A 54,470-nucleotide genomic window follows, 5' to 3' on the forward strand; every position below is an offset into this window, starting at 1 on the left:
CATGGAAATGATCAACAATATCGCCAAGCAGCACGGCGGCTCCTCGGTCTTTGCGGGCGTGGGCGAGCGCACTCGCGAAGGCAATGATTTGTACAACGAGCTGAAGGAAGCCGGGGTGCTGGAGCGCGCCACGCTTGTCTACGGCCAGATGAACGAGCCCCCGGGAGCCCGCGCGCGCGTGGCCCTCACCGCCCTGGCCTGCGCCGAGTACTTCCGCGACGAGGAACATCAGGACGTGCTGCTGTTCATCGACAATATCTTCCGCTTCACCCAGGCCGGTTCGGAAGTGTCGGCCCTGCTCGGCCGCATGCCTTCGGCCGTGGGCTATCAGCCCACCCTGGGCACGGATCTTGGCGCATTGCAGGAGCGCATCACCTCCACCAATGCGGGCTCGATCACCTCGGTGCAGGCGGTGTATGTGCCTGCCGACGACCTGACCGACCCGGCCCCGGCCACGACCTTCTCGCATCTGGACGGCACCCTGGTGCTTTCCCGCCAGATCGCGGAGTTGGGCATCTACCCGGCTGTGGACCCCCTGGACTCCACGTCGCGCATCCTTGACCCCAACGTGGTGGGCGAAGAGCATTACAGCGTGGCGCGGCGGGTGCAGATGGTATTGCAGAAGTACAAAGAATTGCAGGACATCATTGCCATCCTGGGCATGGACGAGCTTTCGGACGAAGACAAGCTCACTGTGGCCCGCGCCCGGCGCATCCAGCGCTTCCTCTCCCAGCCGTTCCATGTGGCCGAAACCTTTACGGGCACGCCCGGCCAGTATGTGAAGCTGGAAGATACCATCAAGGGCTTCAAGGGCATTCTGGATGGCGAATATGATCAACTGGCCGAGAGTGACTTTTACATGCTCGGCAGCATTGAGCAGGCCGTGGCCAAGTACGAGCAGCGCAAGCTGCAGGAAGCAAACTGACATTCAATCTTTTTTGCCGTCGGCGGCTTCACGCGGCCCGGCCCGGTCATGAGAGGGCCAACTCGCCGGGCCGCGCCGCTGGCCCTGCCGACCACAAAAAAATGTTCACTGTGTGAGCCGTACCGGAATCGTAGCTCTCGGGACATCAGGAGCGTAAGGAGTTGATATGGGCACGCTGCAACTGGAAGTGGTGACGCCGGACAAAACCGTGGTCAGCGCCGAGGTGGAAATGGTTGTCTGCCCCGGCGTGGAAGGCGAATTCGGCGTGCTGCCGCAGCACGTCTCCATGCTCTCGGCCCTGAAAACCGGCGATCTGCGTTACCGGGCCAACGGCAAGGATGAAAACGTCTTCATTTCCGGCGGCTTTGCCGATGTGAACAACGATGTGCTGACTGTGCTTGCCGAATCCGCGGAACTGGCCAGGGACATTGATGCCGCACGGGCCCAGGCCGCCAAGGAGCGGGCCGAGAAACGGCTTGCCGCGCATGACGACAGTATTGATCAGGCCCGGGCCGAGGCCGCGCTGCAGAGAGCGATTGTGCGTCTGCAGATTGCCCAGTTAGGCTGACCGCGCCGGAGAACAAACCCACGGAGAGCCGGAAGCCCCGCTTCCGGCTCTTTTTTCGCGCTTTCCTGCCCTGCGTGACGCCGGCATCCCGCACGGCATGGCGCGCTGTGAAACGCACCAGGCGCCCCATGTCGTCGCAAAGCAATCCGGCACTGTGGCTTTATGCCGTCCCGGCGGGAGCCGGCGCCAATGCGCGCAGCAAACACAGACAGTGCCGGGTGTGCAAACCTTTCGGCGATGGCACGTCCGTGTGTTGCCTCTTTTTCCGCATTACCTTTGATCGCCTCACGCGGAGCTTGCTCACACTGCCTTTATCCGTGCAGCTCCCGAACCCGGTTCCGGCGAAAGACGGCATACCCATGGAAAGACAGCCTCTCAGGCCGCTCTCAGCCTACATTTTTCAGAATGCGGCGCGCCAGCTCGGCCAGCAGTTCATCCGTACTGTACGCCCCAACGGGCCGGCTTTCCGTCATCATGAACCCGGCCGGATTGGCCGCGCCTGCCGCGCCCGGCTCCAGCAGCATCCCGCCTTTGCCCAGGCGGATCCAGTCCGGGTTGATTCCTTTCTTGTCAAGCAGGATCAGCAGCCAGTCGGACGGAATCAGTTTGCGGCGTCTGGCATCGGCCACTTCCGGCGGGGTGCCGTACGGCAGGGGAATCTCGGTCATTTCGCTCTCCGGCGTTGCTGGTGGGCAATCGCGCAACAAGCAATTGCCGGGAGCTAGCAACCGCCCCAGGACGGCAGGTTTATTCCCTCTTGCGAGGTGTTGTATTCACCGCACTCCCGACAGCATACGCAGAGAGGCGGTCGCGCTTGCCAGAGCAAGTACGACCCCGCGCGTGTCGGCGGCGGTTCCGCCCAGGGAAAGGTGTTGCTAGCACCTGAGGGCACTATGCCTGAAGAGAGAGTGAGGATCAAGAACAGACGGCGCATGGTGCGGGGCTGAGGCAGCGCATGCTGCCGCCCCGGCCGGGCAGGGCTCCTGCCGTGGACGTTGGCGCTGTTTTCGCCTACCATGTCTTTTTTTCACACTATGCAGCCTTTTCAGGACAAGCCATGCCCACACAGGATCATATCCGCAACTTCTGCATCATTGCCCATATTGATCACGGCAAGTCAACCCTGGCCGACCGCATTCTGGAACTGACCCGGGTGGTCAGCGCGCGCGAGGCCCGCCAGCAGTATCTGGACAAAATGGATCTGGAGCGGGAACGCGGCATCACCATCAAGGCGCAGACCGTGCGCATTCCGTACACCGCGGCTGACGGCAGAACCTATCAGCTCAACCTGATCGACACGCCCGGCCATGTGGACTTCAACTATGAAGTCTCACGCTCCCTGGCGGCCTGTGAAGGCGCGCTGCTGGTGGTTGACGCGACCCAGGGCGTGGAGGCGCAGACCCTGGCCAACGTCTATCTGGCCCTGGATCACGATCACGAAATCGTGCCGGTGCTGAACAAGATCGATCTGCCCAGCGCGGACGTGGAACGGGTCAAGGCGGAGATTGAGGAAAGCATCGGCCTGGACTGTTCCGAGGCCCTGGCCGTGTCGGCCAAGACCGGCATGGGCGTGGACGCGGTGCTGGAAGCCATTGTGCAGCGGCTGCCCGCGCCCGGGGGCGACCCGGCCGCGCCGCTCAAGGCCCTGATTTTCGACTCCTGGTATGACAGCTATCAGGGCGTGGTCGTGCTTTTCCGGGTCATGGACGGTACGGTGCGCCTCAATGCGCGTATCCGGCTGATGAGCACCGGCAAGGAGTATGAAGTGCTGCGCCTGGGCGTGTTTTCGCCCGAGGCCACGGATGTGCGTCAACTCGCCGCCGGTGAAGTGGGCTTCTTGTGCGGCTCCATCAAGGAACTGGGCGACGCGCGCGTGGGCGACACCATCACCCTGGCCGACAAGCCGGCCACGGAAGCGGTTCCCGGTTTCAAGGAAGTGAAGCCCATGGTTTTCTGCGGGCTGTATCCAACCGAGTCTGACGAGTACGAAAATCTCAAGACCGCGCTGGAAAAACTCCAACTCAATGACGCGGCCTTCAGCTTTGAGCCGGAAACTTCCCAGGCGCTTGGCTTTGGTTTTCGTTGCGGTTTTTTGGGCCTGCTGCACATGGAAATCATCCAGGAGCGCCTGGAACGCGAGTTCGAGGTCGGCCTGATCGCCACAGCGCCCTCGGTGGTCTACAAGGTGGATACCGCGGAAGGCAAAAGCCTTGAAATCGACAATCCCAGTCATCTGCCGGACCCGACCAGGATCAGCGCCCTGTACGAGCCTTACGTCAGCATGGATATCCATGTGCCCAACGAGTATGTCGGCAATGTCATGAAGCTCTGCGAGGAAAAACGCGGCACGCAGAAAAATCTGCACTATCTGGCCGCCAACCGGGTAGTGGTGACCTATGAAATGCCCTTTGCCGAGATCGTCTACGACTTTTTCGACCGCCTCAAATCCGCCACGCGCGGCTATGCCTCCATGGACTACCAGCCCATTGATTACCGCGCCTCTGATCTTGTGCGCCTGGACATCATGCTCAACGGGGAGCCCGTGGACGCCCTGGCCGTCATCGTGCACCGCGACAAGGCCTATGCCTGCGGCCGCTCCCTGGCCCTCAAACTCAAGCGCACCATTCCCCGCCAACTCTTTCAGGTGGCCATCCAGGCGGCCATCGGCCAGAAAATCATTGCCCGTGAGACAGTTTCCGCCTTTCGCAAGGATGTGACTGCCAAGTGCTATGGGGGCGACATTACCCGCAAGCGCAAGCTGCTGGAAAAACAGAAGGAAGGCAAAAAACGCATGAAGCGCATGGGCAATGTGGAACTGCCGCAGGAAGCCTTTCTGGCCGCGCTCAAGGCCGGGGACGAATAAAGACTTTCAACTTTGAAATGCTCCAGAGACAGGCCCTAGAGCATTTTCTCTTTGAAAATGCTCTAACGGCGCAGCCCCGCGGGCAGGGCAAAGTAGACGCGCGCGGCCACGTCAAACAGGCAGCCCGGCAGAAAGCTGGCCCACCAGAACAGGCGGTACTTGCGCGAGAAATTCCGCCACGGGCCGATGGCTGCGCGGGCTTCCGCATTGCGCCCTTCGCGCCAGAGGGCCACTGCCTTTTGAAAGGCGGCCCGCCGGCTGAGCAGGGCCACAAGATCCGCATGTTCCTGCGCATAGCCGGGGTACAGACGGCAATGCTTGTCCAGAATACGCAGGGTTTCATCCGCGAACCGGCCGAATTTGCGAAATGTGGTATTGGCTCCATGCACGCGCCAGAGCGTGAGCGGCTGATCCACAAAGTCCAGTTCCCAATCATGGGCAATGCGGTAAAAAACGTCGGCCTCTTCGCAGACAGTGAGGCTTTCGTCAAACCAGCCGCCGTTGCGCCCCTCTCCGGGCGGGCAGCCGTCAGCGGCCAGGCCGGCCAGGGCCTCGCGCCGGATCACGGCTGAAGACATGGAGATCCACTGCCGCTCCATAAGCTGGCCGAACACTCTGCCCCGGGCCGGGGCGGCTTCCGCGAAAAGGCGCTTGAGCACGCGCCTGCCGTCGAATATTTCCGTGTCCGTGCAGACCAGGCCCACACGGGGATTGGCCTCAAACAAGGCCGTCTGCTTTTCCAGCTTTTGCGGACGCCAGAGATCGTCGCAATCCAGAAAGGCCAGATAGCGGCCCCGCGCCTGAGCCAGGGCCAGATTGCGCGCCGCGCCCAGCGGCACGGTGACCGCGCCCCGGAAATAGCGAAGCCGCGCGCCGTAGCTTTGGGCAATGGCCGCGCTCTGGTCCGTGGAACCGTTGTCCCAGAAAATGACTTCAAAATCCTCAAGGGTCTGCGCCATGAGGCTGTCCAGAGCCGCGCGCAGATCCCTGGCGCTGTTCAGGCAATTCATAATCACGGATACGGCGGGATGCGTCATGGCCTGGCCCCTTTGTCTTGCGGCGGCGCTCCAGATCCGGCACTGGCCGACGGCCCGCAATCGCCGCCCGGGCGCGCCTCCTTTTTGCCCGCATCCCGGACCTGACGGAAGACCCAGTACTTGCAGAGCAGATAGACAATCACCGGCACCAGAACCACGGCCACGGGCATGGCCAGCTCATAGGAAAGCCCCAGGCCGGTGAGCAGCCAGATAATCGCGGAATTGAGCCCCAGACCCAGGGCCTGGGTGGCCGCGAAACGCGGCAACATGCTTTTGTGCCCGTTTTTGGCCTGGAAGGTCCAGGCGCTCTGCCCCCAATAGGAGACGAAAAAACTGATCACATAGGCCAGGGCATTGCCCGCCAGCACCGGCAGCCCCCAGACGTTCACAAACAACAGGCCCAGCAGGGCATAGCTGAGGGTCGCCGCTCCGCCCACCAGGCCGAAACGTATCCAGCGGCGGGCCAGCAGATTTTGCACAAAAGCCAGCAGATCGCCCCAGCCCGCACCTCGGAGGCCGTTGCCGCTCATAATGTCTTTTCCACAATATAGCGCGGCCTGCGGCGCACTTCGGTGAAGATCCTGGCAATATACTCGCCCATCAGAGCCAGACAGAACAACTGCACCGCGCCCAGCAGCAGAACCACGATGATCAGCGAGGTCCAGCCTGGAATGGTTTCGCCCTGAAGATGCTCGTACAGAGAAACCAGACTGTAGATCAGGGCCGTGATCATGCAGGCCAGGCTCATGAAGCCCGCCAGACGCAGGGGCGCGGCGCTGCAGGATGTGATGCCCCGCCAGGCGAAGGAAAGCATTTTCAGCAGCGGGTACTTGCTTTCGCCTGCCTGACGCGAAAGGCGCGAATAATAGACTTTTTCGGTTTTGAAGCCCAGGGTGGGAAACAGGCCGCGCAAAAAAAGCGTCTGCTCCTCAAAACCCTGCAAGGCCTCCAGCACGGGCCGTGACGCCAGGCGATAGTCCGCGTGGTCCGGAATAAGCCGCACGTTCAGCCAGCCCATGAGGCGGTAAAAAAAATGCGCCGTGCCGCGTTTAAAGGCCGTATCCGCGCTGCGATCCTTGCGCACGCCGTAGACAATGTCCGCGCCTTCCGCGTAGCGCGCCAGCATTTCGGGGATGACGTTGATGTCGTCCTGCAAATCGGCATCCAGACTGATGATGCAGTCCGCGCCCCACTGGCGGGCCGTGTCCATGCCCGCCCAGACAGCGTTCTGATGCCCGGCGTTGGCCGCAAAGCTGATGCCCCGGCAGTACGGATCGCAGGCATGGCGGGCCGCAAGCAACTGCCAGGTGGCATCGCGGCTGCCGTCGTCCACATACAGGGCGTAACTTTCGGGCCGGATCAGGCCTTCAGCCTTGCAGCGCGACAACAGCCCGGCCAGCGCATCCAGGGTGCGGGGCAGAGTTTCCTCTTCATTGTAGCAGGGGACGACCAGAACCAGCAGAGGGGCGGGGCGGGAAGGCATTTCAGGCTCCTTCATGACAAAGCGGCAGGCGGGGCGCACAGAGCGGGCCAGGTTGGAAATGCGCATGTTCTGCCCGCGAACGTGGCGCGCGTCGCAACTCGGTTGCCCCGGTGCCGCCGCGGCCACAGAGACGCCCTTGCGGGCCGGCGCGGCTGAAAACATCCAGCCCGGCAGACGCGGCGCGATCCGCAGGGGCGGCAGTCCGGCCGCGCCTCTGGAACAGCGTAGCTTTCAAAAAAACGTGGTCAGCGTGCATTCCCGGCATCTGCGGTCTGCAAGGCCCGGCCGAGCACGGCGCAGATGTTTTCCACGTCCTGCGAACTCAGGCCGGGATGCAACGGCAAGGTCACCAGCTCCGCGTACAACTGTTCGGCCACGGGCAAACGCAGTGCTCCGGCCCCGAAAAAGCTCAACAAATGATTGGGCTTGTAATGCACGCCCGTGGGGATGCCCTCTCTGGCCAGCGCCGCCTTGACCGCATCCTTGCGGCCGCCCAGGATGCGCACCGGCAGGATGTGGGGCACGATAAAATCCTCGGGGTCGGTCCGCAACAGGGCCAGACCGGCCCCCCTGGCCGCAAGCTCGCCCAGGCGCTCGCCGTACAGGGCTGCGAGCCTGCGCCGGGCCGGAATGAACTCGCTTTCCAGACGGGAAAGCTGCACCCTGCCGATGGCGGCCATGATATTGCTCAGATGGTAGCGCCAGCCCTGGCGTTTCACATCCGGGTCCCAGGAGCGGCTTCCGGCAAAACGTTGCCGCGCGTCATCCGCCACGGAAAGCAGGCGCGCGTCCGAGGCCAGGCGCGCGGCCTCGGCGTCAAAGGCCACCAGGCAGCCGCCTTCGCCCGAGGTGATGTTTTTAATCCCGTCAAAACTGAAGCAGACCATGTCCCCAAAGCTGCCGATCTTGCGGCCGTGATGCCTGCCGCCAAACGCATGCGCGGCGTCTTCCACCACGCGCAGGCCCTTGCGGCGGGCAAAGTCGTGGACCTCGTCCAGATGCCAGGGATTGCCGGCGTAATCCACGGGCATCACGGCAATGGTGCGGGAGGTCAGGCGTTTTTCAGCGTCTTTGAGGTCCAGAGTGCCGGTTTCAGGCAGCACGTCGCAGGCCACAGGCACGCAGCCCGCCGCCGTAACGGCCTGAAAGGAGGCCACAAAGGTCAGGGAGGGCACAAGCACCTCGGCAGCGCCGCCCGTGGCCCGACTTTGGGCCGCCACGGCATCCACGGCAAGATGCAGGGCAGCGGTGCCCGTATTGACGCTGATAATCTGCGCAGGCTCCACGCCGAGATAGGCGGCCAGATCCTCTTCAAACAGGCGCGTTTCATTGCCCATGCCCAGATATCCGTCTTCCAGGATGACCCGGCTGACGGCTGCGGCCTCGGCTTCTCCAAGTATGGAACGCGAAAGACGTAAGGCCATGATCCCTCCTGCCTGAGCGCGCCCGCCCTGCCCGGCGGCGCAACGGCGCGGCTCCCGCCTGCCGCGAAACGGGCCGCGGCAGCGGCGTCCTGCAAGCGTCGCGCATGGCAGAAACGGCCTTTGCGGCAGCTTCACTGTGAAGCCGCTCTGCTGCCCGAAGGCGGCAGCCATCGCAAAGGCATGCGCGCAAGTTATTCACGCTGTCGTCTGCAAAACCTTGAGGTTGTCAAATCTCAAAGTTTCGTTCTGCCGAAAAACGCGGCTGGCGCTGCTGCCGGGGCGGCACGCCGCGCCGTATGCGGCCTGAGAGCATTTTCAATGGCAGAATGCTCTACAATGTATCAAGATTCATGTCGCCCAATAAGTTGTTCAGGTCAAGCAGAATGAGCAGTCTGTCGTGCAGCTTGCCAACGCCCTTGATATACTCGGAGCCGATGCCGGCCACCACCGGCGGCGCGTCTTCCACGGTGTTTGCCGGAATGCGCAGCACTTCGGAGACCGCATCCACCAGAAAGCCCACGATCTTCTGCCCGAATTCCATGACCACAATGCGCGTATTGGCGTCGTGCGTCACTGCGGCCATGCTGAAGCGAGTCCGCATGTTGATCACCGGAATGACCTTGCCGCGCAGGTTGATCACGCCTTCAATGAAAGCCGGGGCGCGCGGGACCATAGTGATCTGCATCAGGCGGATGATTTCCTGCACGGCCAGGATATCCACGCCGAACTCCTCTTCGCCGATGCGGAAGGTGACCAGTTGGAGCAGATCATCGTCATGCTCATCCTGAACGTGTTTCTGATCCATAGCCTGACTCATGCTACAACCTCCGTGAGATGCGGCTCATAGTGGGGCATGCCTCCTTTACGAACAGCCTGCCTGACCCGCCTGAACAGTTATGAACCCACCTTTCTGCCCGGCCTGGAGCTGGCCGGGCGCAAGCGCCCTTTTCGCTTTGTTCCCGCTGCCGAAGCGGCACTCCGGGCCATGCGCGCGCCGATGGGCAAGAAAAACATCTCTTCTGGCGGTCTTATCGGCCGTTGGAGCCAGGACTTCAGAGCTCAGGGCCAGGCCGGGGCAGGCCGGGGCGCGGGGGCCCCTCAGCCCCAGCTTTCCACCAGCGCACGCTCTTCGGGCCGAAGATAGCCCAGCCATACGCGCCGCAGGGCCTCAAAATGATTGATGCGCAGCTCCCGGCCCCAGGCGCTGGTCAGATCCCACGGCTTGGGACCGTGGAAATGCACAATATGCGCTGTGTCCAGGGCATCGGCCTGATAGGGGGGGCGGTTCCAGCGATCCTCCAGCCGGGTGATGCGCTTGCCGAAAAAATAATTGAGCAGGGATTGATCGAGATTGCCGATGCAGTGCACATTTTGCACGGAAAAGGCCAGAAAGTGCTCTATCAGATCGTGCCTGCGCAAACGTTCCAGATTAAAGAGCACAACCCCGCTGGAAAATGTCCAGATCGGAAAAGGCAGGGGCACGGTATATGTTTTGCCCCGAAAATCATAGGCCAGCCGCTCGCGCTCATGGTAAAAGGGGGCCGTGTACTCGCGCGCCATGCCCATGTATGGCGGGGTCAAATCAGCAAGCGCATCCAGAGCGCGGTAAAAGAGCACGTCCGCATCGCAGTACAGCGCTGTGGCATCCCCGGCCAGCTCAGGCACCAGAGCCAGCTCCAGTTTGAGGAAGCAGCCGATATTGGCCTGAGCTTGCGGCGGCAAGACCGCAGGGCTCAGACGCGGGCAATAACGCGCCAGGGGGATGTTTTCCCCGGCCAGCGCGGCGAGCACCTCCGGGCTGTTCCCGGCATAGACGCAGAGGCAGGGCGTCGCGGCTCCCTGCACGGCCCGCAACGAGCGCACGGCCACCTTGAGGAGCATCAGGTAGCGCGGGTTGTCGTCTATGCAGAAAACGACCTTCACGCAACTTCTCCGGTCAGTTTTTGCCGCAGCCGCGCTCCCCTCCGGGGCAGGCGGCCAAAAGACGCGGCAGGAACAGTTGCACCGTATTGGAAGTTTTGACAAGAGCGCGGATTGTCATGCGTTTGCCCCCGATTCCGCCCGCTGCCGCGCAGAAAAAACCAGCGCCGCGGCCTTCTTGAACCGTCCGGTAGAGGGGCACAGGCTAACGAAAAATGCACATTCCAACAAGCCCCGGAAGTGGCGGATGCCCGGGACACATTCCGGGCCTGCCCGCAACGGCGCGCAGAACGTGTGCGGCATGGAGCGGCCCTGAACTGCCTACAGCCCCAGAAGCGCGAGCACGGCAGGCATGTCCAGGCTCTTTTCCACGGCGTCGGCCAGGCGATCCAGCTCCGGCTCCAGGCTGTAGGCGCTTGCGGCGGATTTCGGCGTCAGCCCGAAGTCGCGGCGCAGATTGTTCAAAAAAGCATGGCGAAAATCGTCAGCGTCAAAGACGCCGTGCAGATATGTGCCCCAGATGCAGGCCCGTGACCGGCCCTGTTGCGGGTCCGCCAGCAGGCCCCAGCCCAGAGGCCGCTTCTGTGCATCCTGCATGACCGGCACAAGGGCCCCGCGCGGGACGGCGGCGCGCCCATTGCCGGAAGGCATGCTCCGGGCGTCCGCGGCAACGTCGGGCGCGGGTTGGCTTTGGCCGTGGTGAATTTCATACCCGCTCACAGGCAGGCAGACGCCTGCCAGTGCTTCCAGGGCCCGACCACTGACGCGGCGCAACTGCTTTGCCGCGTGCAGGGTTGTACGCAGGGGCAAAAGACCAAGCCCGGCCTCCTCGCCGCCCTCCTCCAGCCCCAGAGGGTCCGCAAGACTTTGCCCCAGCATTTGCAGGCCGCCGCAAATGCCCACCAGCGCGCCTCGCCCCGAACTGCGGCACTGTTGTGCAAAGCGGCAAAGAGCCTGGCCCAGGCCGCTCTCATGCAGAAAACGCAAATCCGCAAGGCTGTTCCGGCTGCCGGGCAGGATCGCGGCCTGCGGTTCCCCCCACGCCTCGGCGCTTCGGATGACGCGCACGCGCACGCCGGGTTCGGCGCGCAGGGCGTCCAGATCCGTGGCGTTGCTGATGTGCGGCAGATCCACAACGACAATATCCAGCATTTCCGAAGGGCGCTCGCCCGGCGGCGCTCCGGAATGCAGACCCGGGGTGAGCCCTGACTTGAAGCTGACGGAATCCTCTTCGGGCAGTTGCAGGCCCTCAATCATGGGCACCACGCCGAAAAAGGGCTTGCGCGTGCGGCGGGCGATGGCAATGAGAGCAGGCTCCAGCAAGGAAGGATCGCCGCGAAACTTATTCAGTATATACCCTGCCACACGCGCCCGTTCCGCGCGGCTGAGCAGACTCATCGTGCCTGCCAGCGCCGCGAACGCGCCGCCGCGATCAATATCCGCCACCAGCAGCACCTGGGCCCCTGCATAGCGCGCCATGCGCATATTCACAATGTCGTGCGCCTTGAGATTGATTTCCGCCGGGCTGCCCGCGCCTTCCAGAACCATTACGTCCATTCCCGCGGCCAGGCTGCGATAGGCGCGGCGCACCACGTTCCAGGCTTTGGGCTTGTAACGGAGGTACTCCTGCACCCGCATCCGGCCCACGGGTTTGCCCAGCACGATGACCTGGGAGCCGGTATCGGAAGTGGGCTTGAGCAGCACCGGGTTCATGCGCGCATCGGCGGGCAGGCCGCAGGCAGCGGCCTGGAGAGCCTGTGCGCGGCCCATTTCCCCGCCGTCAGGGGTCACAAAAGAGTTCAGGGCCATATTCTGGGCCTTGAACGGAGCCACCTTGAGACCCCGGCGGGCCAGCAGGCGGCAGAACGCCGCGGCCAGCAGGCTTTTGCCCGCATTGGAACATGTGCCCTGCAACATCAGGGCGGGAGGCATGGCGGTTTTCGCCGGCAGGGCTTGCATGCGCTTTTCCTTACCCGCAAGCAGGCTCCGGCGCAAGCCGCGTTTCTTTTGCGCGCAGGGCTGACGCAGAAGCTGCGTCAGCCCCGCATTTTCCGTGGACTCCACTTGCACCCATGCTGCGCATCCCGTATAAAGAAGGAATCCGTTATGCACATATATCGGCCAGCGTGAGGACATCATGAAACGTGTTCTGCTTTGGATTCTGGGCAGTGTGGCTGTCCTTGCCGCGGCGGCATTCGTGCTGCTCGGGCGGATCGACACCCAATTCATGGTCAGCCGGATTGCCGAGGCCACAGCCGCAGCCACGGGCAAACCGCTGATCCTCGCCAACGCGCCGCGCCTTTCCCTCTTGCCGCCCGGGGTGACGTTCGGGCAGGCCCAGTGGGGCGAGATTGTCGACGGCCAGGGCATTGCCGTCTCCGTGAAGGGCGGCCTGGCCGAGCTGGAGTTGAGCCCGCTTTTTTCCGGCAAGCTGGTCGTGCGCGAAATGCGTCTTGACAATCCCGTGTTTGAAATGCGCGAAAGCGGGGCAGGAAGCGTTGCAAAGGCCGGGCAGGCCCCTGACCGCGCGGCCCCCCAAAAAGACGCGCGCGCCGCCGCGCCTTCCGATGCCCTGCCTGTGGAGCTCGCGCGTCTGGTCTTGCGTCAGGGCCAGGTGATCTATGTTGACGCCCGGGGCACGACACTGCGGGTCAAAGACCTGAACCTCTCCGTAGAAAATTTGCGCCGCCGCGAGGAGGCCGCTGTGCGGTGTGATTTTGCCTTTGATCTGGACCCGGGCGCACGGCACGGGGCCACTGGCAAACTGGCGGGCACTCTGGCGCTGTCCGCCAAGCTGCGCTATTACGCGCCGGATTTGACCTTCCGGCGAGTTTCCCTGACCTTTACGCCCCTGAGCGGCATCCTGCCCAGGGAGGCAGGCCCGGTTCAACTGGCCTGCGAAGGGGCGCTCAACCTTCAGCATCTGCGCCTGCATCTGGCCAAAGGCCGTTTGAGCCTGCCGCAAGCCTCGCTGAACCTGAGCGGCGACGCGACGCTGGAGCCTCTCGCCTTCAAGGGGCGGGCCGATCTGGAAGGCTCCCCCCGCAAGCTGGCGGCCCTGGCCGGGCTCACGCTCAAGCCTTCGGCCAAAGACGGCTTGCGCCTTGAAAGCGCGCTGGAGTTTGCCGATACGACTCTGCATCTGCGCGACATCGCGGCACAACTGGACGGCACCCCGTTGCGCGGGAATTTCAGTGTGGCCCTGGGCTCGCCCGTGTCCGTCAGCGGCGGCCTGCAAGCGGGCCTGATCAATCTGGATGCATATCTGCCTTTGCCGGAGAAGCCCAAAACCGCCGCGAGCGCCGCAGAGCAGAACTCCGGTCAGGACGTGAACCGCGGCCCCGCCGCGCAGGCGACCAAAAACGGCCCACCGGCCTGGCCCGCGCTGAATCTGCGCGCAGCCCTGGCAGGCGTGCGTCACGGCAAAGTGAGCGTCACGAATCTTTCTTTTATTCTCAAGGGAGCCAACGGCAAATATAACGTCAGCACGTTGAGCTGCGCCCTGGGCAGCGGCGGCACGCTCAAGGGCGCCGCGGGCGCGGATTTGCAAAGCAAGGCCTGGTCACTGAGCCTCACGGCCGCCGGGGTCAATGTGGGCGCGCTGCTGGAATCCCTGGGGCAGGGGCGGCCCGTGGACGGAACAGCCGCGCTGAACGCGGATCTGACCACGCGCGGGGAAACGCCCGCGGCAATGCAGGCCGGCCTTAACGGCCGGGGCACGCTGGAGGTGCGTAATCTGAGCCTGGCCGCCATGTCAGCGCTGCCGAAAAACGTGCCCGGCCTCACCGGCAAGGAAGGCCGGATGCCCAGCCGTTTTGATCTTGTGCGCGTGCCCTTTACGGCCCGAAACGGCGAAATCGCCGCCCAGCCGATCACGGTGAGCGCGACGGGCTTCAACGCCGTGGGACAGGCCCGGGCCAGTCTGCCCCGGCAATATCTGGACGCTGCGGCGGACATAAAAACCCTGGGCATGACCATTCCGGTGATGGCCAAAGGCCCCTTCAGCGATATCGCCTACGGCGTTGACCCCAAATTCGCTCTGGATCTGGCCAAAAAACTGCCCGGCATTCTGCGGAATACGGGCAAGGAGAGCGGGAACGCGGGCGGCGCCCTGCAAGAAGGCCTGCGCGGCGCGGGCGGCCTGGTGAAAGGACTTTTGGGCCGATAATCCGGACTGAAATTGTGTCGGAGCAGGGGAACCATGAGGCCTGCAAAACTTTTGGCCACCGGTCATGCCGGCTCAGGGGCAGGGCCTTCGCCGCCTTGACGCCTGTCGCGTACAGGCCCTTTCTGTCAGAATCATTCAGAGTACTGTGATCTTTTCTGACGTTGAACGGCTTTGGGGGCGGCGTAAAAGTCTTCCCCTTTCAGCGTTTGGGGCTAAAGATTTTTTTCCGCCGGGCGATAAGAACGCTGGAAGCTGTCTCTTCAGTGAGAAATTTTGCCTTTGCGGCACGAAAAACAAGCTGTTGCGGAAGGAGTGTATTCTCGTGTCTGATTGCAAAAACTTCATACAGTCTTCTGCGTGAAATTTTTGCAGGATCGTTCGCGAAAAAGTCTGGTTCGCGCTTACGCACGGCGACGCCGCCGCGCGCCCCCTTGGGTTTTGCCGTGTCGCCTTGTAAAGGCTGCCACTGGGGCAGAGTGCCTTTGAGAGTGCACAATCTCAAAATTTTGCAGATGGTTGCTCCCGCAGCCGCCAGAGCAGTTTCAAAGGGAAAGTGCTCTGCCCTCAGCCGCCGGCGGCTCAGCCACTTTACGGTTGAGGACAGCAGCGTTATAATACGCTCCTTTCACAGAAAGCGCAGCTTGACGAAGCCGGGAGGCAAATGAACCGATTGGGCGGCAGGCCCGCGGATACTCTTTGAAAAATGACGCATGCCAACGGACGCCCGGCGTTTTATGCCCTTGTCCGTGGCCTCCCTGTGGTGTGAGCGAGGCGAACATTGCATGCAGTGAACGTACAGGCGGCAACGTATGTACTTACTTATCGGTCTAGCCATCGTTGCGGGCTCGGTCTTTACTGGCTATACCCTGTCCCACGGCGAATGGAGCGTGCTTTTCCAGCCTGCGGAATTCATCATCATTCTGGGCTGCGGCCTGGGAGCTTTTTTCGGCTCGCAGACCAAGTACACCTTTGGTCTGATCATGAAGAGCATGAAACATCTCTTCGCAGACCCCGGGTCCAGCAAGACCCGCTATCTGGAAACCCTGGCCCTGCTCTACGCGCTTTTTTCCAAAATGCACCGCGAAGGCGTGATCAGCATTGAAGGCGATGTGGAAAAACCGGAATCCAGCCCGATTTTCAGCAAATACCCCGCTGTTTCCAAGGACACCAAAATCGTCAACTTCATCGGCGACACTCTGCGTGTGTACCTGACCACCGGCGATCCGGCGGACATAGACAGCCTCATGGATGTGGATATTGCCACCATGCGCGAGGAAGGCATGCTGCCCGCGCACGCCGTGAGCCACATGGCCGAGTCCATGCCGGGCATGGGCATTGTGGCCTGCGTGTTGGGCGTCGTGCTGGCCATGGGCAAGATCAACGAACCGCCGGAAGTGCTCGGCCACTATATCGGCGCGGCTCTGGTGGGCACGTTTTTCGGCATTCTCTGCTGCTACGGCCTGTTCGGCCCCATGGGCGCCAAGCTTGAAAACTTTGTATCCGAGGAGCATTTTTATTATCATGCGATCAAGGAAGCAGTGGCCGCCGCCATCCGGGGCTCCACGCCTCTGATCGCCGTGGAATACGGCCGCCGGACCATTCCCTACCCGTTCCGTCCGCATTTTTCGGAAATGGAAGAAAAGCTCAGAAACGGCTAGCCCCTGTGCCAGTATGCTTTACAGGGTACTGGCCTGAGGGACGGAAGTCCGGCCCGCGCCAAAGGCGGCGTGAGCGAGCCGGAGCGACCGAAGGCGGCCCCAGAGCGGTTTGCTGTTGAAAACGGCAACCGCTCTGGCGACAGCGGTTGCGTTGGCTGGCTGCCGCAGTAACCAGTTGCTGTCTTCATCCGTAGCTTCCTTCGTCGCAACGGCTGAAGCCTGGACGCGAAATGATTGAAAATGGATATTTTCAATCAAAAAATGCTCTGGAAGCCTCTGTTTGACGCAGCCCGCCGCTCTTTTGCGGAAGTATTCGGCCGGGCTTTCCCGGCCTTTGCGTTTCAGCCCGGGAGAACTGTATGGGAAGTGCATGGAAAGTCGCGTATGCCGACTTTGTCACAGCCATGATGGCTTTTTTTCTCCTGCTCTGGGTTCTGAATATGGTGCCCCCGGAAACCAGAGCCGGTCTTGCGGCGTATTTCAGCGGCGAACGTAATTTTGACTCCAGCTCTACCTCGCCGATATCCAATAATCCCTTTATTCAGAACACGGACAAAATCGACGCCCGGGATCTCAAAATCAACGAGGTTCAGAAATCCCACTACGCCATTGCCCAGAAGATCAAGCAAATGCTCATGGCTGACGCCGTGCCGCAAAACTCTTCGGGCATCAGCGCCGATGACGTGGGCGTGCAGTTGCGCGTCAACTCCGACGTGATGTTCAAGCCCGGCTCCGTGGAGCTTCTGCCCGAGGGCGAAAAAATGCTGCAAAGCGTGCTGGAGATCATGAAGGATTACAATCTTTATCTGGTGGTGCGCGGCCATGCCGACTCCGCCGAGATCAAACAGCCGTATCCGTCAGCCTGGGAGCTCTCCGGCGCGCGTGCCGCTGCGGCGCTGCGCTATCTGGCCGAGCACGGCGTCAAACCCACGCGCCTGCGCGGCGTGGCCTACGGCGACGCCCGCCCGCTCAAACCGGGCATTGACGAACAAAGCCGGGCCATGAACCGGCGCGTGGAATTCTTTTTTCACCGTCCTGAGGTCATGTCCTACAACGTGGTGTATTAAAATCCGAAACGCTCTGCATTTTTCCTGCCTGCGGCCAAAGCTCCCGCGTCGCGCCGGCGAAGCCGGATTTCACCTTCTTTCCGGTGGAATGCCGGAAGAGCACCCTCTTCCAGTGGAATCTGAAAACGCTCGGGCCGGGAAGGCTCTCGCTCCCCGGCAGACGGTCTTGCTCGCTCAGGCGAAGGACAAGGTCTGGCCCGGGCGCATGGTCACGCAATCGCAGCCGGGGCAGACTTTTGCCAGCTGCGCCTGAAAATCCGCAGTGCTCTGGGCCAGAACCGGGAAGGTGCCCCAATGCATGGGGATCACGGACTTGCAGCCCAGCAGTTTGCAGGCCAGGGCCGCCTGCCGCGCATCCATGGTGAACACCCCGCCAATGGGCAGCAGGGCCACGTCAATGGCGTACAGCTGCCCCCAGAGTTCCATGGAGCTGAAAATGCAGGTATCGCCTGCATGATAGACCGTCAGCCCGTCAGGCATCTCAATGATATAGCCGGCCGGCGCGCCCGACTCGCTGGAATGGAAAGCCTGGGTCATGGTTGCCCTGATGCCCTTGCATTCCTGAGTGCCGCCCATATTGAAACCGATGCCGTTGAGAATCTGGGCCTCGGGCACGCCCGCTTTCATCAATTTCGCGGCCGTGCCCACAATGGCGCCCAGCATGGCCCCGCTCTTGCGGCAGACATCCACAGCCTGGCCCACATGATCCCCATGATCATGCGTCACCAGCAGCATGTCCACCGGGCCTGCGTTGTCCGCGTTCACGCCGGAGGCGGGAGTAAAAAAGGGATCAATCAGCACATGCGCCTGCGGCGCGCTGATTTTAAAGGCTGAATGCCCGTACCAGGTTATTTCGCTCATTGGTTTGCCCTCATTTATTGTTTTCAGCCCAGCGTTTTTGATTATGTTCCAGGCCCAATTGATCAAAAATTCGCCCGCTGGTCTGGAGCAAGATATCCTCAAGACTCTGAGGGCGCAGATAAAAACCCGGTGAAAAAGGCATAATTACGGCTCCGGCTTCGCGCAGCGCGAGCATGTTGCGCAAATGCACGGCGGAGAGCGGGCTCTCGCGGGTGACCAGCACCAGGCGCAAACCCTCTTTGAGGACCACGTCGCCCGCGCGCTGGACAAGATTGCGCGTGGCCCCGGAGGCCAGGGCGCCCAGGGTGCCCATGGAACATGGCAGAATCAGCATGGCGGCAGGCCGCTTGCCATGCCACCAGGAGCCGCTGGCCGGACCGGCCGCGAGATCGTCGGGCTCATAAAGGTGATCGGCATACGCGGCGAGCAATTCCGGGCCCGCGCCGCATTCGGCCTGCAAGACAGCCCGCGCTCCCCGGGAAATGATGCAGTGAACCCGCACCTCGGGCATGGCCGCCAGTTCCCGCAGGACGCACAAGGCAAGGGGCATGCCGCTGGCCCCGCTAACGCCCACCAGAATTTCCGGCATACTTTTTCCTTTCCGATTCAAGCGTTTCAGCCTGTTTTATCCCACAAAAACAAGCGGGCTGCAATCCAGGGCGCTCTTCGAGACATTCACGCCTTCAATGAAACTGATATTGCAACCATCTGAAATTCAATACGAATTTTTTTTAGAAAATCATCGAAAAGGTGAATGTCTCTCTGAATATCCTGACTTGACGCGGTTCCGCACAGAAGCTATGTAAACATTTCCCAATGCGCCCGTAGCTCAGCTGGATAGAGCGTTGGCCTCCGGAGCCAAAGGTCTGGCGTTCGAATCGCCACGGGCGCGCCAGAATGCAAGCGACGGCCGGATTGATCGATCCGGCCGTCGCATTGTTTCCGCTTTCCGGCGGCTCATGGCTGGCATAACGAAGACTCACGCGCTTGCGCGGCATGTTCCACCCGCTGCGTTGCACATGCCGCGACAGTACGCATTGCACAGAGGCGCACCGCATATCCTCACCCGGGGCAGGCACGCGCCCGCCGCGGCATAGATCATCCGTGCGCGCCGCGTCCGCCTCCGGACTGCCCTGCCGCCCAGCGTGCGCCGCGCGGCAAGGGCCAGCATCCTGATGCGGCAATAAATACTACATGAACACTTCCGCGTGCCGCAGACTGCCCTGCACGACTTCGGGCGACAATTCCGGTTGCATGCGCCGCCAGTTCCGCCCCTCGGCCAGGGCGCTCAACGCAAGATCGCGCAGCGCAAGGTAGCTTTCCGCCAGCGAGAGCTGATCCGTATCAATGACGCAATCTGTGCCGATCGGCTCGTCGAAGGCATCGGAGACGCCGGTCAGCAGATCCACTTCCCCGCGCGCTGCCTTGGCGTAAAGCCCCTTGGTGTCACGTTGCACAAGCGTGCTCAAGGAGCAACGCACCCAGACCTCGCGATACAGGGGAATCTGCTCGCGGTTTTTCTGGCGCATGCTCGCATAGGGCGTGATGGCAGCCACAACGCAAATTTTGTCCTGCGCGTGCAGTTGCAGTACATGCTCACGCATGGCCTCAATATTGCGCAGACGATCTTCAGGCCGGAAACCGCTGAAGCCGAACTGGCGGCGAAAGCGATCGCCATCAATAAATTCCGTTTCATGGCCCTGCGCTTCCAGATACAGACGCAGCAAAGACCCCAGGGTGGTTTTTCCGCTCCCGGAAAGACCCAGCAACCAGATGACAGGCTTCATGCAAACCTCGCTTTGGCATGGCGGCCCGATGTGCGGCCGTATGCCGTCACAATCGGAATTCAACTATGCCTGCATATATGCAAAAAGTCGGCCAATACTGGATCTTCGCGGTACACGGCTTGCCTGAACAGCTCGCGCCATGCGGCTGCGGCATTTTTGACAGCCATGCGCCCCCCTTGCGGTCAGACGGGAAGCATGAATGCAACATGTTCCGCACCGTCCGGACACTGCAAGGGCGTCTCCTTGAAAACGCCCTTGCGCGCGGCCTAAAAAGGAAAGGAGAGTATTAACAATATGATGTAAATATGTTATATCCCTCCAAAAGGAGGAGCCCATGGAAGCAAAGCCCGACTGCCCCAAGTGCCATGCCAGCACGGTATATCGAAGCGGAAAGATTCTGGGAAAACAACGGTATCGCTGCAAGAATTGTGGATTTCAATTTACTCGCACCACTCCACGTGGCCGCCCGGCAAGTGAAAAAGCCCTTGCCGTCACGCTGTATACCATGGGTCTGTCCCTGTCTGCCATTGCCCGCATTTTTCATGTTTCACCCCCCGCTGTTTTACGTTGGGTACGAAATTTTGCGGAACGTGTTTATGAAAAGCCTGAGCCTGGTGAGGCCATCATTATTGAACTTGATGAAATGTGGCATTTTCTAAAGTCAAAAAAAACAAACTTTGGATCTGGAAAGCCTGTTGTCGTGATACCGGTCAACTCATCGACTGGGAATGTGGAGGGCGTGATCAGGCTACCCTCCACAGATTGATGGAGCGATTGAAAAAGTGGAAAGTCTGGCTTTACTGTACGGACAAGTGGAAGGTTTATCCTCTGGAGATAGCCGAAAACGATCTGCTTCAGGGGAAAAGTGGCACAGTCCGCATAGAAAGGAACAATTGTCGCCAGCGTCACTGCTTTGCCAGATTCCGCCGAAAGTCGGTCGTTGTTTCACGAAGTCTGCGCATGGTTGACTTGACGATGGCTCTTTTTGCCAGGTTTCATCTGAATGGAACTCTGGATGACATTAAAACATTATTTAGTTAATACTCTCAAGGAAAGATGACATTCAGAGCCATCATGCACAGCTTGCCGCTGTTGGCCTTGTCCAACAGCGGGCCGTCAAAGTACACGGCACGCCCACCGCATAGAGGGGACAGCCGGATTTCGTGACTTGCGCCTTGATATTGAAGTAACTGATATTTTTTTGAACCTATATCGATTTAACATTTTGTATTATTTCAACAAATTATGATAAAAAATTGATTTCGTGCGAGCGTTGGAGCATTTCTTGATTTTTTAGCCTAACCGTGCCATTTTCTGAATACGCCAATCTCAATTTCATGTAAGTATTCCCGCACCGACCTAACCATTTATGAACAGCTTTTTTGCTATCGCAAATTATGCATTAAGTTGTGAAACCTAAAAGGTATACTATGTTTAATAACCTAATCATGAATTCAAATTTTTATTATAAATTCCCTAAGCCTCAATATCTAGGCGCAAAATACAATCATTTAGATTGGATTGGAAGATATCTTCCTAATAATATTTACTCTGTTTTAGATGCATTTTCTGGTTCTCAATCAGTATCTTATTTTTTTAAGCAATTAAATCTTGAGGTACATACAAATGATTTTCTAAAATTCAACTATTGTATAGGAAAATCATTAATAGAAAACGGTAATGAAAAGCTTTTACAAGATGACATTAAAATTTTATTTTCCGAAAATAACAACCCAGAATACTATAATCTTATGGGAAATTTATTTAAAGATATTTTTTTCTCAAAAGAAGAGTGTTTATTTTTAGATGCATTTAGAAGCAATATAGAGTTTCTTGACAAAATTAAGCAATCTATAGCATTGACTATTATGAATAGAGCGCTAACTAGAAAGGTTACAATGGGGCATTTTGCCCATACAAAGTCAATAGAATATGCTTTAAACAAAGATAGGGTAAAAAGAAATAGATCTTTAATAAGGCCTATAAAAGATATATTTTGTGATTTAATAACTGGTTATAATAACTGTATATTTGATAATAAGAAAAAAAATAAAAGTTACTGTGAAGATGCAATATCTATTACATCAAAATTAAAAAATAAAGTAGATTTGCTGTATCTAGATCCGCCATATTGTGGAAGTCATGCGGATTATCAATCATTTTATCATCTTTTAGAAACGTTTACTCAATATTGGAAAGATAAACAGTTTGTTAATTCAGTCAATCGCTATTCACCAAAGTATTACAGTGGGTTTGATCAAAGAAAGGATATTATTAAAAATTTTGAAGAATTGTTTTCTCAAGCAAGGAATATACCTTTTTGGCTTATAAGCTATAATGATAGAAGTTATCCTAGTAAAAGTGAACTGTTATCTTTAATAAAATTATATAAAAATGTTGAAATAAAAGAAAAAGAATATAGAAATAGTGTTGGTGGCAAGGGAAGTGTTAAAGGAAGCAGAGAAATTTTATTTTTTTGCTTTTAGAAATAGGAGATAGTATGAAAACTTTTCATGAATGGGCAAAGCTGTTCAATGATCAAAATTTGGAAGATTTTACAATATATATGGATGGCATATATTGGTTAAAAATAAAATCTATTATACGGAGGGATATTGTAAATAATTTTATATCGAAAAATAGTTTAACAATTTCATCATCTTCATTAAATGATATTTTCATTGAGTTATATGATAAATATTCTCATGGTATTATTACAAATGAAATGATTGATAATTTTTTAACTAGTTATAATAGAAAAGAAATTGAAGATATTTCAAATAAATTTGATTTAATATCTACAGAGTTATACAAGCTTCAGCATTTTGAATGGGGTGGAGATATTGCAAATTCTTTAGATAAGCAAATAGTTTCATATATAAAATCAACGTTTAGGTATGATGATATTTTACAAAAAATAGATAATGAAATATATGATAATACAAAAAGATATACACTAACAAGTTGGTATAATAACTGGACTACAATCTTGACTGAGCATTTGTTTAAAAAATCAAATATGGTTATATCAGCAATAGGAAAAGTTAAAAGTGTAGATTTTTTTATTGATAATATACCATTAGATTTAAAAATAACATATTTCCCTAAAAAATTAATCGATGAACAAAGAAAAAATAATGATCTCAAATCTGAGATAACAGAACTTAAACATATCGCGAGACAATACAATATTAATTTTGATAATAATGCGACACAAGAAACGATTAAATATCAAATCATTGAACAAATTAAAGATTCAGGCAACCGAGGAGCAATTAATTCATTAAATACGCTAACCAACGAAAATAATAACATAATTAATAATATTGTTCAAAATAAGATGTATCTTATAAAGTGGTTATACGAAAACCAAGGCGAACTAAGATTTGGTTCTGAGAATAGATTGTTTATGGTTCTTATTGACACACAAAATCAAAACGATTCATGGAAATTAAAAAGGAATTTCGGTTTACTAAAAAATTCTATTGATAGCTATTTATCTACATTTGACAGAGATAATTTACTTAATAACAAAATTAATTTCAATTTTAAAGGTCGTCAATATTCTACAATTGCAGATTGCTTAATAGTAAAAGCTTAAGTACAATATTACCTAGAATAGATTACCTTTGACTTTTTATGAAAGTCAAAGGTGGCACTCAGGCGAAAAACGCGGTTTTCGCCTGAATGTACGCCACGTTGCGGCGGCTGCCGCTTTCGCGTCAGCAGAGCATTTTCAAAGAGAACATGCTCTAATATTTAAGAAAACGCTGATTAAAGCGTTTCCTGTAGTCTTGTTTCGCAAGACCGCCCGCAAGTCGTGAAGATGAAAAATTTACTTTTCCCGTTAAAGGAACGAATTGGCGTGCCTTTCCCAAAGAGGCAAAAAACCTCTCTGGGAAAGGCACTGATTTATTCGCAGAATAAATCAGCGGTTCCTTAAAAAATATCTGATCCATTTTCTTGCTCGGTTGCCGATACACGGTAACGTCCAAAATTTTTCGCACTTTTCAAAATCAGCACGGTAGGTCTAGCGGGCATGGCGTCGCCCTGCCAGAGTGTTTAGCTAATTTCATTAGCAAAACGCTCTGGCAAATCCAAAGGAGTTTTGCTGCTATGGGCAAAGCTCTAAGCTTTTTTGCCCTCCCCGCAACGCGGAGGGAACCATGCAAAAAAGCCGGGAATCTTACCGACTGTAAGATTCCCGGCTTTCCAGGGCAGGCCCTGGCGCAAATTTGGCGGAGCGGAAGGGACTCGAACCCTCGGCCTCCGGCGTGACAGGCCGGCGTTATAACCGTCTTAACTACCGCTCCGTTGGTGGGCAGTACAGGACTTGAACCTGTGGCCCCCGCCGTGTGAAGGCGGTGCTCTACCAGCTGAGCTAACTGCCCTCGGAAGCAACCTTTTATGTAAAACCGCCGCCGGAGTCAAGCGAAATCAGCCCGGTAAAAAAATTTTTACAAATATTATTTTTAACTTAGTAATTTTACTAACGAATTTTTTGCGTTGCGGCATGACTGGCGCACGCCGCCTTGCGAGCCGCCATGGGGAGTGTTACCTGTTCTGCAGAACTTCAATGACGGATTGCATAATGAAATTTTCCCTGAAAACGCTCAACATCGCCGCGCTTTGCGCTTTGCTGGTCCTGGCGGCCGAGATCCTGCCGGCCCGCGTGCTGGACGGCGGCAGCATCATGGATCAGCGCATGAATGAAAATCTCTGCGCCATCACCTTTGACGACGGGCCTTCGCGCAATACGCCGCAACTGTTGGATCTGCTCAACCAGTACGGCATCCCGGCCACCTTCTTTGTGCTGGGCCAGCAGGCCGAACTGCACCCGGATCTTGTGCGGCGGATTGTGGCCGAAGGGCATGAGGTGGGTAATCACTCCTTTTCGCACCCCAATCTTCGCCTGCTCGCGCCGGAGCGCAAAATCGACGAAATCCGCCGCACTGACGCTGTTCTGCGCTCCCTTGGGGCCGCGCCGCTCTTTTTGCGGCCGCCGTATGGCGCATTTGATACCCATACGGTTGAGGCCGCCGAGGCCCTGGGGCTTTCGGTGGTGCTGTGGTCCGTGGACAGCCGCGACTGGCAGCACTTGCCCGCGGATTACGCCAGGTTGCACAACACCCGCGGCTATGCCTACCCCCCCGGCATGTTGCGCGGCATCTTTCTGTTTCACGACACGTACAAGAGCACGGTGGAGGATCTGCCCCGGATCATCAGAGAGCTGCGCACCGGCGGCTGCCAGCGTTTTGTGACGGTGAGCGAATATCTTGAAGGCGTGCCGGACCCTGAACCCGGACTGCTCATGACGCGCCGTTCGCTGCGCGAGACGCCGGGCCAGATGCCCCTTGTTGACCGGCATGAAATGGAGGCCGTGAAGCAAAGCGTGGAGATGCCCCCGCCCCGCAGTTGGCCCGCGGGCTCCGGCCCTGTGCCCCTGGCCAGGAGCAGCAGGCCCTGGCAGCCGGAAAGCCCTGCCCCGCCTCTGCCCGGCCAGGCTCTTGAACAGCACAACACGCTTCTGCCCCGGGCAGGCCATGCCGCGGGCGCGCCGGTTTCCTGATCCGTAAGGCGGCACAGCCCCTGAAGGGCCTGCCGCATTGGCGTCAGCAGGACAAATTCAACGTGAACCTGCTCTGAAAAACAAACGCCAGCTGTTTCTGCCGCACAACGTATCCGGATGGGTCGCGGCTTTTGGGCCTGCGGATCAGGACAGCCTGTTCTTGAAATCCTCATAAGTGAAAGAGCGCAGCAGAGAAAAACGCTTTTTCCCGTCCGGGGCATGCCCGTCCGGCTCGCAAATGCCGATGGACGGCAGGCGCAGGCCGTTGAAGGTCGTGGTTTTGACCATGCTGTAAATGGCCATGTCCCCGAAAACCAGTCTCTGGCCCACCCGCAGGGGCCCCGCGAAACTGTATTCCCCGATCACGTCCCCGGCCAGACAGGATTTGCCCGCCAGGCGGCAGGACCAGGCCTGCTCCCCGGCCGCTCCGGCGCGAGCGGCCCTGCCGCGCAGGGCATAATAAACCTCGGGCCGGTAGGGCATTTCAAGCACATCCGGCATGTGGCAGGCCGCCGAGGCATCCAGAATCGCCACGGGCATATCCGCGCGGATCACGTCCAGCACCGTGGCCGTCAGCCATCCGGCATTGAGGGCCACTGCCTCGCCGGGTTCCAGATAAATTTGCGCCTGATACCGCTCATGCCAGTCCGTCAGGCAACGGCAGAGCAGATCCAGATCATAGCCCGGCCTGGTGATATGGTGGCCGCCGCCGAAATTGATCCAGCGGCACGCGGGCAGCCAGGCCCCGAATTTTTCTTCCACAGCGGCGAGGGTGCGGGCCAGAGCGTCCGCGCCCTGCTCGCACAGCGTATGAAAATGCAGGCCCGAAATGCCTTCCAGCGCCGCGGGTTCAAAGTCCCGTTGCCGGATGCCCAGGCGCGAGCCCGGCGAGCAGGGATCATAGATGGGCGTTGCGCCCTCGGAATGCTCGGGATTGATCCGCAGCCCGCATTCAATGGCCTGGCCCGCGCGGCGCGCGCGGTTGCGGGCTTCGATGACGGGCCGGAATTGCCGCCACTGGGCCGTGGAATTAAAGACGATGTGATCCGCCAGATCGAGCAGCTCGGCCACTTCCTCCGCGCTCCAGGCCGCGGCAAAGGCATGCACCTGACCGCCGAATTGCTCGCGCCCCAGGCGCGCCTCGTCCACGGAACTGGCGCATGTGCCCCAGAGCGGCCCGTGGCCCGTGAAACGCGACAACAGCGGAAAGGTGGCCCAGGCCGCGTAGCCCTTGAGGGCCAGCAGAATCTTCGCGCCCGTGCGGCGCTGCACCTCGTCAAGAATGGCGGCATTGGCCGCAAGCCGCGCCGCGTCCAGCACAAAGCAGGGCGAAGGCACGTTGTTTTGCTCTGAGAAAAGGAAGTCCAGGCAGTCCATTGGTGTTCCTTGAGTGTCCGGCACGGAAAAGCGGCGCAGCCGCCTGGTTCTACTTCACTTCCACGCACTGCCAGGGCAGACCGTACACATTCAGATCCGCCATAAAGGGGTCCGGATCAAATTGCTCCATGTTCCACACGCCGGGCCTGCGCCACAGGCCCTGGGCAATGAGCCTGGAGCCAATCATGGCGGGCACGCCCGTCGTGTAGGAAATGGCCTGGGAGCCCACTTCGGCATAGGCGGCCTGATGATCGCAGACATTGTAGATATAGACGGTTTTTTCCCTGCCGTCCTTCAGCCCGCGCAAAAGATCGCCGATGCAGGTCTTGCCCCTGGTCAGCGGCCCGAGGGAGGCCGGATCAGGCAACAGGGCCGACAAAAACTGAATGGGCACAATATCCCGGCCCTGGAAGCGCACGGGATCGATGCGGGTCATGCCCACATTGCCGAGCACCTTGAGATGATTCAGATACGTATCGGAAAATGTCATCCAGAAACGCGCCCGGCGCAGGCCCTTGAGATTGTTGACCAGGGATTCCAGCTCCTCATGATACATGAGGTAGCACTTCCTGGGGCCGATGCCCTCCGGGAAGGCATAGGTCATGGACCAGGACAGGGGGTCGGTTTCCACCCATTCGCCGTGCTCCCAGTAGCGCCCCGGAGCCGTGACCTCGCGGATGTTGATTTCCGGGTTGAAATTGGTGGCAAAAGGCTTGCCGTGATCCCCGGCATTGCAGTCGATGATGTCCAGCACATGCACTTCGTCAAGCTCATGCTTCAGGGCCCAGGCCGCGAAAACATTGGTCACCCCGGGATCAAAGCCCGATCCGAGCAACGCCGTGAGCCCGGCCTCGCGAAAGCGGTCGGCATAGGCCCACTGCCATTTATACTCGAACCTGGCTGTGTCCAAAGGCTCATAATTGGCCGTATCCACATAGTGCACCCGGCATTCCAGGCAGGCGTCCATAATATGCAGATCCTGGTAGGGCAAGGCCACATTGCAGACCAGATCCGGCTGGACCGCGCGGATCAGCGTGCAGAGCTCGGGCACGTTGTCCGCATCCACCTGGGCCGTGGCAATATCCACGCCCATGCGGGTCTTGACGCTGCGGGCAATATCCGTGCAGCGGGCCAGCGTGCGGCTGGCAAGGGTAATGTGCTCGAAAACGCCGGTCTCTCTGGCGGTCTGGGCGCATTTGTGCGCCACCACGCTGCCCACGCCGCCCGCGCCGATGATCAGGATTCTGGCCATATATGCTCCTTCTTTCTCCGATGATATGGGCAGCAAAGCCCAAAATACGCTTCTTTGGCCCGGAGCGGCCTTAGAGCATTTTCTCTTTGAAAATGCTCTAAGGCTGTCGCCAGGGCGTTAGCTAATTTTATTGGCAAAACGCTCTATCACGACGCGGCGTCGGCCTTGTCGCCGTCCAGCGTCAGCACATGCGCGTAGCGGCCGCTTTTGCGGGCCTGTTCAGCCAGGGCCACGCCCTCGGCCCGGCAGCGCGGGCAGGCGTGGCGGGGAACCAGCACGCAGAGGGAGCGCGCCACGCGCTCGGAGACGGTCTCAATGCGGCCCAGGCCGGAACAATCCGCGCAGAGCCGCCAGGCCTCGTTCTGACTTTCGCGCAGCATGTCCGTATCGTAAAAGATATGTTTGCGCCGCACCCACCAGCCGTCTTCCTCCCGGCCTTCCGCGGGTTGGCGCGGAGGATGCCGGTAGAGCTCCACGGCCTGATCGCAGAGTTCGGCTATGTGCCGGCCCACTTCAGGCCGCTGCCGCGTGGAGGCCGGGGTCCAGCCCGGCTCGCGGATGTCTTCGGCGCTCAGCCCGGCCAGAGCCAGACAGATCCCCAGGTTGACGTAGGGCAGGGCGCCGCGGATGGCGTAGCCGCCTTCCAGCACGGCGATGTCCGGATTCAGCGCCCGGTTCAGCGCCGCGTAGCCCTGGGCGGAAAGGCGCATATTGGCCAGAGGATCCGTAAAATGATTGTCCTGCCCGGCTGAATTGACGATCAGATCCGGCTTGAACTCCGCCAGAATGGGCAGCACGGCGTGCTCCACGGCGTACAGATAGCCCTGGTCGGAAGTTTCCGGCGGCAGGGGAAGGTTGATGGTTCTGCCCAGAGCCGCCGGGCCGCCGCATTCGCGCAGAAAGCCCGTGCCGGGGTAGAGCGTGCGGCCGTCCTGGTGCAGAGAGATGAACAGGGTGTGCGGATCGTTCCAGAACACGTCCTGACTGCCGTCGCCGTGGTGCACGTCCGTATCCACCACGGCAATGCGCAGGGGCCGCCCCTCGGGATGCGGATAGTGATCGCGGATGTACTCCAGCATCACGGCCTCATTATTGATATTGCAGAAGCCGCGGTTGCCGTGGACCACGCGCATGGCATGATGACCGGGCGGCCGCACCAGGGCAAAGGCTTTGTCTTCCCGCTTTTCCAGCACCAGCCGCGCGGCTTTGATCGCCCCGCCGGCCGAGGCCAGATGCGAATCCGTGCTCACCGCGCCCACTGAAGGCAGGCAGAAATGCGCGCGCGCCAGTTGGGCGTGCGTGGCAAAGGCCGGGCGGTACTCGGTGATGCCGGGAATATCAAACAGCCCTTCCTCCTGCAACTGATCGCGGGTGTAGAGCAGGCGCTCCTCGCGTTCCGGGTGCGTGGCGGAAATGGCCCAGTCAAAGGCCGGGAAAAAGACCACCCCCAGCCGGTTGGCGGCACATAGCGGCTCAGGCATCGAAAGTATCCGTATTTTCAAAAACATCAGCCCCATAGCGGGCATAAGAAACCAGGCGGCCGAAATACCCCAGGCCCAGGCCGAAAGAGAGGTTGGTTTCCGCCACAGCCACAAAGAGCACGGTCGTTTTGTCATATACCGTGAAAAAGCCGCCGGCTCTGCCGCTTTTGCGGAAAACCGCGCAGTGCATGAGATCGGGATCTCCCAGACGGCTGAAAAACTCATAGCCTTCCAGATCTTCCCCGCGCGTCAGGAGGTTCTCCAGCTTTTGATCCTCGCGCGGCACAAAATGCAGATCCGCGCCTTCCGCAACAATTGTATAGAACTCGTTCATGTTGTGCTCCCGCCGATCATTCAGTCCAGTCCCCTGCCCCGCTGCCGCAACGCGGCTTCCACTGCCGAAAGACATTGCAGCATCACGTCTTCCGGCGGCTGGGCCGCGTCAATGATGACGAAACGTTCCGGCTCCTCCAGGGCCAGCGCGCGGTATCCCCGGCGCACGCGCTCGTGAAATTCCAGGCTTTCGGCGTCAAAGCGACCCTCCGAAAGCACGGTGCCTTCCTCGCGGTTGCGCAGGCCCGCCCGCTCCAGGCCGCAGTGCACGGGCAGATCCAGCAAGAAGGTCACATCCGGGAGCAGGCCGCCGGTGGCCATGTCATTGATGCGGCGCAGATGTTCCGGGTCCAGGCCCCGGCCATAGCCCTGGTAGGCCAGTGTGGAATCCGTATAGCGATCGCAGAGCACGATGTGCCCGGCCTCCAGGGCCGGGCGGATGACCTCAGCCACATGCTGCGCCCGGTCGGCCAGAAAAAGATACAGCTCGGCGCGGCTGGAAAGGCCGCGCGTGCGGGCGTCCAGCAGAATGGGGCGCAGGCTGCGGCCCAGGGCGCAGCCGCCGGGTTCGCGGGTGAGCAGAGGATCATGCCCCCGTCCTTGCAAATGCTCGCCCAGGAGGCGCTGGGCCGTGGACTTGCCGGAGCCTTCTATACCTTCAAAAGAGATAAACATTCTTCCCTCACCGCTTTTTTTCGGCTTGCGGGGGCGGTCGTTTCCGGCGTGCGCGCGGCCCGGTGCAGGGGCCTGCCCAGCGTCGCCTGCCAGGGCGTCCAGTCCTGGCCCGCATCGCCCAATTGCTCGAACAGGCTCCGGCACTGGGCCATTTTGGCGTCCAGATTGTCGGCATAGTGCAGGGCCAGAGCCTCGGGCGTGTGCGGAACCCGCACCGCGCCGAACTGCAATTCGCCGTGATGGCTGAGAATAAGATGCTTCAAATGCCGTTGCAAAGGTTCTTCCAGGCCGGATTTGGCCAGATGCGGGGCGAGCATTTCAATGGCCAGCTCCAGATGCCCCAGCAGACGGCCCTCATCCGTGTAGTCATTGGCAATGCCCCCTGAAAACTCGCGGATTTTGCCGAAATCGTGAAAGAGCGCCCCTGCCAGCAGGGTCTGGCGATCCAGCTCGGGATAGTGATCCGCGATGCGGCGGCAGAGCTTGAACACGCTCAGCGTATGTTCCAGCAGGCCGCCCACATAGGCATGATGCACGCCTTTGGCCGCAGGGCAGACCCGGAAGGCCGCGCGCAGCTCCTGATTGTTGAAAACCGAAAGCGCCAGCTTGCGCCAGGGCGCATAGCGGAATTCCTCCTTGATCAGCGCAAGCAGTTCCTCCAGCATTGCATCAAGGGGGTAGGGGCTGGAGGGCATCAGCTCGGCCTGATCCGCGGCCGCGCTTTCCTCGGGCGTCAGCAGGCGCAGTTGTTCCAGAGTGAGCTGGATCTGATCCCGGTACAAAGCGGCGCGCCCCTCGGCCCAGACCAGAGAGCCCGCGGGAATTTCGCTGAATTCGGCGCTGAGCGGGTGCCAGATCTTGGCCTCCAGGCTGCCGCTGGCGTCGGCCAGGGTCAGCCGCCAGTACGGGCCGTTGCGCGACTGGCCCTGGCCCGCCTGGCTGACCACAAACAGGCCCCGCACTTCGGTGCCCGGACTGATATCTTTGACGTAGCAGCCTTTTTCCATATAGTGTATCCGCTTCACGGCCAAGGCACGGGCGAAGCCCGTGGACGCCGGATAGAAATGTAGTCGGTGCGCCGCGCGGCTGATGCGCGGCGCGGGCCTCACGTCATTACAGATTCCCTTCTTTCCGAGGTATTGTCAAATGGACGTCCTTCTGACCAATGACGACGGCATCCGGGCCCTGGGCCTGCGGGCCCTGTACGCGGCCCTGCTGGAAGCCGGGCACACGGTGCATGTGGTGGCCCCCATGCGCCAGCAATCCGGCGTGGGGCATTCGCTCACAGTCTTTGAGCCGGTTCGGGGCACGGAAATCGTGGAGCCGGGCTTTACAGGCCTGGGCATTTACGGCACTCCCACGGACTGCGTCAAGCTGGCCCTGGCCTGCCTGCTTCCCCAACGGCCGGACATGGTCATTTCCGGGATCAATGCCGGGCCCAACGTGGGGCCGGACATTCTTTATTCCGGCACCGTAGGCGCGGCTACCGAGGCTGCGCACGAAGAACTGCCGAGCCTTGCGGTTTCCCATGACGATCACAAGGGCACAACGGATCTGCTCCCCCAGGCCCGGCATGCCGTGGCTCTGGCCGAGCGCATAGACTGGAGCAGGCTGGCGCGGCGCAGGGTGCTTAATCTCAACTACCCGGCAGGCCCGCTGGAACAGGCCAAAGGCCTCAGATTCTGCCCGCAGACCAGCGCAGTCTGGAAAAATGTCTATTGTGAGCGCCATGACCCGCGCGGCGCCGCCTATTGGTGGCTGGAAGGCGAAATACCGGCCCACACCATCGATCCCGGATCAGATAAGGACCTGCTCAACCGGGGCTATATCACTCTGACGCCGCTCTGCTTTGAGTTTACCGACCACAAAGGCCTCGCCGCGCTGGATGGCATGGGGCTGGAATGAGGGCCGCCTTTCCCGCCGCTCTGCGCCGCGCGCGCATGCTGACGCCGCCCGCCGGAAAGCATTTCCCTTCGCGTTTTTTTTCGGTATGGTGAGCCAGAGACTTTTAGAGACTTTTACGGGCCGCAGGCATTGAAAAGCCCGGCTCTCACCAATACGCAGGAGGAAACCATGCCTCTCATGGGTCCCAAAGAAATGTTCGCCGCCGCGTATGCCGGGCGTTACGCCGTGGGCGCGTTCAACGTCAACAATATGGAAATCGTCCAGGGCATCATGCGCGCCGCCTCGGATGAGAAATCGCCGGTCATTCTTCAGGTTTCGGCCGGAGCGCGCAAATATGCCGGTCAGACCTACATCATGAAGCTGGTGGAAGCCGCGCTGATCGAAGATCCGTCCGTGCCCGTGGTGGTGCATCTGGATCACGGCCCGAGCTTTGAGATGTGCCGCGACTGCATAGACGGCGGCTTCACCTCGGTGATGATCGACGGCTCCCACCTGCCTTATGAGGAAAATATCGCGCTGACCAGGCAGGTTGTGGACTACGCCCATCCCAGAAATGTCTGGGTGGAGGCCGAGCTGGGCAAGCTGGCCGGCGTGGAAGGGCATGTCAGCTCCGCGGAGCATGTCTATACCGATCCTGATCAGGCTGTGGATTTTGTGCGCCGCACGCAGTGCGACTCCCTGGCCGTGGCCATCGGCACCAGCCACGGAGCCTATAAATTCAAGGGAGAGGCCAGACTCGACTTTGCCCGGCTGGAGGCGATCAGCGCCAGGCTGCCCGGTTACCCCCTGGTGCTGCACGGCGCTTCCAGCGTGCCGCAGGAGTTCGTGGAGCTCTGCAACAACTACGGCGGCCAGGTGGGCGGCGCCAGAGGCGTGCCCGAGGACATGCTGCGCAAAGCCGCGGGCATGGGGGTCTGCAAAATCAATGTGGACACGGACATCCGGCTGGCCCTCACTGCCTCCATCCGCCAGTACCTTGCCGAGCACCCGGAGCAGTTCGATCCCAGATCCTATCTGACTCCGGCCCGTGAAGCGGTCAGAAACATGGTGGCGCATAAAATCCGCGACGTAATGGGCTCGTCCGGCAAAGCCTGAGTGGAATCGTCCATAGGAACACTGCCGTGAGCATTCCGACGTGCGCGCAACAGGCCGGAATCCTTGCGGCCTCGTGCTCGCTGCTTCCTGCAGGCCGGTCGGAGACACGGCTCGGGGATTTCTGCCGGTTCCGAATATCCGCCGATGCCTTTCTTCTCCGGACTGCTCATCCCCTTTACCAAGGAGCGCAAAGATGCCCGTACAACTGGGAATGAACGGCTTCGGCCGCATTGGCCGCTACCTGCTGCGCCTGCTGGCCGACGACCGGGATCTTCGGGTCGCGGCCATCAACGCCCGCGCGGATAACGCGGCCCTGGCCTATCTTTTCAAATACGATTCAACATACGGCATATTTCCCGGCGAGGTAAGCCATGACGCGGACGGCATCATCGTCAACGGCCGTCACATCGCGGTTACCCGCCACAAGGCCGGAGAATGGGAATGGCAACGCCTCGGCGTGAGCCTGGCCGTGGAAACCACAGGGACCATCAAGGACCGGGCCGGGCTTGCCCAACATCTGGCCTGCGGGGCTGAAAAAGTGGTGATTTCCGCTCCGGCCAAGGACGCGGACGCCATGATCGTCATGGGCGTGAACCAGGATGTCTATGATCCGGCAAAAGACGCGGTTATTTCCGCGGCCTCCTGCACCACCAACTGTCTGGCTCCCGCGGCCAAGGTGCTGCACGAAAACTTCCGCATCCGTCACGGCCTGATGACCACCATCCATTCCTATACCATGAGCCAGCGCATTCTGGACGGTTCGCACAAGGACTGGCGGCGCGGTCGGGCCGCCGCGGTTTCCATGGTTCCCTCCAGCACGGGCGCGGCCAAGGCCGTGGGCGTGGTCATACCCGAGCTTGCAGGCAAAATGAACGGCATGTCCGTGCGCGTGCCGACCTTTGACTGCTCTCTCGTGGATCTGACCTGCGAGGTGGAACAGCCCTGTGACGCAGCCGCGGTCAACGCGGCCCTTCAGGCGGCAAGCCAGGGCCCCCTGAAGGAGAATATGGGCTTTTCCGAAGAGCCGCTGGTTTCCATCGACTACAGGGGCAGTACCTGCGGCGGGGTCGTGGATGCCCTGTCCACGCAGGTGATGGATAAAACCATGGTCAAACTGCTGCTCTGGTATGACAATGAAGCGGGCTTCACCAATCAGCTCCTGCGGCTGTTGCGCATGGTGGGCAGGGACTGCTAAAGCCCCTTCCGCCGCAGCAGGGCAATGCGCCCGCTTTCTGACCTTTGCCTGCCTGACGATCCCAACGCTTTCGAGCCCGCGTGCCATGACGCGGGCTCGTTTGTTTCCCCCGCTCCGGCGGCCTGTGTGGCGGCAAAATTTGCCGCATGCCGCGCACGCGGCCTGATTTTTCCCCTTATTTTTACAAAAGATACATAAATAAAAATAGTTATAACCCGGAAAAATTTTCCGCACAGCCCTAAGAGTTCGCCCCTGTCAACCGATACTGCATAGCAGAGGCGGCAGGACGCAAGGACGCGTCGGCATCGGGCGCCGCCCGCGACATACAACATTCATGGAGGAATGTATGTATATCAATCACAATCAGATGGCCCAGAACGTGGGCAACACTCTCACATCCCACTACGGCAATTTGCAAACCTCAACCACCCGCCTGTCCACAGGCCTGCGGATCAATTCCGCTGCCGACGACGCCGCGGGCCTGGCCATCCGCGAGCTGATGCGCACGGACATCGCGGCCTTGCAGCAGGGCGTGCGCAACGCCAATGACGCCATTTCCCTCATTCAGACCGCCGACGGCGCCCTGGGCATCATCGACGAAAAGCTGACCCGCATGAAGGAACTGGCCGAACAGGCGGCCACCGGCACCTATGATTCCACCCAGCGTCTGATGATTGAATCCGAATATCAGGCCATGGCCTCGGAAATCACCCGAATCGCCAATGCCACGGATTTCAACGGCATTCATCTTTTGGACGGGAATCTCTCCAGCAACACGCACAACGGCTCCGGCATAACGTCCACCGGCAAGCTGAAGGTGCATTTCGGCACGGCCAACGACTCGGCGGAAGACTATTACTACATCCAGATCGGCACGAGCACGGCCTCGGCTCTTGGCGTGGGCAATCAGGCCGCAGCCACCTCCATGGCGCGCACGGTCTCCACCCAACAGGCCGCTCAGAAAGCCCTGGTGGGCCTGACCAACGCCGTGGTCTCCAAGGACAAGATCCGCGCCAATCTCGGCGCCTTGCAGCACCGTCTTGAGAACACCATTTCCAACCTGACCACCCAGGCCGAGAATCTGCAATCGGCGGAATCGCGCATCTCAGACGTGGACGTGGCCACGGAAATGACGCAGTTCGTACACAACCAGATTCTTACCCAATCGGCCGTGGCCATGCTTTCGCAGGCCAACAACATGCCCAAGCTGGCCTTGTCGCTGATCAGCTAGAGCAGATTACCTTTGACTTTTTATGAAAGTCAAAGGTGGCATTCAGGCGAAAAACGCGGTTTTCGCCTGAATGTACGCCGCGTTGCGGCGGCTGCCGCTTTCGCGTCAGCAGAGCATTTTCAAAGAGAAAATGCTCTGGGAAAACTTCGTGGCGGAGGGAGACAACCCCTGATCGAGCCCGCGGCAGGGGAGTGCCGCGGGCCCGGCAACATGCATTGCCTGATATGAACAAAAAGCCCCCGCCAGAACGGCGGGGGCTCGCGGGCCGGAGCGCTGGCCCGTGTGGAGGAGGATTTATTCCTTCACAATTTCTATGGATTTCGTCTGCGTTTCAGAGGTCGCCTTGCGCGGAATGGCAATATGCAGCACGCCGTTCTTGCAGCTTGCGGTGATGGCGTCCGTGTCGGCGTCCTCCGGCAGGGCCAGCACCCGCTGGAAGGAACCGTAAGCGCGTTCCAGCACATGCTGGTTTTTCTGATCCCCGCTGCTTTCCTGCTTTTTCTCGCCGGCAATGACCAGGGTGTTGTCGCGCACTTCCACCTTGACATTTTCAGGTTCCACGCCGGGCAGTTCCATGCTCAGCGCATAGGCTTTCTCATCGCTGGTCAGATCCAGACTGGGCAAAATATCGGCTTGAATTTTCTGCCGTCGCCAAAAAGGCAAAAAATCGTTCATGGCTTCCCACGGCGTAATCATGCCGTTGAGCATGCTCTGAAAGAATCCATCCCAATCATCACGTCCGGGCGTCACGGGCAGGTCGTCCTGACGTGGTGCGGCCCCACGCGGCCCAGACCAGCGACGGGGAAGCAAACGAAGATTATTCATAACTGACCTCCTGTGAAAAACATCTTATCCTATTAATAAGCATCCTCTTATTTACGTCAATAGCCTGTGGAAAAGTTTTCGCTCCTGCGCGCCACCGCACCCGCGTGTTTGTTTGTGCAAGGGCCGTCTTCTTTTTGACGGCGCTGCCCCGCCGTATGTTGCGGGAAAAGGCGGGCATGCGCTGCTCAGAGTATGGCCCCTTTTTGGCATAGATCCTGCTTTAGCAGGAGTGCAGGTTTTTTCAGGCATTTTTTGCCTCCCCTGACGCCACGAGTCAGGGCGAACAAGGGGTCAGCCCTTGTCGGCAGGGGCTGCGCGGGCCTGGTGCTTTCGGTTCTCACGCCGAAAAGGCAGGCAAGCGCATCGGGAACGTCACCATCAACCCTGCATGCGCAGGCATTGTGCGGCGGCAGTCCGCAAGGACGCGGGCGTGCAAAGTGCACCGCCGGGCACACAGCACATTCATGGAGGAATGTCATGTATATCAATCACAACCAAATGGCCACCAACGTCGCCAACACTCTGACGAGCCACTACGGCAATCTGCAAACCTCGACCGAGCGTCTGTCCACGGGCCTGCGGGTCAACTCCGCGGCCGACGACGCCGCGGGCCTGGCCATCCGCGAGCTGATGCGCACGGATATTGCGGCCTTGCAGCAGGGCGTGCGCAACGCCAATGACGCCATTTCCCTCATTCAGACCGCCGACGGCGCCCTGGGCATCATCGACGAAAAGCTGACCCGCATGAAGGAACTGGCCGAACAGGCGGCCACCGGCACTTATGATTCCACCCAGCGTCTGATGATTGAATCCGAATATCAGGCCATGGCCTCGGAAATCACCCGAATCGCCAATGCCACGGATTTCAACGGCATTCATCTTTTGGACGGGAATCTCTCCAGCAGCACGCACAACGGCGCCGGCATGACGGCCACCGGCAAGATGAAGATCCACTTCGGCACGGCCAACGACTCGGCGGAAGACTATTACTACATCCAGATCGGCACGAGCACGGCCTCGGCCCTGGGCGTGGGCAATCAGGCCGCAGCCACCTCCATGGCGCGCACGGTCTCCACGCAGGAGGCCGCTCAGAAGGCCCTGGTGGGCCTGACCAACGCCGTGGTCTCCAAGGACAAGATCCGCGCGCATCTGGGCGCGCTGCAGAACCGTCTGGAAAACACCATCTCCAACCTCACCACCCAAGCCGAAAACCTGCAATCGGCGGAATCGCGCATTTCCGATGTGGACGTGGCCACGGAAATGACCCAGTTCGTCCGCAACCAGATCCTCACCCAGTCGGCCGTGGCCATGCTTTCGCAGGCCAACAGCATGCCCAAGATGGCCATGCAGCTCATCGGCGGCTAACTCGGCTGAGGGCGTGCGCGGCACGCGAGAAACCGGATATCCCCGGAGGGCCTTGCCCTTCGGGGATATTTTTTGCGTCTTAGAGCAGATTACCTTTGACTTTTTATGAAAGTCACAGGTGGCATTCAGGCCAGGGCCGTGAGATCGTATTCCGTATTTTCCACAATATCGCACTCAAGAAGCGCGCCGGGCGCTACGCCGGGGCCGCTGACGTAGGTGATCCCGTCCACTTCGGGAGCCTGAAACCAGACGCGCCCCTGGTGCAGCCCCGGCCACTCCGGGTGTGGCGCGTCCACCAGCACCGGCAGGCGTTGCCCCAGCCGGGCGGCCAGATACGCCTCGCTGATCCCGGCCTGGATTTGCATGAGTGTTTCACGGCGGGCCTCTTTGATCTCCGGCGGCACCTGATCGGGCAGCGCCGCCGCAGGCGTGCCTTCTTCGGCCTGGTAGGCGAAAACGCCCAGATGCTGAAAGCGGGCTTCTTCCACAAAGCGGCAGAGGCTTTCAAAATGCGCCTCGCTTTCGCCCGGGTAGCCCACAATGAAGGTGGTGCGCAACGCGGCGTGCGGCAGTATGTCGCGCACCGTGTCGAGCACGCGCCGGGGATCACTGGCAAAGGGGCGGCCCATGCGGGAGAGCACTTCCGGGTGGGCATGTTGCAGGGGGATGTCCAGATACGGCAGGAGCGGCGGCCCGCAGGCCTTGATCAGGCGCAAAAGTTCCGGCGTGACGCCGCTGGGATACAAATACAGCAGCCGCAGCCAGGCCAGGCCATCAAGCCCGGCCAGGCGCTCCAGCAAGGACGCAAGGCCGCGCCCCGGCTCTTCCGGGCCGAAATCCGCGCCCCAGGAGGTCACGTCCTGGGCCACCAGAACAAGCTCGCGCACCCCCCGCGCCAGCAGATCCCGGGCCTCGGCCAGCAGGCTTTCGGCCCGCACGGATTTGAGCGCGCCCCTGATGGAGGGAATGGTGCAGAACGCGCAGGCATGGCGGCAACCTTCGCCGATCTTCAGCCAGGCATAGGATGGCCCGGTGGAAAGCAGGCGTCCGGAGCTGCCGCGCGGCGGCTCGGGCAGAGCCAGGGCGCGGGCCAGCAGGCGCGGCCAGTCCTCCAGGCGCGCGGTGGGCAGCCAGAGGTCCACCTCGGGCAACTCCCGGGCCAGGGTCTGCGCGCCGTAGCGGCCCACCATGCAGCCCGCCACGGCCAGCAGCGGCTTTTTTCGGCAGCGGGCCAGACGGTTGATGGCCTCCAGCACGGCCCGCACCGATTCACGCACTGCCGGCTCGATAAAGCCGCAGGTATTGATCAAAACCAGACGCGCGCGGCCCATCTGCGCAACGCTTTTGACAGGCAGGCCCAGAGAGCCCAGAAGGCGCTCGCTGTCCACGCGATTCTTGGGGCAGCCCAGGCTCAGGGACCAGACCGGCAGCGATTTTGGAGCTGATGTGTTTTGCATCTGCCCAGCTTATCGCGGCAGCCGCGCCTTGTCATCCCCTGCGCGCCCGGCCGCGCTAAACGCTCTACGCCATCTTTTCAACGGCGCAAAGGACATTTTTTTCGCCTTGATCGAAAATTTTTATGATTTACCGGGCTGGCGTCTTGACAAGTTCACTGCGTCTGGGCTACGAAAAACAAATTCAAGGCGGTGGGCGCTGGCGCGCCTGCCGTCGCATCCTGATGCGGGACGCATGTTCACAACGGGGTGGCCTGAATAGGCCCCCTTTTTTTTGTCCTCGCGGCCGGCCCGGCTGTTCCGGGCAAGGTGTCCGCAGCCAGCCGCCAGGGCTGCCGCCAAGGAAGATATGACCGAAAACGACCTCAAAAAAAATGTTATCCGCCTGGCCGAGCCCGTGGCCCGCTCTCTGGGGCTGATCATCTGGGGCGTGGAAATCAGCCGGGCCGGGCGCATGATCCTGCGGCTCTTTGTGGACGTGCCCCGGCTGGAGCAGGAGGCTGCGGCCCTCCAGGCCCGGCCCGACCGCGATCAGGCGCCCGTTGAGGCAGTTTTTTCGGCCCCGGCGCCCTCTGCCGCAACTTCTCCTGCCCCGGCTTCCCCCTGCTCGGCTTCCCCCTGCTCGGCTTCCATTGACCAGTGCGAGGAAATTTCGCGCCATCTGGCGCTTGCCCTGGAGGTGGAAGACATCATCCCCGAGGCCTATGTGCTGGAAGTTTCCACGCCCGGTCTCACGCGCACTTTTTTCAGTCTTGCGCAGATGCGCCCGTATCTGGGCGACATGCTGGAGGCCCGGCTGCATGCGCCTCTGGCTCCCCGGGGCAGGCATCCTGCCGCTGCGGACGATGCGGGGCGCAGGATCTGGCGCGGCAGGCTGGCGGCAGTAGAGGAGGACGGCTTTGTGCTTGAGCCGGCCCTGGTTTCGCCCGAGGGCGAGGTGCAGCCTGAGGATCTGCCGCCTGTGCGCCTGCCCTGGCAGGCCGTGCGCAAGGCCAGCCGCATGCATATTTTCTGCCGGCCCGGCAAACCCGGAAAAAAACCGGGCAAAAAGACCGGAAAAGCCGCCGGGGAAAAAACGGGCAAGAATATTGCCGCAATGGAAAACACGGCCGACTGATGTCGGCAGCAGCGATTTTGACGCCGCAACGCGCGGCGGACGGAGGCGACCATGAATCTTGAGCTCAAAAAGGCCATTGATCAGATCAGCAAGGACAAAGGCCTGGATCGCGACATGCTCATCGACACCCTGGAAGATGCCGTGCGCACTTCCGTGCTGCGCCGCTTCAGCGAAGATATGGACGTGGAAGTGACCTACAATGACGAGACAGGCGACATTGAGGTCTACCAGTTCAAAATCGTGGTGGAGGACGACGACGTGGCCAACGAGGATACCCAGATCGCCCTGGCTGACGCCCGTGAGCATGATCCTTCCGTGCAGCTCGACGACGAGATGGGCTTCAGGGTCAAAATCGAGGATCTGGGCCGCATTGCCGCGCAGTCCGCCAAGCAGGTGATCATCCAGCGCATGCGCGACGCCGAGCAGGAAATCATTTATGAGGAATACAAGGATCGCGTGGGCGAAATCGTCTCCGGCATCGTGCAGCGCCGCGACAAGGGCGGCTGGGTGATCAATCTGGGCCGCACCGAAGCCGTTCTGCCCCGCGAGGAGCAGATCCCGCGCGAGCATTACAAACGCAATGATCGCGTTCAGGCCCTGATTACCGAAGTGCGCAAGGAAGGCCGCGGCCCGCAGATCGTCATTTCCCGCGCGCACCGCGACTACATGGCCGCGCTCTTCCGCCGCGAGGTGCCCGAGGTGGACGACGGCGTGGTCCAGCTCATGGGCGTGGCCCGCGATCCCGGCTCCCGCGCCAAAGTGGCCGTGCTCTCGCGTGAGCGGGACGTGGACCCGGTGGGCGCCTGCGTGGGCGTGCGCGGCTCGCGCATCCAGAATATCGTGCAGGAGCTGCGCGGCGAGCGCATCGACATCGTGGTCTGGAGCCCGGATATTGCCACCTATGCCCGCAACGCCCTGGCTCCGGCCCTGGTTTCGCGCATCGTGGTGGATGAAGAGGAAAATCTTCTGGAAGTGATCGTGCCGGATGATCAGCTGACCAACGCCATCGGCCGCAAGGGCCAGAACGTCAAGCTGGCCGCGCGCCTCCTGGGCTGGAAAGTCGATATTTTCACCGAGACCCGCTACAACGAGGCCAATGCCATCGGCCACGGCCTTGAGCAGGTGGCCAGCGTGGCCGAAGTTTCCATAGAGGCCCTTCTGGAAGCGGGCTATTCCTCGCTGGACGCCCTGCGCTCGGCCAGCGACGAAGAACTGGCGGAAAAGCTGACCATCAGCGCCTCGCGGATCGCGGATCTGCGCTCGGCCATCAACTTCCTGGCGCCGGTGGTGGAAAGCACGCCGGAATCCTCGGCTGTGGAGCTCGGCAAAATCGGGCAGGAAACGGAAGAAAGCGCGCCGCAGGCCGCAGAAGCTGAGGATTCCGGAAAATAGAGCGTTTTGCTAATGAAATTAGCTAAACGCTCTGGCGACAGCGTTAGCTGGCGCCCGCGCCGGCGGTAGCCGTTAGCAAGCTTTGCTTGCTTGCGCCAGCCGTTGGCGAGTCTGCGAGCCTTACGGATGGCGACAGCGGTTTCGTTGCATGTTTTTTGTGGTAACTCATTGCTGTCTCCATCCGTAGCTTCCTTCGTCGCAACGGCTGAAGCCTGGACGCGAAATGATGGCAGCGTAGTGATTGAAAATGGATATTTTCAATCAGAAAATACTCTAAGGCTGTCGCAGTGAAACACGATTTTGTCGCAGACGGACCGGTGCGCATGTGCGTGATCTGCCGTCGGCGTTTTCCCAAAGCCGCGCTGACGCGCCATGTGCTGACGCCGCAGGGGAATTTGAGTATTGACCCGGAAAAAGCCAGACCTGGCAGGGGCTGGTATCTGTGTTCCGATCCTGTTTGCGCGTTGAAATTCGCAAAATACAGGCCCGGCGCACGGCGCGCGGCAGCCGTTATGCGGAAAACGCGCATTGCCCTGGCTGTTGCGGCGCAGCCGCTTGCAGAGAAGGACAGCAGAGACACGGATGGCGACAGCCTTGACAAGGGGGGTAAACATGCCTGAAGAAAAAGTCAAAATAAAGGATCTCCTCGGCGAGCTTGAAGTGCCGGCCAAGGATATGCTGCGCGCGCTGCGCGAGCTGGGCCTGCCCGCCAAAAGCACGGCTGGTTCCGTGTCCGTGGAGGATGCCGCGCGCCTGCGCGGACATTTCGCGGGCCAGAAACAGGGTGGCGTGGAGCGCACGGAAGTGCACCCCAACGTCATTGTGCGCCGTCGCCGCAGGGACGCCGCCCCGGCTGCCCAGGGCGAAGCCAATGCCGTTGCCGCGCGCCATGCCGCGGAAACGCCTCCGGCAACAGCCCCCACGCAGGAAGCTGCCCCGCCGACCTCCCGGGACAAGCCCCAGACAGCCGGCGTTGAGGCCGACGCCCCCGCAGTTCAGGCTGCGGCCGCCCAATCCCCGGATGTTCCACCGGCTGCCGGGGCAAAAGGCGAGCCCCGGACCACAGAGGCCGCGCCGCGGCCGCCCAGGCCCGCCCGTATCGTTACGGCAGCCCGGGTCATCAGCCGCCCCAACGAGGCGGCCCCGCGGTCGGAACCGGCCCCGGCCCCGCAGGCTGTTGCCGCGCCCGAGGCAAAGGCCGACGAGCCCCCGGCCGAAGCCCCGGAAAAAAGCGCCAAAACGACTTCCCGTCTGGCCCGGCCTGACGCTTCAGCCGTGCCCGAAGGCTCTTCCGCGCCCACCCTGCCCCCGCGCGCGGCCGAGCCCAAACACGAAGAAAATCCCGCACAGAGCGCCAATGAAACGGCCGATGCAGCCCCCCGCCGCTCCCCCCGGGCGGAAGCCGCGTCCGCGCCTCAGGTCCGGGTTATTTCCCGGCCTGCTCCGGGCGCGCCTTCACCGCGGAATGCCCGCCCGGCAGGCGCGCGGCCCGGCCCCGGCGGCCAACGCCCGGGCCGCCCCGGCGACAGCTCGCGACCGGCTCGCCCCGGGGGCTCCGGCGGCGCGCGGCCCGGCGGTTTCGGCCAGCCAGCGCCTGCGGCGCCCGCTGACGCCCGCGACGGCCAGAGCAAGAAAAAACGACTCAAGGGCCGTCGCACCGTTGACTTTCACCAGGGCGACTTTGGCCGCCGCCAGGATGACGACGACGCCCCGCGTCTGAACCGCGGCAAAGGCCGCCGCAAGAGCGGCAAAGCCGCGCCCGCGCCCCAGGCCACGCAGCCGTTGAAGGCCGCCAAACGCAAAATCCGCATCACCGAGGCCATCCGCGTGGCGGACATGGCCCATCAGATGGGCCTGAAGGCCAACGAAATCATCAAGGTGCTCTTCGGCCTGGGCGTAATGGCCACCATCAATCAATCCCTGGACATCGACACCGCTGCCCTGGTCGCTGCGGAGTTCGGCTACGAGGTGGAAAAAATCGGCTTCTCCGAGGACGATTACCTGCTTCCCAAGGACGCGGACGCGCCCGAAAGCCTCAAGCCGCGTCCGCCTGTGGTCACGATCATGGGCCATGTGGACCACGGCAAGACCTCGCTGCTGGACGCCATCCGCAAATCCAACGTGACCAGCGGCGAGGCGGGCGGCATTACCCAGCATATCGGCGCCTACCATGTGAAGACCAAGCGCGGGGAAATCGTCTTTCTGGACACGCCCGGCCACGAAGCCTTTACGGCCATGCGGGCGCGCGGCGCGCAGATCACGGATCTGGTCATCCTTGTGGTGGCTGCGGACGACGGCGTCATGGAGCAGACCCGCGAGGCCATCAACCACTCGCGCGCGGCCAACGTGCCGATCATGGTGGCCGTGAACAAGATGGACAAACCCGGCGCGGACCCGGATCGCGTGCTGCGCGAGCTGGCCGAGCTGGGCCTGCAGCCCGAAGCCTGGGGCGGCGATACCATTGTGGCCAAAGTTTCGGCCAAGACCCGCGAGGGCCTGGACGAGCTTCTGGAAATGGTGGCCCTGCAGTCGGAAATCATGGAGCTTACGGCCAACCCGGACAAAGCCGCGCGCGGCCACATTGTGGAAGCCAGGCTGGATAAGGGCCGCGGCCCCATAGCCACGGTGCTGATCCAGGAGGGCACGCTTAAACAGGGCGACAACTTTGTCTGCGGGCCTTTTTCCGGCCGCGTGCGCGCCCTGACCAACGATCAGGGCAAAAAGGTCAAGGAGGCCGGCCCTTCCCTGCCCGTGGAAGTGCAGGGTTTTGAAGGCGTGCCCGAGGCGGGCGAGGAATTTTTTGTGGTGGCCGACGAAAAGCTGGCCCGCCGCATTGCCGATTCCCGCGCGGCCAAACAGCGCGAGCGGGATCTGGCTTCCGAGTCCAGAGTCACGTTGGAGACCTTCCTTTCCCAGCGCGCCTCGGATCAGGAAACCCTGACCCTCAACCTGGTTGTCAAGGCCGATGTGCAGGGCAGCCTGGAAGCCATTACCGAAGCCCTGAACAAGCAGAGCACGGATAAAGTGCGGCTGCATGTGGTGCATGGCGGCGCAGGCGCGATCACGGAATCCGACATCCTGCTGGCCTCGGCCTCCCAGGCGATCATTATCGGCTTCAACGTGCGGCCCACAGCCAAAATCAAGGACGTGGCGGAACACGAAAACGTGGATATCCGCTTCTATGACATTATTTACAAACTGGTGGACGACATCAAGAGCGCCATGACCGGCATGCTTGCCCCGGTGCAGCGCGAGGTCTATCTGGGCCAGGCCGAAGTGCGCGAAACCTTCAGCGTGCCCAGGGTCGGCGTCATTGCCGGTTCGTATGTGGCGGACGGCAAAATCGCCCGCAACGCGGGCGTGCGGCTTTTGCGCGACGGCGTGGTGGTGTACACCGGCAAGATCTCGTCCCTCAAGCGTTTCAAGGACGATGCCAGGGAAGTGGTCAAGGGCAATGAATGCGGCGTGGGCCTTGAGAACTTCAACGACGTGAAGGTCGGCGACATCATCGAGGCTTTTGAAACTGTGGAGGAGGCTGCCACACTGTAGGCCAGTCGTTGCGCAGGCGGCGCTGCACGGCTCTGCTGTCGCCATCCGTACGGCTCGAAGACTCGCCTACGGCTGCCGCATCGAGGCTTTTGAAACTGTGGAGGAGGCTGCCACACTGTAGCGGCAGAGGCCAAAGCCGGGTTTTGGCCTGGCTTTGAGCCGCCGGAGTATACGACGAAAAACAGCCTTTTTTACGCCGGCTGCGTCAGCAAAGCATTTTTGCTGCTCACGTACTTGAGTACGCTGCGCGCAAAAATGTTTTGCTTCCTTGCCGGCGCGAAAAAAATCTTATTTTTGCCGCATTCTCCCGGCCCTGCCACCCGCCCTGCGGCGGGACAGAGGAGGCTGACGCTCAATGATCCCAAGAAATAGACTCGCCGGTAACTCTGATATGCCACGGATCTTCTTTCAGTATTGAACGTCGCTGCCTTTGCTCCGCCGGCGCGAAGCAAAGGCGGATAGCTTGTGCCGGAGTATGCGGCAAAGAAAACAACTGCCCCAAGCCGGGGCCAAGGCACAGTTTTTATGCCCCTGTTCATGGCGGTACTGACCGTTGAATTCAGCCTGGACGGCAACGACAATCTCAAGGCCAAACGCCGGGTCGCCAACAGCCTGAAACAAAAAACCCGCAACAAGTTCAACGTGGCCATTGCCGAGGCAGGCACCGAGGATAGTCTCACCCGCCTGCGTCTGGCCGTGGCCTCCATTTCCAACAGCGAGACGCATCTGCGCAGCCGCATGGACAAATGCGCCCTGATGATGGAAGCGATCTGCCCCGAGGAAATGGTGGACAGCCAGGTGGAAATCTATGCCGCAGACTGATCTGATCCCCGCGAGCTTTATGGCGGGCGCGCAACGCATGGCCCGGGTTCTGAGCGGGCTTGATCGCGTGCTGATTTCCGGCCATGTCAATCCCGACGGCGACGCCGCGGGCTCGCTGGCCGCGGCCGGGCTGATTCTGCGCTCTCTCGGCAAGGAATTCGTACTCTACAGCAGCACAGGCCTGCCGCAGTATCTCAATTTTTTCCCCTTGCCCGGCGCCATCCACACCAGCCTTGAACGCTTGCCCTTCCAGCCCCAAAGCGCCCTGCTTCTGGACTGCGGCGAGCCGCACCGCCTGGGCCGGGAGCTGGCCGGGCGTCTGCCCGCTCTGGCAAGCGTGAACATCGATCACCATCTGGGCGGAAACGGCATGGGCAGCCTGGCCAACTGGGTGGAGCCCGCAGCGGCGGCCACCGCGCAACTCATGGCCTATGTGGCCCTGGCCGCGGGCCTGCCGCTCAAGGAGGGCCTGGCCGATGCCGTGGCTTTGGGCGTCATAACGGATACAGGCGGCTTCTGCCACGGCAGCACCAGCGCGGACGTGCTCTTTCTCTGCGCCGCTCTGGTGGCGGACGGCTGCGATCTCACCGGCCTGCGCCAACACCTGGAAAACAACTGGAGTCCGGGCAGGATGCGCCTGTGGGGACGGCTCATGGAGCGCGCGCGGCTGACGCGGGGCGGCAGCGTGGCTTTCTGCCGGGTGCTGCTGGAAGATCTGGCCCAATGCCAGGCCTGTAAAGAGGACTTGGAAGGCTTTGTGGAGCAGTTGCGGCGTTTGCGCGGGGTCAGGGTGGCCGCGCTCTTGCGCGAGGAAGGCCCGCAGCTCTGCAAATTCAGCCTGCGTTCTTATGGGAACACTGACGTGCGGGGCACGGCCGCGCTGCTGGGCGGCGGCGGCCACTTCAACGCCGCGGGCGGCACATTGCGGCTGACGCCGGATCAGGCGGAAAAGGCGTTGCTGGCCGCCGTGGAGCGGCAATTGAACGAGGCAGAGGCGGCCGCGCCTCTGCCCTCGCTGCCCGGATGCGGGCAAGATCTTGTCCCGTCAAGCGACCCTGGAGCGGATTACCTTTGACTTTTTATGAAAGTCAAAGGTGGCATTCAGGCGAAAAACGCGGTTTTCACCTGAATGTACGCCGAGTTGCGGCGGCTGCCGCTTTCGCGTCAGCAGAGCATTTTCAAAGAGAAAATGCTCTGCTGTTCAGAGGCGTCTGCCCTGCATGGCGCTCTGATACTTTTTGACTTCCCCTCCCAGTACGGCTATGGTTGCAACTTGCGTATGATGAAACACAACGCGGCGACTCAGACAAGCGCAGGCAGCACTGCCCGGGACATGGCGCGCGAGAGCGGCCCTCAGGCCGCGCGTTTGCCGCAACTGCCCCAATTACATGGGGTACTGGTGCTGAACAAGCCCTCCGGCCCCACCTCGGCCCGGTGTCTGACGGCCCTCAAGCGTCTGGGGCAGAAAAAAATCGGTCATGCAGGAACCCTGGACCCGCTGGCCTCGGGCGTGCTGCTGGTTTTGCTGGGGCAGGCCACCAAGCTTTCATCCCATTTGCTGGCAGGCGGCGGCAAGATTTACAGCGGCATTTTACGCCTGGGGCAGACCACCGACACCTGGGACAGCCAGGGCACGGTAGTGGCCGAAGCCCCGTGGGAGCACATCAGCGCGGAAGACGCCCGCCGCGAGATCGCCCTCTGGCGGGAAATGCGCGAGCAGCCTGTGCCGCCCTATTCGGCGGCCAAGCATGAGGGGCAGCCTTTGTACAAGCTGGCCCGCAAAGGCGCCGCGGCTCCGGCCAAGATCAAACGCATGGAAATTTCACAGGCGGACACGCTCGACGTGAGCCTGCCGTTTGTGCGCTTTCGGGTCGCTTGCAGTTCCGGCACCTATATACGCTCCCTGGCCCACAGCTTGGGGATGCGCCTTGGGTGCGGAGCCGTGCTCACGGAACTGACCCGGGAGTACAGCCACCCCTTCGGCCTGGACGTGGCCTGCGATCTGCAGGAAGTCACGGCCGATCCCGCCCTGCTGGCCGCCAGCCTGCGCCCCATTGCCGAGGCGTTGCCGCACTGGCCCAGGGTGGAGCTCACGCCGGAGGAAGCTCTGCGCGTGCGCAACGGCATGGCCGTGCCCTGCCGCTCGCGGCCCCTGACCGGGCCAATGGCGGAAAACGGACATGAATCGGCGCTGCTGCTGCACAGGGGCGAAGCCCTGGCGCTGGCGCAGCGCGCGGATTCGCCCGGGGGGCACTGCTGGACCGTGTTGCGGGGGCTTTGGAAGTAACTTTATCCTGGTAAGGAGAACTGCTGTGGTCATGGATGCGGCTCAGAAAAAAGCGGTCATTGACGCCCACGCCAAACACGAGGGTGATACGGGCTCCCCGGAAGTTCAGGTGGCTTTGCTCACCGCGCGCATTGAGGGCCTGACCGGGCACTTCAAAGTGCACAAAAAAGATTTTCACTCCCGCACCGGTCTGCTCAAACTCGTGGGCCAGCGCCGCAAGATCCTGAACTATCTGAAAAAGAAAGATATTCAGCGATATCGCGGCCTTATTGAAAAGCTGGGCTTGCGCAAGTAATTTCAGGTACAGGCGGGGGAGCGGCGGCGCTCCCCCTTGCCGCATTCTGGGCCAAAGCCCGCATGCGGTCTGATGGCGACGCTCCCAAGCGGAGCACAAACGCGAGATGAAGGGGGGTCCGGGAAAATCAGGCAAAGGAGCGCGTGCCCGCGGCAGGCCGTCGGCGCATCCGGCGGCGCGGACGCCACGCAGCCGCGTTCGTCTTTTTGTGCCCGATTTTGCCGGAATCCCCTTCCACGAGCAAAGGATTCACTCACATGTTGCAGGATATTTTCAATCCCACCAGGATCACAGCCCAGGTGGGCGGCAGGGAAATCATCTTTGAGGTCGGGCGGCTGGCCAATCAGGCCGACGGCGCGGTCTGGGTGCAGTGCGGGGGCACGGTGGTGCTGGTCACTGTCTGCTCCCAGCCTCTGGAGTTCGACAAGGGCTTTTTCCCGCTCACCGTGGAATATTCCGAAAAAATGTACGCGGCCGGGCGCATTCCCGGCAGTTTCTTCCGCCGCGAGATCGGCCGCCCCTCGGAGCGCGAAACCCTGGTTTCGCGGCTGATCGACCGGCCCATCCGGCCGCTTTTCCCCAAGGGCCTCAAGGAAGACGTGCAGGTGCTGGCCAGCGTGATCTCCGCGGATCAGGAGAACGAGTCCGACGTGCTGGCCCTGACCGGCGCGTCCGCGGCCCTGATGCTTTCCTCCCTGCCCTTTGAAGGGCCGGTGGCGGGCGGGCGCATCGGCCGGGTGAACGGGCAGTTTGTGCTCAATCCCTCCTTTGAGCAGCAACAGCAGAGCGATCTGAACATCATTTTCGCGGCCTCGCGCGACGCCCTGACCATGGTGGAAGGCGACGCGCGCTTTTTGCCCGAAGACGTGATTATTGAGGCTCTGGAATGGGGCCGCAAAGAAATCCAGCCCCTGATCGACGCCCAAATGCAATTGCGCGAACGCTGCGGCAAGCCGAAAATGGCCTTCACCCCGCACGAGGATGATCCGGCCCTTCTGGCGCGTGTGCGGGAACTGGCCATGCAGGCCGGCATTGAAGAGGCTTTGCGCGTGCCTGACAAGCTGCCGCGCAAGGAGGCCCGCAAGGCCGTGAAGGAAAAGGTGCTGGAGGCGCTCAAGGCCGATCCGGCCTGGGCCGAAAATGAAGACGCCCTGCAAAACGTGGGCGAGATCATCGGCGATCTGGAAAAGAAGCTGGTGCGCGCGCGCATCGTCAACGAGGGCACGCGCATTGACGGCCGCGACACCAGGAGCGTGCGGCCCATTCAGATCCAGACCGGCGTGCTGCCCAGGGCGCACGGCTCGGCGCTTTTCCGCCGCGGCGAGACCAAATCCCTGGTCATCACCACCCTGGGCTCCTCCACGGACGAGCAACGCATGGACTCCCTGACCGGCGACGTGACCAAACGCTTCATGCTGCACTACAACTTCCCGCCGTATTGCGTGGGCGAAGTCAAAGCGGTGCGCATCTCGCGCCGCGAGATCGGGCACGGCGCCCTGGCTGAGAAATCCCTGCGGCCCATTCTCCCGGCGGATACGGATTTCCCCTTTACCGTGCGGGTGGTGGCCGAAACCATGGAATCCAACGGCTCCTCTTCCATGGCCGCGGTCTGCGGCGGCTCGCTCTCCCTGATGGACGCCGGGGTGCCGGTCAGCGCGCCTGTGGCCGGCGTGGCCATGGGCCTGATCAAAGAAGGCGACCAGTTCGTGGTGCTTACCGACATCCTGGGCGATGAAGACGCGCTCGGCGACATGGATTTCAAGATCGCGGGCACGGCCGACGGGGTGACCGGCGTGCAGATGGACATCAAGATCACCGGCCTGACCACGGACATCATGCGCACGGCCATGCAGCAGGCCCGCGAAGGCCGCCTGCACATACTGGCCGAAATGGCCAAGGCCCTGGAAGGCCCGCGCAAGGAGCTTTCGCGCTACGCGCCGCAACATGCCGAGCTTTTTGTGAATCCGGACATCATCCGGCTGATCATCGGCCCGGGCGGCAAGAACATCAAGGCCATCACCGCGGCCACCGGCGCTTCCGTGGATATCGAGGATTCCGGCCGGGTCTCCATTTTCGCGCCCACGGCCGAGGCCCTGGAAAAAGCCCGCGAAATGGTTTCCTACTATGACCAGAGGCCGGATATCGGCAAAAACTACCTGGCCAAGGTGCGCAAGGTCATGGAAATCGGGGCCATTGTGGAAGTGCTGCCCAATGTGGAAGCCCTGGTGCATGTCTCCCAGCTGGACGTGAACCGCGTGGAACAGCCCGGCGACGTGGCGCGTCTGGGCGAGGACATGCTGGTCAAGGTCATTGAGATCAACGGCGATCGCATCCGCGCCAGCCGCAAGGCCGTGCTCCTGGAAGAGCAGGGCCATCCCTGGAATCCCGAAGAAACGGCCCGCCCGCCGCGTTCCGACCGCGGGGACAGGGGCGATCGCGGCGGGCGCGACCGGCGCGGCCGCCCGGATCGCGGGGACCGTCGCTGAGCCGACACAATACGCTTGTCCCGGCCTTTCCCGTTTTTGGGGAAGGCCGGGCGCAACCTTGCAGGAAGCTTCCTTATGCCCAAAAAAAATACAGAAACACTGCCCACTGCAACTCCTGCCGACCGGATTGAAGAGGACGGGAGCAAAAACACGGCAGCCGCCACAGCGCCCACGCCCCCCGGCCCGGCTCGCTCTGTGCGGACTGCCGACGTTGACGGCAAAGCCCCGGAGGCACGCCAACCCACGCCCGAGGAGCTGGAAGCCATGCTCCAGGGCAAAAACCGCAGCCATTTTGAAGGCCTTGGCGATGCCTGGGCCGTGCTCACCGGCCAGAATCCCGCGGCGATCATGCCCCAGATTGTGGGCACCATCATGCACGAGGGCGGCACGCGCCCTTCCTGGCAATGGAAGCGCAACGGCAAAGATCATGTGCTGCTGGCCTGGCCCAAGGATCAGCCGGTGCGCGCCTCCCTGCTGGTCCGCGGCGCGGAAGGCGAAAAACTCGCGCCGGTCACGGCCGTGCCCTTGCTGGACGGCCTGCCCAACGATCTGACCGTGGAAGAGGTGCACCCCTGGCAGAGCGGCGTGGAAGCCAATGTGGCCGTCAGCATGATCCAGGGCAAGAATCCCATGTGGTTTTTTGATCCTCTGTATGGCCGGGATTACGAGGATCTGACGCCCGGCATCACCCACACTTTTTTGCTGGCAGGTCTGGCCTACGGCCTGCGCAAAGCGCTGCTGGATCAGGTGACCATCACCCAGGGCCCGCGCTATGAGGCGTACGCCCAGGCCTGGCTGGAGGAAAATCCCGGCAAAAGCCGTCTGGACGTGCCGCCCCTGAAAGTCGCTGTTACAGGCCGTCATCTGATCATGCCCGGTCGCCACTTTTGCGAATACCAGATGCGCGCCGCCGTGGAAGAAGTGGAGGACTGCCAACTGGAAAAAATGCCGGTGAAGCTGCTGTATCTGAGCTTTCCCTTTGAAAACCGCGCGCCGCTGCGCCTGCCGGTCTATGCCTCCAAAATGGTCCTGGGCGAGTATGTGCCGGAAAAAGGCCAGGAAGTGGACGCCTATGTGTGGCTGCAAGGCCGGATCATCGACATGGACCAAGGCCCGCAGCAATAGAGCGGTTTGCTCATGAAATTAGAGCATTTTTTGATTGAACATATTTTTTTTCAATCAAAAAATGCTCTGGAGCGGCTGCCTTGCGCCGCGCCCGGCACCGCGGGCGGCACGCCGTGCGTCTGCGCACGCGGAGGTGAATCATGAATCCGTCCCTGCTCTGGTTTTTGCTGGGCATTGCCTTTTTGCTGGCCGAGCTGGCGACGCCCACCACTGTGCTGCTCTTTTTCGGCGTCGGGGCCTGGGCCGCGGCTGCGGTCGCGCTGCTGGGCCTGACCACAGGCTGGCAGCTGGCCGCCTTCATGGCGGTTTCCCTGCTCACCCTGATTTTTCTGCGCCGTCATTTGCGCGCCGTATTCGGCGGCCGTTCGCACAAAGCCGCTCCGGAAAACAGCCAGCAGGGCCATCCCCTTTCCGGTCGTCAGGGCATTGTCAGCAAGGCGCTGCATCCCGGCCAAATGGGCGAGGTGAGCATTGACGGCAGTTTCTGGCGCGCCGTGGCGCAAAGCGAAATCCCCCAGGGGCGGCCGGTGCGCGTGCTGGGCACTTTGCCCGCTGATGCCCTGGTTCTGCGGGTCGCGCCCCTGGAAGAGAACGAATAAGCGCTCCGTGCGTTTCGCGCTCCGGCGTGACGATCCCGGAGCCGGAGGAATACTCTATGGAATTCATCAATCATTTCGGCTGGCTCTTTCTGCTGGCCGTGCTGGTGATCATTGTTCTGATCAAAACAGCCGTGGTGGTGCCCAACCAGTCCGCCTTCGTGGTGGAACGCCTGGGCAAATTTCACAAGGTGCTCTACGCCGGTTTTCACCTTCTGGTGCCCTTTGTGGATGTGACGGCCTACAAGCGCAGCCTCAAGGAGCAGGTGCTGGACGTGCCCAAGCAGACCTGCATCACCCGCGACAATGTGAGCGTGGACATTGACGGCGTGCTCTACCTCCAGGTGATCACGCCGGAAAAATCCGCCTACGGCATTTCGGACTACGAATGGGGCGCCATCCAACTGGCCCAGACCTCCTTGCGCTCGGTCATCGGCAAGCTGGAACTGGACAAGACCTTTGAGGAGCGCACCCGGATCAACCAGGAAGTGGTGGAAGCCCTGGACGCGGCCACCGCGCCGTGGGGCGTCAAGGTGCTGCGCTACGAAATCCGGGACATCACGCCCCCGTCCACGGTTATGGAAGCCATGGAAAAGCAGATGCGCGCCGAACGCGAAAAGCGCGCCACCATTGCCGAATCCGAAGGCGAGATGCAGTCCCAGATCAACCGCGCCGAAGGCGCCAAGGCCGCGGCCATCGCCCAGTCCGAGGGCCAGAAGCAGGCCATGATCAATCAGGCCGAAGGCGAGGCCGCCCAGATCCGCACGGTTGCCACGGCAACCGCGGAAGGGCTCAGGATTGTGGGCGATCAACTGGGCAACGACGGCGTGGCCGCGGCCCAGCTCCGCCTGGCCGAGGCCTACATCAGCGAGTTCGGCAAGCTGGCCAAACAGGGCAACAGCCTGATCATACCGGCTGACGTGGCCGATGCGGCGGGCATGGTGGCAACCATGACCAAGATCATCAAGCCCGGTCAGGGCTTGTCTTCCGAAAGGCGTACGAGCTAGAGCAATTTGACTTTTATTTTATTTAAAAATCGTTTAGATTGCAGAGATGAAATTTGCATCTGAAGAAATCCGAACCAAGGCTGTTCATGCGTATCTTGATGGAAAAGCAACAGCCAGGCAATTGGCAGATATTTTAGGTTATACCCCGGCTAGCATCTGCAATTGGGTCAGAGCTTACCGTGAAAACCAACGATTATCAGCCAAACCCAATGGCCATCGCCCAAGTTGTTTCTCATGCGAGGAGATTCGGGAATTGCAAGCCCTTCTTGATAAAAA

The 54,470-nt window shown here is 60.4% G+C and carries 50 protein-coding genes and 3 tRNA genes (1 of these 53 running past the window's edge); 30 read left to right on the forward strand and 23 right to left on the reverse strand.

The features are described 5' to 3' along the window. Nucleotides 1-925, forward strand: the 3' portion of a protein-coding gene (gene atpD, locus G7Y52_RS02210; protein ID WP_165065383.1) for a F0F1 ATP synthase subunit beta. Its footprint begins 497 nt before the window's first position; 925 of the gene's 1,422 nt are visible here — the last part of the coding sequence; its start codon lies beyond the left edge, outside the window; it ends in the stop codon at nt 923-925. Nucleotides 926-1,091: 166 nt separating this feature from the next. Continuing rightward, nucleotides 1,092-1,493, forward strand: a complete 402-nt coding sequence (locus G7Y52_RS02215) for a F0F1 ATP synthase subunit epsilon (RefSeq protein ID WP_165065386.1) — start codon at nt 1,092-1,094, stop codon at nt 1,491-1,493. A gap of 386 nt (nt 1,494-1,879) precedes the next feature. Here G7Y52_RS02215 and G7Y52_RS02220 read toward each other — a convergent pair whose 3' ends face one another. Continuing rightward, nucleotides 1,880-2,161: a hypothetical protein gene (locus G7Y52_RS02220; RefSeq protein ID WP_165065389.1), complete on the reverse strand. Its 282-nt coding sequence runs from the start codon at nt 2,159-2,161 to the stop codon at nt 1,880-1,882. A gap of 389 nt (nt 2,162-2,550) precedes the next feature. On the opposite strand from G7Y52_RS02220, the gene lepA reads away from it, so the two are divergent. Further along, on the forward strand, nt 2,551-4,356 hold the full coding sequence (gene lepA, locus G7Y52_RS02225; protein ID WP_165065391.1) for a translation elongation factor 4: 1,806 nt from the start codon (nt 2,551-2,553) through the stop codon (nt 4,354-4,356). Between the two features lie 62 nt (nt 4,357-4,418). On the opposite strand, the gene G7Y52_RS02230 is transcribed toward lepA, so the two are convergent. The 5 genes from G7Y52_RS02230 to G7Y52_RS02250 form a co-directional block, all read right to left on the reverse strand. Continuing rightward, the gene (locus G7Y52_RS02230; RefSeq protein ID WP_165065394.1) at nt 4,419-5,393 is read right to left on the reverse strand and encodes a glycosyltransferase; all 975 of its coding nucleotides are present in this window, start codon (nt 5,391-5,393) and stop codon (nt 4,419-4,421) included. Next, complete coding sequence (locus tag G7Y52_RS02235) at nt 5,390-5,923, reverse strand: GtrA family protein (protein ID WP_165065397.1); 534 nt, start codon at nt 5,921-5,923, stop codon at nt 5,390-5,392. Before G7Y52_RS02235 ends, G7Y52_RS02230 begins: the two co-directional genes overlap by 4 nt. Beyond that, nucleotides 5,920-6,876, reverse strand: a complete 957-nt coding sequence (locus G7Y52_RS02240; RefSeq protein ID WP_165065399.1) for a glycosyltransferase family 2 protein — start codon at nt 6,874-6,876, stop codon at nt 5,920-5,922. Before G7Y52_RS02240 ends, G7Y52_RS02235 begins: the two co-directional genes overlap by 4 nt. Before the next feature lie 245 nt (nt 6,877-7,121). Next, nucleotides 7,122-8,300: a DegT/DnrJ/EryC1/StrS family aminotransferase gene (locus G7Y52_RS02245; RefSeq protein ID WP_165065402.1), complete on the reverse strand. Its 1,179-nt coding sequence runs from the start codon at nt 8,298-8,300 to the stop codon at nt 7,122-7,124. 331 nt (nt 8,301-8,631) lie between these two features. After that, nucleotides 8,632-9,117, reverse strand: a complete 486-nt coding sequence (locus tag G7Y52_RS02250) for a chemotaxis protein CheW (protein ID WP_241159562.1) — start codon at nt 9,115-9,117, stop codon at nt 8,632-8,634. A 36-nt stretch (nt 9,118-9,153) separates the two neighbouring features. Between G7Y52_RS02250 and G7Y52_RS02255 the strand changes: the two genes are divergently transcribed. Beyond that, on the forward strand, nt 9,154-9,444 hold the full coding sequence (locus G7Y52_RS02255) for a hypothetical protein (protein ID WP_165065405.1): 291 nt from the start codon (nt 9,154-9,156) through the stop codon (nt 9,442-9,444). Here the strand turns inward: G7Y52_RS02255 and G7Y52_RS02260 are convergent. Together G7Y52_RS02260 and G7Y52_RS02265 are read right to left on the reverse strand one after the other, a co-directional pair. Continuing rightward, the gene (locus G7Y52_RS02260; protein WP_165065408.1) at nt 9,399-10,223 is read right to left on the reverse strand and encodes a glycosyltransferase; all 825 of its coding nucleotides are present in this window, start codon (nt 10,221-10,223) and stop codon (nt 9,399-9,401) included. The genes G7Y52_RS02255 and G7Y52_RS02260 overlap by 46 nt on opposite strands. 318 nt (nt 10,224-10,541) lie before the next feature. Next, on the reverse strand, nt 10,542-12,152 hold the full coding sequence (locus G7Y52_RS02265; protein WP_241159563.1) for a cobyric acid synthase: 1,611 nt from the start codon (nt 12,150-12,152) through the stop codon (nt 10,542-10,544). Nucleotides 12,153-12,357: 205 nt separating this feature from the next. Between G7Y52_RS02265 and G7Y52_RS02270 the strand changes: the two genes are divergently transcribed. From G7Y52_RS02270 to G7Y52_RS02280, 3 genes are all read left to right on the forward strand, one after another. Continuing rightward, entirely contained in the window at nt 12,358-14,388 is a 2,031-nt protein-coding gene (locus G7Y52_RS02270) for an AsmA family protein (protein WP_165065411.1), read from the forward strand. An 809-nt stretch (nt 14,389-15,197) separates the two neighbouring features. Beyond that, nucleotides 15,198-16,046: a flagellar motor stator protein MotA gene (gene motA / locus G7Y52_RS02275; RefSeq protein WP_165065414.1), complete on the forward strand. Its 849-nt coding sequence runs from the start codon at nt 15,198-15,200 to the stop codon at nt 16,044-16,046. Between the two features lie 359 nt (nt 16,047-16,405). Then, the gene (locus G7Y52_RS02280; protein WP_165065417.1) at nt 16,406-17,113 is read left to right on the forward strand and encodes a flagellar motor protein MotB; all 708 of its coding nucleotides are present in this window, start codon (nt 16,406-16,408) and stop codon (nt 17,111-17,113) included. Between the two features lie 174 nt (nt 17,114-17,287). On the opposite strand, the gene G7Y52_RS02285 is transcribed toward G7Y52_RS02280, so the two are convergent. Next, nucleotides 17,288-17,974, reverse strand: a complete 687-nt coding sequence (locus tag G7Y52_RS02285; protein ID WP_165065420.1) for a metal-dependent hydrolase — start codon at nt 17,972-17,974, stop codon at nt 17,288-17,290. 10 nt (nt 17,975-17,984) lie between these two features. Further along, a complete protein-coding gene (locus tag G7Y52_RS02290) occupies nt 17,985-18,563 on the reverse strand; it encodes a UbiX family flavin prenyltransferase (protein ID WP_165065423.1) in 579 nt (192 codons plus the stop codon). A 229-nt stretch (nt 18,564-18,792) separates the two neighbouring features. Here G7Y52_RS02290 and G7Y52_RS02295 point away from each other — a divergent pair. Beyond that, nucleotides 18,793-18,869: transfer RNA gene (locus G7Y52_RS02295), tRNA-Arg, on the forward strand. A gap of 295 nt (nt 18,870-19,164) precedes the next feature. Here the strand turns inward: G7Y52_RS02295 and G7Y52_RS02300 are convergent. Beyond that, on the reverse strand, nt 19,165-19,761 hold the full coding sequence (locus tag G7Y52_RS02300) for an adenylyl-sulfate kinase (protein WP_165065426.1): 597 nt from the start codon (nt 19,759-19,761) through the stop codon (nt 19,165-19,167). Between the two features lie 334 nt (nt 19,762-20,095). Here G7Y52_RS02300 and G7Y52_RS02305 point away from each other — a divergent pair. The 3 genes from G7Y52_RS02305 to G7Y52_RS02320 all read left to right on the forward strand — a co-directional run bounded on the left by G7Y52_RS02305 (nt 20,096) and on the right by G7Y52_RS02320 (nt 23,362). Next, nucleotides 20,096-20,802, forward strand: a protein-coding gene (locus tag G7Y52_RS02305; RefSeq protein ID WP_165065429.1) for an IS1 family transposase whose coding sequence is annotated in 2 segments (ribosomal slippage) — nt 20,096-20,423 and nt 20,423-20,802 — 708 coding nt in all. Because the reading frame shifts where the segments join, the coding sequence is not laid out codon by codon here. A 389-nt stretch (nt 20,803-21,191) separates the two neighbouring features. Further along, nucleotides 21,192-22,247 (forward strand): DNA adenine methylase, encoded by a 1,056-nt coding sequence (locus tag G7Y52_RS02315; RefSeq protein WP_165065434.1) that lies wholly within the window; start codon nt 21,192-21,194, stop codon nt 22,245-22,247. A gap of 14 nt (nt 22,248-22,261) precedes the next feature. Further along, entirely contained in the window at nt 22,262-23,362 is a 1,101-nt protein-coding gene (locus G7Y52_RS02320) for a hypothetical protein (protein WP_165065437.1), read from the forward strand. A 151-nt stretch (nt 23,363-23,513) separates the two neighbouring features. On the opposite strand, the gene G7Y52_RS14840 is transcribed toward G7Y52_RS02320, so the two are convergent. The 3 genes from G7Y52_RS14840 to G7Y52_RS02335 form a co-directional block, all read right to left on the reverse strand. Beyond that, complete coding sequence (locus tag G7Y52_RS14840) at nt 23,514-23,756, reverse strand: hypothetical protein (protein ID WP_206215171.1); 243 nt, start codon at nt 23,754-23,756, stop codon at nt 23,514-23,516. Between the two features lie 241 nt (nt 23,757-23,997). Beyond that, a tRNA-Asp gene (locus tag G7Y52_RS02330) sits at nt 23,998-24,074 on the reverse strand. A gap of 2 nt (nt 24,075-24,076) precedes the next feature. Next, nucleotides 24,077-24,152: transfer RNA gene (locus tag G7Y52_RS02335), tRNA-Val, on the reverse strand. Nucleotides 24,153-24,352: 200 nt separating this feature from the next. Here G7Y52_RS02335 and G7Y52_RS02340 point away from each other — a divergent pair. Beyond that, the gene (locus tag G7Y52_RS02340) at nt 24,353-25,330 is read left to right on the forward strand and encodes a polysaccharide deacetylase family protein (RefSeq protein ID WP_165065442.1); all 978 of its coding nucleotides are present in this window, start codon (nt 24,353-24,355) and stop codon (nt 25,328-25,330) included. Nucleotides 25,331-25,474: 144 nt separating this feature from the next. On the opposite strand, the gene nspC is transcribed toward G7Y52_RS02340, so the two are convergent. The 6 genes from nspC to G7Y52_RS02370 form a co-directional block, all read right to left on the reverse strand. After that, nucleotides 25,475-26,707 carry a carboxynorspermidine decarboxylase gene (gene nspC / locus G7Y52_RS02345; RefSeq protein ID WP_165065445.1) on the reverse strand — a complete coding sequence of 411 codons (1,233 nt, stop codon included), beginning with the start codon at nt 26,705-26,707 and terminating at the stop codon, nt 25,475-25,477. Nucleotides 26,708-26,756: 49 nt separating this feature from the next. After that, a complete protein-coding gene (locus G7Y52_RS02350; protein WP_165065448.1) occupies nt 26,757-27,959 on the reverse strand; it encodes a saccharopine dehydrogenase family protein in 1,203 nt (400 codons plus the stop codon). Between the two features lie 146 nt (nt 27,960-28,105). Then, nucleotides 28,106-29,440, reverse strand: a complete 1,335-nt coding sequence (locus G7Y52_RS02355) for a histone deacetylase (protein WP_165065451.1) — start codon at nt 29,438-29,440, stop codon at nt 28,106-28,108. Beyond that, a complete protein-coding gene (locus G7Y52_RS02360; protein WP_165065454.1) occupies nt 29,433-29,774 on the reverse strand; it encodes a hypothetical protein in 342 nt (113 codons plus the stop codon). The genes G7Y52_RS02355 and G7Y52_RS02360 overlap by 8 nt, the downstream gene beginning before the upstream one ends. Before the next feature lie 20 nt (nt 29,775-29,794). After that, on the reverse strand, nt 29,795-30,448 hold the full coding sequence (gene tmk / locus G7Y52_RS02365; protein ID WP_165065457.1) for a dTMP kinase: 654 nt from the start codon (nt 30,446-30,448) through the stop codon (nt 29,795-29,797). Beyond that, entirely contained in the window at nt 30,424-31,455 is a 1,032-nt protein-coding gene (locus tag G7Y52_RS02370) for an HD domain-containing protein (RefSeq protein ID WP_165065459.1), read from the reverse strand. Before G7Y52_RS02370 ends, tmk begins: the two co-directional genes overlap by 25 nt. A 139-nt stretch (nt 31,456-31,594) precedes the next feature. Here G7Y52_RS02370 and surE point away from each other — a divergent pair, with 139 nt between their 5' ends. The 4 genes from surE to G7Y52_RS02390 all read left to right on the forward strand — a co-directional run bounded on the left by surE (nt 31,595) and on the right by G7Y52_RS02390 (nt 35,874). Continuing rightward, nucleotides 31,595-32,353 carry a 5'/3'-nucleotidase SurE gene (gene surE, locus G7Y52_RS02375; protein WP_165065462.1) on the forward strand — a complete coding sequence of 253 codons (759 nt, stop codon included), beginning with the start codon at nt 31,595-31,597 and terminating at the stop codon, nt 32,351-32,353. A gap of 168 nt (nt 32,354-32,521) precedes the next feature. Next, complete coding sequence (fba, locus tag G7Y52_RS02380; protein WP_165065465.1) at nt 32,522-33,448, forward strand: class II fructose-1,6-bisphosphate aldolase; 927 nt, start codon at nt 32,522-32,524, stop codon at nt 33,446-33,448. Between the two features lie 193 nt (nt 33,449-33,641). Further along, nucleotides 33,642-34,643, forward strand: coding sequence for a type I glyceraldehyde-3-phosphate dehydrogenase (gene gap / locus G7Y52_RS02385; RefSeq protein ID WP_165065468.1), 1,002 nt, complete (start codon nt 33,642-33,644; stop codon nt 34,641-34,643). A gap of 346 nt (nt 34,644-34,989) precedes the next feature. Then, nucleotides 34,990-35,874 carry a flagellin gene (locus G7Y52_RS02390; protein WP_165065471.1) on the forward strand — a complete coding sequence of 295 codons (885 nt, stop codon included), beginning with the start codon at nt 34,990-34,992 and terminating at the stop codon, nt 35,872-35,874. Here G7Y52_RS02390 and G7Y52_RS02395 read toward each other — a convergent pair. Then, a complete protein-coding gene (locus G7Y52_RS02395) occupies nt 35,867-36,106 on the reverse strand; it encodes a hypothetical protein (protein WP_165065473.1) in 240 nt (79 codons plus the stop codon). The genes G7Y52_RS02390 and G7Y52_RS02395 overlap by 8 nt on opposite strands. Nucleotides 36,107-36,168: 62 nt before the next feature. Continuing rightward, nucleotides 36,169-36,699, reverse strand: coding sequence for an Hsp20/alpha crystallin family protein (locus tag G7Y52_RS02400; RefSeq protein WP_165065476.1), 531 nt, complete (start codon nt 36,697-36,699; stop codon nt 36,169-36,171). A gap of 477 nt (nt 36,700-37,176) precedes the next feature. Between G7Y52_RS02400 and G7Y52_RS02405 the strand changes: the two genes are divergently transcribed. Next, complete coding sequence (locus G7Y52_RS02405; RefSeq protein ID WP_165065479.1) at nt 37,177-38,064, forward strand: flagellin; 888 nt, start codon at nt 37,177-37,179, stop codon at nt 38,062-38,064. A gap of 125 nt (nt 38,065-38,189) precedes the next feature. Here the strand turns inward: G7Y52_RS02405 and rimO are convergent, their stop codons facing one another. After that, nucleotides 38,190-39,521 carry a 30S ribosomal protein S12 methylthiotransferase RimO gene (gene rimO / locus G7Y52_RS02410; protein WP_165065482.1) on the reverse strand — a complete coding sequence of 444 codons (1,332 nt, stop codon included), beginning with the start codon at nt 39,519-39,521 and terminating at the stop codon, nt 38,190-38,192. Between the two features lie 346 nt (nt 39,522-39,867). On the opposite strand from rimO, the gene G7Y52_RS02415 reads away from it, so the two are divergent. From G7Y52_RS02415 to G7Y52_RS02475, 13 genes are all read left to right on the forward strand, one after another. Beyond that, the gene (locus G7Y52_RS02415) at nt 39,868-40,635 is read left to right on the forward strand and encodes a ribosome maturation factor RimP (RefSeq protein WP_165065485.1); all 768 of its coding nucleotides are present in this window, start codon (nt 39,868-39,870) and stop codon (nt 40,633-40,635) included. A 51-nt stretch (nt 40,636-40,686) separates the two neighbouring features. Beyond that, on the forward strand, nt 40,687-42,027 hold the full coding sequence (nusA, locus tag G7Y52_RS02420; protein ID WP_165065487.1) for a transcription termination factor NusA: 1,341 nt from the start codon (nt 40,687-40,689) through the stop codon (nt 42,025-42,027). A 287-nt stretch (nt 42,028-42,314) separates the two neighbouring features. Beyond that, on the forward strand, nt 42,315-42,647 hold the full coding sequence (locus G7Y52_RS15560; RefSeq protein WP_346773707.1) for a YlxR family protein: 333 nt from the start codon (nt 42,315-42,317) through the stop codon (nt 42,645-42,647). Continuing rightward, nucleotides 42,640-45,576, forward strand: coding sequence for a translation initiation factor IF-2 (infB, locus tag G7Y52_RS02430; RefSeq protein ID WP_165065490.1), 2,937 nt, complete (start codon nt 42,640-42,642; stop codon nt 45,574-45,576). The genes G7Y52_RS15560 and infB overlap by 8 nt, the downstream gene beginning before the upstream one ends. Before the next feature lie 525 nt (nt 45,577-46,101). Continuing rightward, nucleotides 46,102-46,398, forward strand: a complete 297-nt coding sequence (locus G7Y52_RS02435) for a DUF503 domain-containing protein (protein ID WP_206214277.1) — start codon at nt 46,102-46,104, stop codon at nt 46,396-46,398. Next, nucleotides 46,385-47,473 carry a DHH family phosphoesterase gene (locus tag G7Y52_RS02440; RefSeq protein ID WP_165065493.1) on the forward strand — a complete coding sequence of 363 codons (1,089 nt, stop codon included), beginning with the start codon at nt 46,385-46,387 and terminating at the stop codon, nt 47,471-47,473. The genes G7Y52_RS02435 and G7Y52_RS02440 overlap by 14 nt, the downstream gene beginning before the upstream one ends. 258 nt (nt 47,474-47,731) lie before the next feature. Further along, nucleotides 47,732-48,685: a tRNA pseudouridine(55) synthase TruB gene (truB, locus tag G7Y52_RS02445; protein WP_165065526.1), complete on the forward strand. Its 954-nt coding sequence runs from the start codon at nt 47,732-47,734 to the stop codon at nt 48,683-48,685. A gap of 31 nt (nt 48,686-48,716) precedes the next feature. Further along, entirely contained in the window at nt 48,717-48,980 is a 264-nt protein-coding gene (gene rpsO, locus G7Y52_RS02450) for a 30S ribosomal protein S15 (RefSeq protein ID WP_206214279.1), read from the forward strand. 260 nt (nt 48,981-49,240) lie between these two features. Further along, nucleotides 49,241-51,466, forward strand: coding sequence for a polyribonucleotide nucleotidyltransferase (gene pnp, locus G7Y52_RS02455; RefSeq protein WP_206215173.1), 2,226 nt, complete (start codon nt 49,241-49,243; stop codon nt 51,464-51,466). Nucleotides 51,467-51,541: 75 nt separating this feature from the next. Further along, nucleotides 51,542-52,591 carry a hypothetical protein gene (locus G7Y52_RS02460; protein ID WP_241159564.1) on the forward strand — a complete coding sequence of 350 codons (1,050 nt, stop codon included), beginning with the start codon at nt 51,542-51,544 and terminating at the stop codon, nt 52,589-52,591. 140 nt (nt 52,592-52,731) lie between these two features. Beyond that, nucleotides 52,732-53,190, forward strand: a complete 459-nt coding sequence (locus G7Y52_RS02465) for an NfeD family protein (RefSeq protein WP_165065503.1) — start codon at nt 52,732-52,734, stop codon at nt 53,188-53,190. Between the two features lie 56 nt (nt 53,191-53,246). Further along, entirely contained in the window at nt 53,247-54,194 is a 948-nt protein-coding gene (locus tag G7Y52_RS02470) for a stomatin-like protein (RefSeq protein WP_165065506.1), read from the forward strand. Nucleotides 54,195-54,240: 46 nt separating this feature from the next. Next, a partial coding sequence (locus G7Y52_RS02475) for a helix-turn-helix domain-containing protein (protein ID WP_165065509.1) occupies nt 54,241-54,470 on the forward strand: 230 nt, incomplete at its 3' end.

Source organism: Desulfovibrio sp. ZJ200, from assembly GCF_011039095.1.
Classification (GTDB): Bacteria; Desulfobacterota; Desulfovibrionia; order Desulfovibrionales; family Desulfovibrionaceae; genus Desulfovibrio.

What these genes read in the sequence shown, in the direction of transcription:
- surE (WP_165065462.1), top strand. Translation starts at nt 31,595, where the DNA reads ATGGACGTCCTTCTGACCAATGACGACGGCATCCGGGCCCTGGGCCTG.
- motA (WP_165065414.1), top strand. Translation starts at nt 15,198, where the DNA reads ATGTACTTACTTATCGGTCTAGCCATCGTTGCGGGCTCGGTCTTTACT.
- G7Y52_RS02285 (WP_165065420.1), bottom strand. Translation starts at nt 17,974, where the DNA reads ATGAGCGAAATAACCTGGTACGGGCATTCAGCCTTTAAAATCAGCGCG.
- G7Y52_RS02405 (WP_165065479.1), top strand. Translation starts at nt 37,177, where the DNA reads ATGTATATCAATCACAACCAAATGGCCACCAACGTCGCCAACACTCTG.
- G7Y52_RS02435 (WP_206214277.1), top strand. Translation starts at nt 46,102, where the DNA reads ATGCCCCTGTTCATGGCGGTACTGACCGTTGAATTCAGCCTGGACGGC.
- G7Y52_RS02360 (WP_165065454.1), bottom strand. Translation starts at nt 29,774, where the DNA reads ATGAACGAGTTCTATACAATTGTTGCGGAAGGCGCGGATCTGCATTTT.
- G7Y52_RS02470 (WP_165065506.1), top strand. Translation starts at nt 53,247, where the DNA reads ATGGAATTCATCAATCATTTCGGCTGGCTCTTTCTGCTGGCCGTGCTG.
- G7Y52_RS02465 (WP_165065503.1), top strand. Translation starts at nt 52,732, where the DNA reads ATGAATCCGTCCCTGCTCTGGTTTTTGCTGGGCATTGCCTTTTTGCTG.
- G7Y52_RS02370 (WP_165065459.1), bottom strand. Translation starts at nt 31,455, where the DNA reads ATGGAAAAAGGCTGCTACGTCAAAGATATCAGTCCGGGCACCGAAGTG.
- G7Y52_RS02280 (WP_165065417.1), top strand. Translation starts at nt 16,406, where the DNA reads ATGGGAAGTGCATGGAAAGTCGCGTATGCCGACTTTGTCACAGCCATG.
- G7Y52_RS02270 (WP_165065411.1), top strand. Translation starts at nt 12,358, where the DNA reads ATGAAACGTGTTCTGCTTTGGATTCTGGGCAGTGTGGCTGTCCTTGCC.
- G7Y52_RS02415 (WP_165065485.1), top strand. Translation starts at nt 39,868, where the DNA reads ATGACCGAAAACGACCTCAAAAAAAATGTTATCCGCCTGGCCGAGCCC.
- G7Y52_RS02290 (WP_165065423.1), bottom strand. Translation starts at nt 18,563, where the DNA reads ATGCCGGAAATTCTGGTGGGCGTTAGCGGGGCCAGCGGCATGCCCCTT.
- rimO (WP_165065482.1), bottom strand. Translation starts at nt 39,521, where the DNA reads ATGCAAAACACATCAGCTCCAAAATCGCTGCCGGTCTGGTCCCTGAGC.
- G7Y52_RS02350 (WP_165065448.1), bottom strand. Translation starts at nt 27,959, where the DNA reads ATGGCCAGAATCCTGATCATCGGCGCGGGCGGCGTGGGCAGCGTGGTG.
- G7Y52_RS02390 (WP_165065471.1), top strand. Translation starts at nt 34,990, where the DNA reads ATGTATATCAATCACAATCAGATGGCCCAGAACGTGGGCAACACTCTC.
- nspC (WP_165065445.1), bottom strand. Translation starts at nt 26,707, where the DNA reads ATGGACTGCCTGGACTTCCTTTTCTCAGAGCAAAACAACGTGCCTTCG.
- infB (WP_165065490.1), top strand. Translation starts at nt 42,640, where the DNA reads ATGCCTGAAGAAAAAGTCAAAATAAAGGATCTCCTCGGCGAGCTTGAA.
- nusA (WP_165065487.1), top strand. Translation starts at nt 40,687, where the DNA reads ATGAATCTTGAGCTCAAAAAGGCCATTGATCAGATCAGCAAGGACAAA.
- G7Y52_RS02440 (WP_165065493.1), top strand. Translation starts at nt 46,385, where the DNA reads ATGCCGCAGACTGATCTGATCCCCGCGAGCTTTATGGCGGGCGCGCAA.
- fba (WP_165065465.1), top strand. Translation starts at nt 32,522, where the DNA reads ATGCCTCTCATGGGTCCCAAAGAAATGTTCGCCGCCGCGTATGCCGGG.
- tmk (WP_165065457.1), bottom strand. Translation starts at nt 30,448, where the DNA reads ATGTTTATCTCTTTTGAAGGTATAGAAGGCTCCGGCAAGTCCACGGCC.
- G7Y52_RS02320 (WP_165065437.1), top strand. Translation starts at nt 22,262, where the DNA reads ATGAAAACTTTTCATGAATGGGCAAAGCTGTTCAATGATCAAAATTTG.
- G7Y52_RS02460 (WP_241159564.1), top strand. Translation starts at nt 51,542, where the DNA reads ATGCCCAAAAAAAATACAGAAACACTGCCCACTGCAACTCCTGCCGAC.
- lepA (WP_165065391.1), top strand. Translation starts at nt 2,551, where the DNA reads ATGCCCACACAGGATCATATCCGCAACTTCTGCATCATTGCCCATATT.
- G7Y52_RS02250 (WP_241159562.1), bottom strand. Translation starts at nt 9,117, where the DNA reads ATGAGTCAGGCTATGGATCAGAAACACGTTCAGGATGAGCATGACGAT.
- G7Y52_RS02355 (WP_165065451.1), bottom strand. Translation starts at nt 29,440, where the DNA reads ATGCCTGAGCCGCTATGTGCCGCCAACCGGCTGGGGGTGGTCTTTTTC.
- G7Y52_RS02315 (WP_165065434.1), top strand. Translation starts at nt 21,192, where the DNA reads ATGTTTAATAACCTAATCATGAATTCAAATTTTTATTATAAATTCCCT.
- G7Y52_RS02240 (WP_165065399.1), bottom strand. Translation starts at nt 6,876, where the DNA reads ATGCCTTCCCGCCCCGCCCCTCTGCTGGTTCTGGTCGTCCCCTGCTAC.
- G7Y52_RS02230 (WP_165065394.1), bottom strand. Translation starts at nt 5,393, where the DNA reads ATGACGCATCCCGCCGTATCCGTGATTATGAATTGCCTGAACAGCGCC.
- G7Y52_RS02340 (WP_165065442.1), top strand. Translation starts at nt 24,353, where the DNA reads ATGAAATTTTCCCTGAAAACGCTCAACATCGCCGCGCTTTGCGCTTTG.
- G7Y52_RS02265 (WP_241159563.1), bottom strand. Translation starts at nt 12,152, where the DNA reads ATGCCTCCCGCCCTGATGTTGCAGGGCACATGTTCCAATGCGGGCAAA.
- G7Y52_RS02255 (WP_165065405.1), top strand. Translation starts at nt 9,154, where the DNA reads ATGCCTCCTTTACGAACAGCCTGCCTGACCCGCCTGAACAGTTATGAA.
- truB (WP_165065526.1), top strand. Translation starts at nt 47,732, where the DNA reads ATGGCGCGCGAGAGCGGCCCTCAGGCCGCGCGTTTGCCGCAACTGCCC.
- G7Y52_RS02245 (WP_165065402.1), bottom strand. Translation starts at nt 8,300, where the DNA reads ATGGCCTTACGTCTTTCGCGTTCCATACTTGGAGAAGCCGAGGCCGCA.
- G7Y52_RS02215 (WP_165065386.1), top strand. Translation starts at nt 1,092, where the DNA reads ATGGGCACGCTGCAACTGGAAGTGGTGACGCCGGACAAAACCGTGGTC.
- G7Y52_RS02300 (WP_165065426.1), bottom strand. Translation starts at nt 19,761, where the DNA reads ATGAAGCCTGTCATCTGGTTGCTGGGTCTTTCCGGGAGCGGAAAAACC.
- rpsO (WP_206214279.1), top strand. Translation starts at nt 48,717, where the DNA reads ATGGATGCGGCTCAGAAAAAAGCGGTCATTGACGCCCACGCCAAACAC.
- G7Y52_RS02400 (WP_165065476.1), bottom strand. Translation starts at nt 36,699, where the DNA reads ATGAATAATCTTCGTTTGCTTCCCCGTCGCTGGTCTGGGCCGCGTGGG.
- gap (WP_165065468.1), top strand. Translation starts at nt 33,642, where the DNA reads ATGCCCGTACAACTGGGAATGAACGGCTTCGGCCGCATTGGCCGCTAC.
- G7Y52_RS02235 (WP_165065397.1), bottom strand. Translation starts at nt 5,923, where the DNA reads ATGAGCGGCAACGGCCTCCGAGGTGCGGGCTGGGGCGATCTGCTGGCT.
- G7Y52_RS02220 (WP_165065389.1), bottom strand. Translation starts at nt 2,161, where the DNA reads ATGACCGAGATTCCCCTGCCGTACGGCACCCCGCCGGAAGTGGCCGAT.